The organism is Paenibacillus pinistramenti (assembly GCF_005869875.1).
Lineage (GTDB): Bacteria > Bacillota > Bacilli > Paenibacillales > Paenibacillaceae > Fontibacillus > Fontibacillus pinistramenti.
Map to the genome: position 1 here is coordinate 1 of NZ_VAWG01000019.1, position 57,410 is coordinate 57,410.

Genomic DNA, 57,410 nt, shown 5'->3' on the forward strand with positions numbered 1-57,410 from the left:
CCCCCTCAAGATGAGATTTCCCAATTAGTAAGACCCCTTGAAGACGACGAGGTAGATAGGCTGGAGGTGGAAGTGCAGCAATGCATGGAGCTGACCAGTACTAATCGGTCGAGGGCTTATCCAAAAATACCCCAAAAAGTGACGCGTGGCTTTGAAGGTAATTCCGATTACTTTTCGGGGGCCCCGGGAAACCAATTAGGGGGCTAATTCGAAAATATTGTTTCGTATCCAGTTTTCAGGTGATCAAACATCTGAATCTGTTTTGGAAGGTTGGTTATTTTCCTGAAGGTTTTCAGGGAGTAATACGACCGGAAAAAACCTGTTTGGTGGCGATGGCGGAGGGGTTCCACACGTACCCATCCCGAACACGACCGTTAAGCCCTCCAGCGCCGATGGTACTTGGACCGCAGGGTCCTGGGAGAGTAGGAAGCCGCCAAGCGAAGAACCACTGCCGATTAACGGCGGTGGTTTTTATTTTTTTATCATAAGTGGACTCAATAGTAGTAATTATTAAAAAAAGCCCATTCTATGGAATGTAACCGTTTTGTTACTCCTGTTATTGCTTCAAAATATATAATTAAATAGGAACTTTGACGGGGTTGACTGGCGCGAAATAGAGCGTTGTACCTCTTTTTTTGTTAGGGAGGGCATAGATTCAATTCGGTGAGGAGGAGAAATATCATGAATAAGAAAATAAAATGGTATTTGTTCTGCTTGCTGTGTATATTGCTCTTCACTTTGTCAGCGGGCTGCAATACGGCAGATAACTCTTGGAAGGTATATGAAGGCTCGGCGGTCGATAAGACTTTTCCGGTACCTAAGGCGGCGAGTAAAGCTGAATCAGCTTTAAAAAGCTCCAAAATGGAGTATGTCCGCTATTCTGTACCCGGATTGAAAGAGGACAGCAAGCTTCCAACCGCATATGAGGAAGAAATTGAGGCTTGGGGCTGGACGGAAAATAAAGAGGAACAGGCTGGTTCCACCCGGGTTTTTACCAGAAATCATCAGACGATTCAGTTATCCTTGCAGAAAAATGCATTCATCCTATACATCCCTAAAACGAATGATACGTTGGCAAGTGAATTAAACAAGACGATTATTGATCCTTGAGGAGAAAATCGTAAAAATAAACCTGCTCGCTGCAGAAGCGAAAGCAGGTTTATTTTTTTGGCGTGCTGTGATTAGGGGTTAAGCATGGCCCAGACATCTCTATTTTATTGAATATAGTAGGAGAGCTCCTGGTCAGTAAACTTGAGCATTCCATCCTTACGCTGTCTAAGGAGGACGGCGAAGGAATAGACTCTGGGCAGCAGGAGCCAGAAATGCCAGAAGAACAAGGCAAAGATTAAACTGGGCGGAGACCAGGGGATTAATATGGCGATGACGGCAAAGCCGATCCAGGCATAGTGCAGATGGGCTTTTTTAAAGGTAAGATATCCTATGTATTGATCGGGTATATAGCCGAACCAGGGGAGACGCCAGGAAAAGTGCCAGCGAGGCCGTGAAGAACGGCTGACGATCATGATGACGGAACGGCAGATCACAAACTGTACCCATAAAGCTATAGGTGCTGCCGCAATAAAGGCAAAGAGGCTCAGCGGACCCCAGAATATTATTTCGGCAACCAGGCAGATTACCGGGATAACCATCAGACTTAGCTTGAAGGCTTTTGGAAATATGGACCGCTTCAGCAGGCGGTATTGGTAAAAGGTCGCTTTAGCATTTTGGTCAAGACTCATACTGGGCAACATTCCTCCTTAAATGACAAGTGAAGCATACCTGCTTAATATATCGGTCTAAATCCGGCGTTTGTTAAGCGCTTAAAGGCAAGACACCATGGCCGGGCATTTGGCATAGAATAAAGAGTCAAAAGGCTAGCAGACTTGTATAAATAGATAGATTCTGTGGCATACTGATAGTAAAAGCGATAAGGTGGGATCGCAGATGTCCGATTTTTCCGAATATAAAGAACCGTTTGAAATGGGCATGAACGAGACTGCAGGTGAAGCTCCGGCTGGAGCAGAGGCGGATACGTGCATCATTTGCGGGGAGATAAAAAATCAGGGAATCAAAATTGTCTCAGAATTCATTTGCGAGGATTGTGAGGCTGAAATGGTGCATACGGATGTGAAAGAGGATAAGTATGACTTCTTTGTTCATCAAATGAAGCAGATCTGGGTGCAGTTAAATGCGTAAGGAAAGGTAATGGGGGCCGGCAGAAGCTGCGGGCTCTTTTGTATTTTGGCGTATACTTCGGCTTTTTAATCTTTTAAAATGGAAGAATAATAACCGGGTAGAGGTTTGATTGGAAGTGATTGCGGTGAGGAATCAAGAGCGTGAAAGAGGTAAAGCACCGCTGTGGGAAGCGCTGCTGCGCTATGAAAGAGAAGCGGATGTTTCTTTTCATGTTCCGGGGCACAAGAACGGTGCGATGTACAAGCATTCAAGCAGCGGCCTGCTGCGGAATGTGCTGAAAATAGATGCGACGGAAATTACCGGCCTGGATGATCTTCATCATCCGGAGGGAGTTATCGAAGAGGCGCAGAGACAGGCGGCCTCTTTCTTTGGTGCGGAGGAGACGTTCTTCCTGGTTGGAGGAAGTACGTCGGGCAATCTGGGCCTGATCCTGACGGCATGCTGCCAGCCAGGGGATATTCTGCTTGTGCAGCGCAACGTGCACAAGTCGGTGCTGCACGGCTTGATGCTGGCCCATGCACAAGCCGTTTTTCTGGCGCCGGAGGTGGACGGCGCCAGCGGTCTTGCAGTCATGCCGTCGGCTGAGACGGTGGGTGAAGCCCTGCGCCGGTATCCCGGCGCGAAGGGCGTGCTGGTCACCCACCCGAACTACTACGGCATGGGGGCTCCGCTGGCGCAGCTGGCGGAGCTGTGTCATGCGGCCGGAGTGCCGCTGCTCGTGGACGAAGCCCACGGAGCGCATTACGGCCTGGCCGCAGAGCTGCCGCAGAGCGCGCTGGCTCAGGGCGCGGACGGAGTCGTGCAGTCCACGCACAAGATGCTGGGCGCCATGACGATGGGCGCCATGCTGCATGTGCAGGGACCGCTGCTGGACCGTCCGCTGCTTCGCCAGCGGCTCGCCATGGTGCAGAGCTCCAGCCCGTCTTATCCGATCATGGCTTCGCTTGATCTATGCAGGAGCTGGCTGGAGCAGGAGGGCCCGGCTGCCTTGGCAGAGAGCCTGGCAGCCGCCCAGCAGCTGCGCAGAGGGATACAGCAGCTGCGCAGATTTAAGATTGTGCAGCCGGAGGTTCACTTCTTGCAGGATGGTGGTAATAGTAAGAGAGGAAGCAATTCATATCCTGCCTATACAGCTCAGGATCCGTTCAAGGTGGTTTTGTATGATGCCTGCCAGGAATGGAGCGGATACGAGCTGCAGGAGCGGCTGGAACGCCGTAAATGTGTTCCGGAAATGAGCGATGAGCGGTACACCGTTCTGGCGCTTGGGCCAGGCACAACACTGGACGATGTTAACCATTTGCTGGGTGTTCTGCATACACTGGAAGCAGAGCTGGGTAACAGCCCTGATCAGCCTCCTGAAGCCACTCATCCATTACTTTCCACGTGGAACAATAGGATAGGAGAGGCGGTTTCAGAGCCGGTTGCTTTCCATTTGACTCCTCCGGCTGAGAAGACAACCGAGCCTATAGCCTTGGAGCAGAGCGCGGGGAGAATGGCCGCCGAGATGGTAATCCCTTATCCGCCGGGAATCCCGCTCTTATATCCGGGGGAAACGGTCTCGCCTGAGACGGCCGCCCGGCTTATTGCATTAAGAGAGGGCGGATCCCGCTTCCAAGGCGCGAAGGATCCAAGCTTGCAGCAGATTCAGGTATATAGCAGCGGAAATAGCAGAAACGAAGACAGCAAACCGGAGGAGAAGCAATGAGCAATTCGAAGCGAAAAGGGCTATTTATTACACTGGAGGGGGGAGAGGGCTCAGGCAAAACAACGATGCTGCAGCACCTGGCTGGTCTGCTGGAGCAGGAAGGATTGCCTTATCTGGTGACCCGTGAACCCGGGGGAATTAGGATCGCGGAGGGAATCCGGGAACTCCTGCTGCACCCGGATCATACGGAAATGGACATCCGGACAGAGGCCCTGCTGTATGCGGCGGCGCGCCGTCAGCATCTGGTTGAGAAGGTAGAACCGGCGCTTGAGCAGGGAATGGTCGTTTTGTGTGACCGCTTTATTGACAGCAGCCTTGCCTACCAGGGATATGCCAGAGGGATCGGCATTGCCGAGGTGCTGTCTATAAATTCTTTTGCTACAGAGGGCAGATTCCCAGATCATACTTACTATCTGGACGTTAAACCGGAGGTGGGGCTGGCCCGCATTTCAGCTGGAAAAGGGCGCGAGGTCAACCGTCTTGACCTGGAAGAGCTCCATTTTCACCAGCGGGTCAGAGAAGGGTATCAGAAGGTAGCAGCTATGTATGCTGAGAGAATTACCGTAGTGGATGCCTCAGCCTCCCCCGAGCAGGTAGCAGAAGGCTTGAAAAAGCATTTAAGGGCCATTTTGTAGGATTTTCGCTTAAATTTATCAAATAAATAAAGAAATATGCGTTATAATAGATGAAAGAATTTATTCGAATAAGGAGGGAATGCAATATGAAGCTGATTGTTGCGATTATTCAGGACAAAGACAGCAACCGTTTATCCGGAGCTTTGGTGAAAGCTAACTTCCGGGCGACCAAACTTGCAAGTACCGGCGGATTCTTACGTGCAGGCAACACAACGTTTATGATCGGGGTGGACGACAGTCAGGTTGAGACGGTGCTGGGCGTCATTCGAAACAGCTGTAAGGTCAGAGAGCAGCTGGTTACGCCAGTAACGCCTATGAGCGGAACAACGGATTCGTATTTGCCGCTTCCAGTTGAAGTACAAGTCGGGGGAGCTACCGTATTTGTGCTTCCGGTTGACCGGTTCGAGCATTTCTGATCAGAATAGATTTCAAATCTTTAAGTTTCAAGTAATAGAGTTTGACGGCAGGCGGCGGTTACGGTGATTCGGATGAGTCATGTAGCCGTTTCTGCATGTAAAAAAATATACAGTGAGAGATAGGCGGTAGGTCAGGTGAAAATCGAGCCAGGGTATAGACCGTTGACAAGCAGCAGAGGTTCGTCTGAAGGAGCAGCCAAGCAAATTGCATCCAAGAGCTTCTCGGATGTTATGCAGCAGCAAGGCGAGCAGAAGTCCCAGGAGGAATTGAACAGAAGGCTCCAGGAGATTCAGCTTCAAGGGGACCGGCTTGCCCGTTCTATGACGGTACGTGAGCTGAAGGCCTACCGGATGATGGTCAAACGTTTCCTGGAGGATACGGTCCGGCGCGGTGTAGGCATGAAGGAGACAAAGGGCTGGGACCGCCGGGGACGCGGCAAGCGGTACAAGCTGCTTGATGAGATCGACGCAAGTTTGCTGGGCATGGGCGAGGAGCTCCTTGACAGTGAGCAGGGGCGTTTGGAGCTTCTGCAGAAGATTGGGGAAATCCGGGGTCTGCTTATCAATTTATCCTTCTAAATAAAAGCTTTGATATAAGTTTCTATAAAAGTTTCTTTAAAAATAAGTTTCTAAAAAAGTTTCTACAGTAGAAAGTGTGATTCCAATGCTATTTAAAGACATTGCGGGCCAGGACGGCGCGAAGAAGCTGCTGCAAAACGGCTTGCGGCACAACCGGATATCGCACGCATATCTCTTTAATGGGCCTCCGGGAAGCGGCCAGATGGAAATGGCACTTGCTTTCGTACAGGCCTTGTTTTGCACAAATGGAACAGAGGAGGCCTGCGGAGTCTGTCTGGAATGCCGCAAGCTGATGCATGGCAATCATCCTGATCTGCAGATTGTAAGTCCTGATGGCGCGAATATCAAAATCGACCAAATCCGCGATTTGCAGCGAATCTTCTCTTACCGCTCCGAGAGCGGAAATCCGAAGGCTTATATCATTGACCAGGCGGAGAAAATGAACACGCAGGCCGCGAACAGCCTGCTCAAATTTCTGGAGGAGCCGCCGGTGCCTGCTGTCGCCATCTTGCTGTCCAGCAACGGCAGAGCCCTGCTGCCGACCATTCAGTCCAGAGCCCAGTGGGTCCCTTTTACGGCGCTTGACCCGATGCTGATGCTGCAGAAATTAAGCGATGAAGGGGTCCCGGAGGCCATTGCCCGCACGGCGGTGCATTTGGCAGCGGGATTGGCTGCATGCCGTGAATTGGCAGGTCAGAATTGGTTTGCAGAAATTAGAAACGTAATGTTACAATTAGGGAAGGAATCCGCAGGCAGAGGCGGATCTCCTTTGATTACCGCTCAGCAGAGCGTGTTTAAAGCCGGTTTGGGTGACCACCTGGACATGATCTTTGATCTGTTCCATCTCTGGTTCAAGGATATGATTCAGGCACAGGCGAACAGACACGATCGTATCGTTTTTATAGATGAATGGGAGTTTATCTCCAAGACAGCCGGAACCCGCAGCGCCGGAGCCTGGGTTTCCTGTATGGCTTATGCGGCGGAATCCAAGAAGAAGCTCCGGTACAATATGAATGGCCAGCTTTGCTTAGAGCAATTTTTATTGAATATAGGACAAGCCGTTCCGGCCTGGAATTGAAGAGACAAGCTATCTCCCAGTAGTTGAAGGTTTAGGGAAGCGGGTGCTTTCCGTTAGTCTTACAGGAGCCATGTGCTGTTTGTTATAAGGGGGTTAGTTTTTGTACACGGTAATAGGTGTCCGTTTTAAGAAAGCGGGCAAAATTTATTATTTCGATCCGCTCGATTTTCCTGTAGAGAAAGACCATAGCGTTATTGTTGAAACGGCTCGCGGAGTCGAATACGGGAAAGTGGTGATCGGCAAGAAGGTTGTGGCCGAATCCGACGTCGTGCTGCCGCTGAAGAAGGTCATCCGGATCGCTGATGAGACGGACAGTAATGTTGTGGAGGAGAACCGGCTTGCCGCCAAGAATGCCTTCACGACTTGTTTAAATAAAATTAAAGACCATGATTTGAAAATGAAGCTGGTGGACGTGGAATACACGTTTGACCGCAACAAGGTTATTTTCTATTTCACGGCTGAGGGACGGGTTGATTTCCGGGAGCTGGTGAAAGATCTGGCAAGCATTTTCCGGACCCGGATCGAGCTTAGGCAAATCGGCGTCAGGGACGAAGCGAAAATGCTGGGAGGAATTGGTCCTTGCGGACGCATTCTCTGCTGCTCCTCCTGGCTCGGGGACTTTGAACCGGTGTCGATCAAGATGGCGAAGGATCAAAGCTTGTCTCTGAACCCGACCAAAATTTCAGGTTTGTGCGGAAGACTGATGTGCTGCTTGAAGTTTGAGCATGATAATTATGAGAGCGTGAAGGAAGAACTGCCAAGCGTAGGCAAACTCGTGGTCACTTCAATGGGAGACGGCAAGGTGGTCGGACTCAATACCGGTTCCCGCACGGTTCATGTTCAGCTTTTTGAAATCGGCAAAGTCAAGGAACTTTCGCTCGATGACGTCGTCATCAAGTAAATACCATAGAGACTGACTCTGGGGTGGGGACTTGGAGAAAATAGATATTTTTGCACATTTACAGCAGATGGAATCGCAGATGGGTGAGGCTCAAACCGAGCTGGGCGCTCTCAAGCTTGAGGTCAAGAAGCTGCTGGAAGAGAATCAGCGGCTGACAACGGAGAACGAGCAGCTGCGCAAGGTGCTGAAGCGTGAAGCTGGAGAACCGGGCGAAGCTCCCGCAGCAGGCAAAAGGGCAAAATCCGCTGCAAGCGAAGAAGAGCCAAAGGCCGATGTTATCGGAGAAGGCCATGATAATTTGGCCCGTCTTTATCATGAAGGTTTTCATATATGCAATGTGTATTACGGGCATTTAAGAACGGAAGGCGACTGCCTGTTCTGCTTGTCTTTTCTGAATAAATAAAGGGCCGTAGGTGAGAACCTACGGTTTTTTTTAACATTTTAGAGGTGTAAGGGGAATGAGTTCGTGGTAAGGCTTAATGATAATGAGCGCATGGATGATCTGATGAACGCCGGCCTCAGGCTGATTCAAAGCGATGAAGTGTTCAGCTTCTCGATGGATGCGGTGCTGTTATCGAGGTTTGCCTCGCTGCCTCGGAAGGGCAGAATACTGGACATGTGCACCGGAAATGGCGTCATCCCTATTCTGCTGTCCCAGCGGACTGAGGGCCGGATAGAGGGGATTGAGATTCAGGAGCGTCTAGCTGATATGGCCCGGCGCAGCGTCCAGTTGAACGGGCTGGAGGATCGAGTCCTTATACGGACCGGGGATTTGAGGGAGCTGGTGCAGGAGGTCGGCGCCAATGTTTATGATGCGATTACGGTTAATCCGCCTTACATGCCGCTGCAGTCCGGTGACCAGAAGCTGAATCAGCACCAGGCGATGGCGAGACATGAAATTCACGGCAGCCTGGAGGAAATTATCGCATCGGCCATGAGGCTGCTTCGCCCGGGCGGAAAATGTTTTATGGTACATAAACCCCAGCGTTTAGGAGAAATTCTGTCTCTGCTCAGACAATATAAGCTGGAGCCCAAGGTGCTCCGGTTTGTCCATCCCAAGCTGACGCAGGAGGCGAATATGGTTCTGATTGAAGCGCTGCGCGGAGGCAAACCGGATATCCGCCTGAAGCCGCCTTTAATTGTCTATGAACCGGATGGGCGTTATACGGACGAGCTTATGGAGATTTATTATGGAAACAGTGGAGGAGAAGCATGAAGGACGGTTTAGACGTTAGGGTGCAGAAAAGTTATGTCGAGGAAGGCAAAAGCCATGCCGGTAAGCTTTATCTGGTGGCTACGCCGATCGGCAATCTGGAGGATATGACCTTCCGGGCGGTTCGGATTCTGCAGGAAGCGGATCTGATTGCTGCAGAAGATACAAGAAATACGCGAAAGCTGCTGACGCATTTTGAAATTACACCGAAGAAACTGTACAGCTACCATGAGCACAACAAGGCGGCGAGCGGTCCGGAGCTGATACGCTTTATAATAGAAGGAAAAAATCTGGCTCTGGTCAGCGACGCCGGCCTGCCGGCCATTTCGGACCCTGGCAGCGACCTCGTTCGCCTTGCTATTGAAGAGGGAATTGACGTCGTTCCTATACCTGGCGCTAACGCCGCCTTGTCAGCCCTCATCGTGTCCGGCCTGCCGACCGAACGGTTTCAATTTATTGGCTTTCTTCCTCGGGATAAGAAGGGGCGGGAGCGCTCCATTAATCAGTTCAAGCATTACGAGGGTACGGTTCTGATGTACGAGTCGCCTCACCGGGTTATAAAGACGCTGCAGGATTTACAGCATGAGCTCGGCAATCGGCGTATTGTGCTGGCACGGGAATTGACGAAGCGGTATGAGGAGCTGGCGAGAGGAACGGTTGAAGCTTGCTTGAATTGGCTGGAGGAACATCCTCCGCTGGGCGAATATTGTCTGGTGCTTGAGGGCATTCAGGCAGAGGAACTGCAGGAGAGTCAAGGGCTGTGGTGGCAGGAGCTCTCGATTGAGGAGCATGTGGCTCACTATGAGCAGGAAGGGCTGCAGCGCAAGGACGCCATGAAGAAAGCGGCGGCTGACCGCGGCGTATCCAAGAGAGACATTTACAACGCCCTGCTGTAACGGTTTATAATGAAGACGGTGAACAATTTGTGGACAAAAAAAAGACCTTCACATGGCCGGGTTCAAGCCAGGGAAGGTACAAGGAGATATGAAAAGGTTAGAATTAACAGTTTCAGTAAATCTATTATAACCTATAAATCTTAATTTGTCACAGGTATAGGCATTTCACTGAGACATTCGTGGCAAACAATTTTTCCTTTGAAATAAGTAACGTTCTCTGCATTGCCACAGAAGATGCAAGCCGGCTCGTATTTCTTGAGCATGATGCGTTCACCGTCGACATAGATCTCGAGGGCGTCTTTCTCACCAATGCCGAGTGTGCGGCGAAGCTCAATTGGAATAACCACACGTCCTAGCTCGTCTACTTTTCTTACAATACCTGTTGATTTCATCATAACCTATGATTGCCCCTCTCGCTATCAATTTAAAATGTCATTATTCGACAAGATTCTATGTTTTATGATAATTATGATACCAACCGTTGCCATAATAGTCAACCTATTAATGGTAAATATGCGCCGCTCTCCCTTGAAAAATAATGGAAATTAATTGAGATAGGCGATATATCAAGGTTTTTGAGGCTCGGAGGGGGCTCATAACAGGGCAAGACAGCAGTTTCACGTTTCTACATAATTCGACAAATTATGTCGACACCTTATTTTCTTTCGACAAAAAAGGAGGTTTTCTTTATGCATCAGCCGCTGGGCGAAGAAAAAGTATTTAAAGACCCCGTTCACAATTACATTCATGTGCAGGATGAACTGATTTGGGCGCTGATCAATACGCCGGAATTTCAGCGTCTGCGCCGGATCCGGCAGCTTGGCACCACCTTCTTGACCTTTCACGGGGCCGAGCACAGCCGCTTCTCCCATTCGCTTGGCGTGTATGAAATTACACGGCGTATTATTTCCCAGTTTGAGCGGAGCGGTTACAGCGACTGGCCGAAAGAAGAGCGTATGGTGGCTTTGTGCGCCGCCCTTCTGCACGACCTGGGCCACGGGCCATTTTCCCATTCTATAGAAGAAGCCTTTGAAATGCACCACGAGGACTGGACCTGTAAAATCCTGCTCGGCAATACCGAGGTCAACCGGCTGCTGAAACAAATATCGGAGCAGTTCCCCGAGAAGGTCGCTGCCGTTATCCGCAAGGATTACGACAAGCCGATTGTCGTGAACCTGGTTTCGAGCCCGCTCGACGCGGACCGGATGGATTATCTGCTGCGCGATGCTTATTTTACCGGCGTAAACTACGGAACCATTGATATTGACCGGATTCTGCGGATGCTCCGTCCTTTCCACGGCCGGGTTGTCGTCAAGGAATCAGGCATGCACGCGGTGGAAGACTATCTGATGTCCCGTTATCAAATGTACTGGCAGGTGTATTTCCATCCTGTGACAAGAAGCTCGGAAATTCTGCTGCGGCACATTTTCCGGAGAGCGAAAGAGCTGTGGTCCGCCGGATATTCATTCAAAATCATGCTGGATCCTCTCCCTGGGCTGTTTACCCGCGAACTGACGGTAGAGGAATATCTGCAGCTGGATGAAGCCTTGATTCAGACGGTTTTCATGAAATGGCAGCACGAAGAGGACGAAATCCTCAGAAGTTTATGTGAACGATTTATGAACCGTAATCTGTATAAATATGTAGAGATCGAAGAAACGGACAATGAGTCGATTGATGCAATGAGACAAGCCTTTGAAGCGGCAGGGCTCGATCCCATCTATGATCTTGAAATTGATTCTCCGGCTGACCTGCCTTATGATGTATTCCGCCCGGAGGACGGACTGACTACGCACCAGATTCTGCTGCTGGACCGGCAGGAGCGGCTGAAGGAAATTTCCGAGGTATCCGATATTGTCCGCTCCATCAGCGGGATTCACCGGGGGCGGTACCAGCTATATTTTCCTCAGGACAAGCTGCGTTCAGTCAAAGACAAGCTGCCTGCAGAGCTCCAGACTTTCTTTAACCTATAGAGGAGGATTTAGAATCATGTTATTTGACACCCATACCCACCTGGATGCGGAACAATTTGACGGGGACCGCGAAGAAACGATAGCGAGAGCTGTAGAACAGGGCGTTACGCGGATGGTAAATGTCGGCTTTAACCGGGAGACTATTCCGACAACGATGAAGCTTGCCGAAACGTATGATTTTATCTACGCGGCTGTCGGCTGGCATCCCGTGGACGCCATTACAATGCGGGACGGAGACCTGGAGTGGATTGCTGAGCTCTGCCAGCATGAAAAGGTCGTTGCCATCGGCGAAATCGGCCTCGATTACCACTGGGATACGTCGCCTAAAGACGTGCAGCAGCAGGTTTTCCGCCGCCAAATCGGCTTGGCCAGAGAGCTGAAGATGCCGATTGTTATTCACAATCGTGATGCTCATGAGGATGTGGTGAAAATTTTGCGCGAGGAAAAAGCAAGCGAGGTCGGCGGGATTATGCACTCCTTCTCGGGCAGCTGGGAAACGGCAAAAATTTGTCTGAATATGGGGCTCCATCTTTCGTTTGGCGGACCCATTACGTTCAAGAATGCAAGACAGCCGAAAGAGGTGCTGGTTCAGGTTCCGGATGACCGTTTACTGATCGAAACGGATGCCCCATATTTGACACCCCATCCTTTTCGTGGAAAGAGAAATGAGACCGGCTACGTCAAATTGGTGGCTGAAGCGGCTGCTGAACTAAAAGGTGTAACTCTGGAAGAAATTGCGAGAATAACGACCCGAAATGCACTGGAACGATTTGGTATTAGCTGAAATAAGGAGTAAAACAGCTGAAAAAAAGAGGATACGGGACATATTAAAGAAATTTAATCATTAAATTGCTGATTATTACAGATTTTTAACCATTTATTTCGAAATACATGGTTGATTACTCCTTTACAACCGGTATCCAAAAAGGATAGAATCTTTTCAGTAATCGATTTGCGTAATGGACTTACGCCGTTACGTCACTTTGATTCTTTTGGTTCCATGAACCAGTCTCGCTGAATCTCCTTTACGGAGAACGGGGGAACCGATGCAGCAGTTTGCAGAGCATGCTTGATAAATAAGCCGCGGCTGATGCATTTGATTTCTTTACGTGAGTCTTTGGGGTGAATTTGCGATCATCCGCCATGAGCGGGTGAATCAAGATAGGACGTCTCTCATCCGTCCGAACCCGACAGCTAACCCCGTAAGCGTCATGAGAGAGGCAACCTCGTGCATCCTATCGACACCAAGACCTAACGGAAGCCACGAAAGAGTTCCTCTAACTCTTTTATGGCTTCTTTTTTGTTGAATAAAATGCGATAGGACCATCATATTGTGAGAATGGCGGCAATGGGTGGAGCCGGGGCAGGCTGGGGAAGGATGCGGAGTACGCGGGCTTTAGGGCGTGTTCCGTACAAAAATCGGTAAATAGTCGCGTCATATGTATCATATCGACCTAGGACGGCGGGGCTATGGAGGAGGCTGAAGAAATGGGCTTTTTCAGCAAGGACGAAACCCATGAATCACGATCATCCAGTATGTCTTACGTTTTGCGGTGGAGTTACAAGAATGCTCGTCAGATTGCAATCTATGCCTTACTTGCTGTTGCGGTTATATCGATTTTTCTCGCCTACATACTCTACCAAGGCAAGAAAAGTGTGCAGCTGATGATTGACGGCAAGCCGGTGGCAGTGGAGACCCGTCAGCAGGATGTTGAAGGGCTGCTAAGCGAGCAGAATATTGAATTAAGTTCACAGGATCAGATTACCCCGGCCTTGAGTACGGAGCTTAAGGATGGCGATCAGATTGTCATCAACCGCGCCGAACCGGTGGTGGTCATTGCAGACGGTACAGCCGCCCAGAAATACACAACGGCAGATACGGTTGAAACGGCACTGCAGGAATCCGGAATTACCGTTTCAGAGAATGATAAGGTTTACCCCGCATTAGATACCGCAGTTACCGCGCATATGAAGATTCATGTGGTCCGCGTTAACAAAGTGATGGTGAAGATGACGCAGGCTGTTCCCTATACGGTCGTGAAGACATCCGATCCAAACCTGCTGAAGGGCAAGACCAAGACGCTTCAATCCGGCAGCAATGGCCAGGTCGTCCATACGATCGAGAAGGTCTTTCAGGATGGGCAGCTAATCTCCAAACGCTGGGTCAGCAAGACGGTAGCCAAGACGGCAACGTCTGAGGTTATTGCGGTAGGAACCAAAGTAGAAGAGCCTAAGACAGAGGTATTGGCTGCGAGCATCACGCGCAAGGCAAACACCGTTTCAGTCAGCGGCACCAATTCAGTTACCAAGAACGGCGTAAGCTTTAAATACAAGAAGGTACTTAAAAATGTTTCCCTGACTGCTTATTCCTCTGAAGAATCCGGGATCGGAACGAAGACGGCTTCCGGTACACGCGTTACAGAGGGCAGAACCATTGCGGTGGATTCTGACGTCATTCCGCTTGGATGGTGGGTTTATATTGAAGGCGTAGGCTTCCGCCGTGCGGAAGATACAGGCGGAGCGATTAAAGGCAACAAAATCGATGTTTTTTATGATACGCTGAAAGAAGCCAATAATTTTGGCCGCAAGAAGGGGCGCACGGTTTACGTGATTGGTCCTGTCAAACCGGAATTGAACTGATGATCTGAACGAGCTGGCTCGTTTACTTTAGCCTGGAAATTCGCTATTATTATGTTGATCATATAGATAAGCTCAGAAGAGGAGAACATCCTCTTCTTTTTGTTTGGATTTAAACAGGCGGGCTGTTTACGGATTGACCAGAATTGGTAATATGACCCCGAAGGCGGGGCTTTCTCTATGGTATGGAAGGAAGGACGACGGGAATGATTAAAGAGGTCATAGTCGTAGAGGGCAAGGACGATACGGTGGCTATTAAACGGGCTGTCGATGCGGATACGATTGAAACAGGAGGCTCGGCCATCGGACCGGCTGTCTTGCGGAAAATAGCGCTGGCGCAGGAGCGGCGCGGCGTGATTATTTTTACGGACCCGGATCATGCTGGAGAACGCATCCGCAAGATTGTAGCGGCCAAGGTCCCGGGCTGCAAGCATGCGTTCCTGACGGAGTCGGCAGCTACCAAGAAAGGCGATATCGGCGTCGAGAACGCCTCTCCGGAAGCGATCCGTGAGGCGCTTGCCCGGGTACGCAGCGAAGTACCGTCGCAGGAAGCGCAGATTGACTGGGAAGACCTGCTTACAGCGGGGCTGATCGTTCACCCCAGAGCGTCTGAACGTCGCAGATTCATGGGCGAGGTACTGGGGATCGGCTACTGCAACGGCAAGCAGTTCTACAAACGTCTGTCAGTCTTCAGAATCAGCCGCGAAGAATTTGCGGATGCCTTGCGTCAATTGGAAGACAAAGGAGTCTAAGAACATGAACAGGAAAGAAGAAGTCTCAACGCCCAAGCGGACAAAGGAGATTATTCAAAGATACGGCTTCTCGTTCAAGAAAAGCCTCGGCCAGAACTTTCTGATCGATCAAAATATTTTAAGCAAAATTGTCGGTGCTGCGGATCTCGATTCGTCCAAGGGCGCGCTTGAGATCGGTCCCGGAATCGGAGCACTGACCGAGAAGCTTGCCGATGCTGCAGGCAGAGTTGTGGCCGTGGAGATTGACCAGCGCCTGCTGCCGATCCTCGGCGATGTGCTGGAGCCCTATCCGCATGTGAAGGTTGTTCACGGCGATGTGCTCAAGATCGACCTGAAGGCGCTGTTCCAAGAAGAGTTCAAGGATGTATCCAGGGTGAGTGTGGTTGCCAACCTCCCTTACTATGTAACTACACCGATTCTGATGAAGCTGCTGGAGGAACGCCTCCCGCTGGAGAACATCGTGGTCATGATCCAGAAGGAAGTTGCCGAGCGGATGGCGGCTTCTCCTGGAGGTAAGGAATACGGCAGTCTCAGCATCGCTGTCCAGTATTTCAGCGAACCTGAGCTGGTCTGCACCGTGCCTCATACCGTCTTCATCCCGCAGCCTAACGTCGATTCAGCCGTGATCCGCCTTAAGGTAAGACAGGAGCGGCCGGTTGAGGTGGCGGATGAAGCCTTTTTCTTCGAGGTGGTCCAGGCCTCCTTCTCCCAGCGCCGCAAGACGATATCGAATAACTTGAAGAGCCGTTTCTTTGCCAAGGATGACCGCACAGAGCTGGAACGGCTGCTTGGACTGGCGGGAATTGAGCCTGTACGGCGCGCAGAGACGCTCAGCATAGAAGAATTCGCAAGACTGTCCAATGTTCTCTTTGAGGCGGGACTGCGTTCTTAAATCGTCTGGAGAAGGAACCATTATCCTCAAACGCCCATAGGATGGAGTAGAGGTGATGGACTTGACGAAAATAGGAGACCTGGTTGCCCGCCAATCCTACAATCAGGATTTAACCTTCCGTGTGGAGGCTTTGGACCGGAACCGGGCAATCATTAAAGGCACGGAATTTCGTTTGCTGGCGGATGCGCCTGTATATGATCTGATTCCCGTGACTAGCGACATCGCGACAGGCAAAGCCAAGGAAGCGAGAATCAAGGCTGAAGAAAGCCTGCAGCGGCTGAACAAGGACCGTCAATCCCTTGAAGAGCAAAATCGCGCCATTCTGGGGGCCGGCCGGTCTGTAATAACGAATGACCCTTCTGCTCAGTCCTATTTTGAAGTGCCGGGGAAGGTGCTTCATTTGGACGGTGATCCGCTTTATCTAAAGAAAAGCATGGATTTATACGAGAAGCTCCGGATTCCAGCCCAGGGCCACTATATCAATGAAAAAGCGATGCCCGACGCCCTGTACCGGCTGCTGCCGAATGTGCGCCCGGACATTGTAGTGATTACAGGCCACGACGGGGTGCTCAAGAACAGGCTTCGCAGCGACTTGTACAGCTTGTCCAGCTATAAGAATTCGCGCAGCTTTGTCGAAGCTGTACAGGTTGCGCGGCAGTACGAGCGTAATTTTGACTCGCTCACTATTGTGGCTGGGGCCTGCCAATCCCATTTTGAAGCGCTGCTTCAGGCAGGGGCTAATTTTGCCAGCTCTCCGGGCCGAATTCTGATCCACGCGCTTGACCCCGTGTATATCGCCTGCAAAGCAGCATTTACGTCTGTCAGGGGGACGATTAACATTACGGATGTACTGAAGCATACGATCAGCGGGATCCAGGGTGTGGGCGGTATTGAGACCCGCGGAAGCTACCGCATCGGCCTGCCCAAATTTCAGGATTTAAACAAGCTTAACGTGGTGCCATCCGTAATGTAATGAACACAGAAGAGAGAAGAACCGGCTGATGGGCGGGTTCTTTTTTTTGTTTTCTTGTCATTACTTTCAGGTTCCAAAAATAATCGTTGACAGGGCGGAATTGATGCTGATATAATAATTTATTTTTTGACATTTAGGTATTGAGGTGTTATAATAATTGGGAAAAGAGGTGGTCACAGGTATGGCTAAGAATGCCTTGTCTGATATCAAACACAGTCTTGATGCTTATGTAGGCCAGAGGATTACGCTTCGTGCGAACGGTGGCCGTCGCAAGATGGTGGAACGCACGGGAGTGTTGGAAGAGACCTATCCCTCTGTTTTTATTGTTAAGCTGGACGAAGAGCAAGAGACTTCGAAACGAGTGTCTTACAGCTATGCAGATATCCTGACTGAGACGGTGGAAATTTCGCTGTTTCATGAGGGCAATGAACCACAGCTATTTACCTGAAGACAGCATGAGATGACTGTAGCGGCCTTGATGGCCGCTTTTTTCATGTCTCCGGTGGATGCCGGCAGCTGCCCGTATAAAATGGCCGTCCTTAAGCGAATACTTGAAAGGTCCCCATATTCCATCTTTGTCAGGAGGAGAATCGTTCATGTCACGAAGAAGACGCAGCGTCATGTCCGAGAATCTGAAGGTCGAGCTTGCGAAGGAACTGGGCTTCTATAACACAGTCCAAGAAGAGGGCTGGGGCGGAATCAAAGCCAAGGATGCCGGCAACATGGTGAAGCGGGCGATTGAACTGGCTGAGAAAGCGGCGGCAGAGCAGAAATAGCGGGATTGGCTGCAGAGGTCTCCGGGTGCGCCCGGAGGCCTTGTTCCTTTAGGAGGGAGAAAGAATGGACTTTCCAAGCCGGTTTCCCCTATAATATGTTAAGTTGTTTAGCTTGGAAAGACTGAGGGTGGGTGAACGCCTTGAAAATATACGAGAAAGCACCGGCTAAAATCAATCTGATGCTGGATGTGTTACATAAACGGCCCGACGGCTACCATGAGGTAGAGATGGTCATGACGATGGTGGATCTGGCGGATCGGCTGGAACTGAGCGAGCTGCCGCGGGACACCATTATTATTTCAAGCCAGGCCGGATATATTCCGCTTGATGAGAAAAATTTGGCTTTTCAGGCGGCGCGCCTGATCAAGGAGCGCTATAACGTCCGCCGGGGCGTCTATATCCACCTGGACAAGCATATTCCTGTGGCAGCCGGCCTGGCCGGGGGCAGCAGTGATGCTGCTGCTGCGCTGCGGGGATTAAACCGCCTGTGGAATCTGGGCATTGACGACGAGGAGCTGAGGGAGCTCGGCGCAGAGCTGGGCTCGGATGTACCGTTCTGCGTCACAGGCGGGACAGCGCTTGCGACTGGACGCGGTGAGGTGCTGACACAGCTGGAGAACCCGCCGCAATGCTGGGTGATTCTGGCCAAGCTGCCCATCAATGTCTCAACGGCCGAAGTATACGGCAAATTCCGCGCAGAACGGGTGCAGAAGCATCCTTCCTCCAAAGAGATGATTGCAGCGATCCAGCGAGGTTCCTTCGCCCAGGTCTGCAGGCAGCTCGGCAATGTGCTTGAGGACGTGACCTTCCAGCTTCACCCGGAGGTGAAGCAGCTGAAGGAAACCATGAAGCGCCTTGGTGCGGACGGCGTATTAATGTCGGGGAGCGGACCTACCGTATTTGGCCTTGTATCCAAAGAGGCTAAGGTGGCCCGCATCTACAACGGACTCCGCGGCTTCTGCAAAGAGGTTTATGCGGTACGGCTTCTGACGTAGCTCTTTCCGTCAAGATCCGGAATATCATTTGATAAACCCGTACAAAAATGATATTCTTTCTATAAAATATTCGGATTTTAGCGAGGGGTCTTTCGTGAGAAAGTTAAAAAGAAGCGCACGTCTGGTAGAGATGACGGAATATTTATTAGTTCGGCCGCATCAGCTGATTCCGCTCACAACTTTTGCCGACCGGTACGGAGCAGCCAAATCGTCGATCAGCGAAGACTTGGCGATCATTAAGGAAGTCTTTGAGGAAGACGGCATGGGGGAGCTGCAAACTCTGGCCGGAGCAGCCGGAGGGGTCAAATTTATCCCTAAGGTCGGCGCGGCGCAGGCGCAGGCGTTTATTGACCAGCTCTGCAGAATGTTATCCGAACCGGACCGCATTCTGCCGGGCGAATATTTATATATGTCTGATCTTCTGGGCCTGCCGGGGCTGATGAACGAAGCGGGCAAGCTGTTTGCTACCGTATTTGGCGGCCGGGAGATCGACGTTGTCATGACGGTGGAGACGAAAGGGATTCCGCTCGCTTACGCAACCGGGGCTCAGCTGAATCTGCCGGTTGTGCTGGTCAGAAGGGACCATCAGGTTACGGAAGGCTCCGCAGTAAGCATTAACTACGTGTCAGGCTCCCACAAGAGCCTGCATACGATGACTTTGTCCCGCCGGGCGCTCAAAGAGAACTCGCGCGTGCTGATCGTGGACGATTTCATGAAGGCAGGCGGAACGGTGCAGGGCATGGTTGACCTGCTTGCTGAATTTAATGCCACAGTCGCCGGCGTTGGCGTGCTGGTGGAATCAGGAGCCGTAGATACTGAACAGCGGCTGCTGCAGGATTATGTATCTTTAGCTTCCCTTGGCGCGGTCGATGCGAAGAGCAAAAGTGTTACCGTCCATCCGGGCAATTATTTCGATCGGGTGCAGCGAAGCTGAACGGCTGAATACATTCGAATTTAAGCGAAATTAAGCGAAAACTGTCGAAATCGTCGTCTTACGAAAAAAATTCCTGAATTTAGGTTAATTTGTTCGTTTTTAAAAGAGGAATTCGGATTTCTGTGTGGAATAATACACCAAGTCTCATTTGGAAAAAGGTGGTGAACACACATGCAAATTACGGACGTAAGACTCCGCCGAGTGAGCTCGGAGGGAAGAATGAAAGCCATTGCTTCCATTACTATTGACAATGAATTCGTCGTTCATGACATTCGCGTCATTGATGGAAATAATGGGATGTTTGTTGCAATGCCTAGCAAACGTACTCCTGACGGCGAGTTCCGTGACATCGCTCATCCGATCTCTTCCGGGACGCGTGAGAAGATCCAGGCTGCAGTGCTTGCCGAATACGAGCGGGCCGCACTGGAAGAAGAAGTAATTGAAGAAGGAGCTTAATTCTTCGGTAATTATTTTTTTAACTTAATTGGGGTTCAAGAAAAGAGTGCCATGAATCATGGTTCTCTTTTCTTTTTGTTCAGAATGAGATATATTCAGTAATGAGTTTAAGAGAAGGAGGACGGGGACTTGAAGAGATTAGCCATTGTTCTTGCCGCAGGGCAGGGCAAGCGCATGAAATCGAAACTATATAAGGTGCTCCATCCTGTTTGTGGTAAACCAATGGTTGGGCATGTGCTGGATGCCGTGGAGACAGTCAATTGCGAGCGGAAAGTCGTTATTGTCGGTCACGGCGCGGAAGCCGTTAAAGCCTATCTGGGAACAAAAGCAGAGTATGTCTTACAAGAGCAGCAGCTGGGAACGGGTCACGCCGTGAAGCAGGCGAAACAACTCTTAGGAAGCGAGAACGGGACAACCGTAATCGTCTGCGGAGATACGCCTCTCGTGACGCCGGAAACGCTGGAGGCTCTTTTTGTGCATCATGAACAAACTGGCGCGGCAGCTACCGTGCTTACAGCTTCTATAGATGAACCTCATGGCTACGGCCGTGTCATTCGGGATGAAGCGGGCCATGTGAACCGGATTGTTGAGCAGAAGGATTGCTCCGAGGAGGAGAACCTTGTTAAGGAAATCAATACAGGCACTTATTGCTTTGATAACGCCAAGCTGTTTGATGCTCTTGACAAGGTTACCAACCAAAATGCTCAGCAGGAGTATTATTTGACGGACGTAATCGGAATTATGGTCTCCCAAGGCGAGAAAGCTGCTGCTTACATGACGGCAGATGTTGCCGAATCCATCGGGGTTAATGACCGTGTGGCGCTGTCGGAAGCGGAAGCTTATATGCGTGCACGCATCAACAAACGCCATATGATCGGCGGAGTGACCCTGATTGACCCAAGCTCTACCTACATTGGCGCGGATGTGGAGATCGGTGCGGACACCGTTATCTATCCGGGCACCGTTCTGAACGGCAGTACAAAGATTGGCGCAGACTGTGTCATCGGGCCTCAAACCGAGATTAACGACAGTATCATTCACAGCGGAGCTGTAGTGAAGCAATCCGTCCTCTCCAATGCAGAGGTGGGGGAACTGACTTCCGTAGGTCCGTTTGCTTATTTGCGCCCTGGAGCTGTTTTGGGTAATGAAGTTAAGGTCGGCGATTTCGTTGAAATCAAGAATGCAAAGCTGGGGAACGGGACTAAGGTTTCTCATCTGAGCTATGTAGGGGACGCTATTGTCGGCGAAAATGTAAATATCGGCTGCGGTGCGATAACTGTAAACTACGATGGGTATAATAAATCTATTACCGAGATCGGTGATGATGCCTTTGTAGGCAGCAACGTCAATTTAATTGCACCGGTCAAGATCGGCAAAGGGGCCTATGTTGTGGCTGGATCTACCATTACCCATTCTGTGGCCGATAATGATCTGGCCATTGCCCGCCAGCGTCAGGAGAACAAACCGGGGTATGCGGACAAGATCCGTGCCCGGGCGAAAGCGAAGAAAGAGCGGGAGAGCAAGAAGCAATAAGCAGCCTGCAGCAGGATCAGCGCTGATGAACGTGTCTTACTATTAACGACCTTACGGATTGCGAACGCAATCTAAACAGCACGGAGGGTTTTTATTCTATGACTTATTTTGATTCCAAGTTAAAAATATTCACCTGCAACTCCAATCCGAAGCTTGCCCAGCAAATCGCCGACTACATTGGAATTCCAATGGGGGATTCCAACATTACCAGCTTTAGTGACGGTGAAATTCAGGTTAAGCTCAACGAAAGTGTCCGCGGCTCACACGTTTATGTTGTCCAATCCACTTGCGCTCCGGTTAACGATAATTTGATGGAGCTGCTGGTCATGGTTGATGCCCTGAAACGTGCTTCAGCCAAGAGCATTAACGTCGTTATTCCTTATTACGGCTATGCGCGCCAAGACCGTAAAGCGCGTTCCCGTGACCCGATTACGGCAAAACTGGTAGCCAATTTGATTGAAAAAGCCGGGGCACACCGGGTCATTACGATGGACCTCCATGCCATGCAGATCCAGGGCTTCTTTGATATTCCGGTGGATCATATGCTCGGAGTGCCGATCCTTGCGCAGTATTTCCGTTCCAAGCATATTGAGAACCCGGTTGTTGTTTCTCCGGACCACGGCGGCGTAGTGAGAGCGCGCAAGCTGGCCGATTTCCTGAATGCGCCTCTTGCGATTATTGATAAACGCCGGCCGGAGCCGAACGTCAGTGAGGTCATGAACATTATCGGCCATATCGAAGGCAAGACGGCCATTCTGGTCGATGACATCATCGACACCGCAGGTACGATTGTGCTCGGCGCCAATGCGCTTAAAGAAGGCGGCGTTAAGGAAGTCTATGCCTGCTGTACGCACCCGGTATTGTCAGGTCCCGCTATGGAGCGTCTTGAGAACTCTCCGCTGAAGGAAGTAGTGGTTACCGATACGATTCCAATTACGCATCCGAACCCTACCGGCAAGCTGAAGGTACTGTCTGTGGCGCCGCTGATGGGCGAAGCCATCATTCGTGTTCACGAGGAGCTGTCCATCAGCAAGCTGTTTGAAATCGAGTAAACCGGATAACGGCATTAAACAGGGGCTAATCTTCCCTAACGGGAGGATTAGCCCCTAACTTAGCATCAAGAATAAGGTTATGTGCTGCTTAATTGTCTGCAAGCCGGGCCGGGCGCTTAATACCCCGGACGTGAAATAAAGGTGAACAGCTTGCGGTTGAACAAGGTGCCCTCAACTTCGACAAAATAGCTGTCATAAGCGGTAATCAGACCGATCTGCTCGTGGATGCCTTCAAAATACACCTGAACAGGAACCGACTGTTTGAGATGTTTTTCAAAATGGAAATCATGAATAAGTTCTGAACCAAATGTTGACAGGATACGTCTTCACCTTCTTCTACAACTTTGTTCAGCCAGGGCCTGTTTACTTATTGTACCAAATAATAAACCTATATAAAATGAACGCCTAAGAAGGGATTAGATATCAATGAAATGGATCGTCGGGCTCGGCAATCCGGGCCCTAAATATGAGAAGACACGCCATAATATCGGCTGGATGGCTTTGGATGCGCTGGCCGCCCGCCATCATATCGACATCAAGCAGAGTAAATGCAAGGCACTGATTGGCGAAGGGAACATTGGGGGAACGAAGGTTTACCTGATCAAGCCGATGACTTATATGAATTTATCGGGGGAGGCGGTCCGCGCCTTCATGGACTACTATAAAGCTCCGCTTGAAGATCTTATCGTTGTCTACGACGATCTGGATACAGAGGTAGGCAAGATCAGACTGCGTTATCAGGGCAGCTCAGGCGGCCATAACGGCATCAAATCTATTATCCAGCATACGGGCACACAGACCTTCAACCGGATTCGGATGGGCATTTCCAGGCCTGAACCCGGTTATGCGATTATTGACTATGTGCTGGGTACTTTTCCAAAGAAGGAAGCGGAAGCTTTGCAATCATCCATTGAACAGACCTGCGATGCTTTGGAATACGGTCTATCGTCTACCTTTGAGCAGACTATGGCCAAATTTAACCGTTAATACCAGGCATACGGCTAGCATGGAGCCTTACCGGGCATAATGAAGGTATAAATGAACCTTCAGGAGGCATATACATGGCAGTACAGTATGTTTGCAGACACTGCAAAACCTTGGTGGGGCGGATCGATTCGCCTTTTGTGTCAGAGGGCCAGCTCGGCTTTACCGCCTTGACCCCCGAAGAGCGTAGAGATATAATAGCCTATGATTCTAATGGGGACGTTACCGTACGTGTGACGTGCGAATACTGTGCGGAAGCGATGGAGATGAATCCTGAACTGAGGCTGGTTGGAAGTCCGCTGCAGTAGTCTTTCTTCTGCGCCGGTAAGGCGCGGGTACTGGATGCAGGTTGGCCGCTGGATGCGGGTTGCAAGTTGATAGAAATGAGTATGAGATATGGAGCCTTGGCCTTTTTGCTGAGGCTTATTTTGTATTAGTTATCAAAAGATGATGAACGCAGTTGGGATGAGGAGTATGCCTATCATGGCGAATAAGAGAGGTGCCGCTTTTGTTACAAGCACTTATACAAGCTTTTTCTAAAGATTCCGACTTTAACTCGCTTACAGCCGGTATTGCATCAGGAATGAAGGAGCAGCTCGTTTCGGGGCTGTCCGGTTCATCCAGGCACGTTATGCTGGCTGCACTGCATGAACAGACGCAGCGTCCGCTGCTCGTTGTCACGCACAACATGTTCTCCGCGCAGAAAATCGCAGATGACCTTCAGGAAGCGCTTTCAATAGATAAAGTTCTTCTGTATCCCGCTAATGAGCTTGTGGCGGCTGAATCAGCGATCTCCAGCCCGGAGACGCTTTCCCAGCGGATCGATGTGCTGCTGAAATCCTCCCAGGGTTTCCGCGGCATTATTGTTGTGCCTTATTCCGGTGTCCGCAAGCTGCTCCCTTCTCCAAAGGTGATGGCCGGTGCCGGGATTGACGTTCAATACGGGGGGACGCTGAAGATTGACCGCTTCCTGGCCCAAATGGTGGAGCTTGGCTACGAACGGGTTGAGCGGGTTGAATCACGGGGAGAAATGAGCGTGCGGGGAGGCATAATCGACTTCTATCCGCTCATGTCCCCGTCCGGCCTGGCTTACCGGATTGAGCTGTTTGATGAGGAGATTGACTCCATCCGCGTATTTGATCCGGCCGATCAGCGGTCGGTGGAGCAGGTCAAGGAAATCAGGATCACTCCATGCAAAGAGCTCATTGCGGATAAGGAGCGCCTCAGCACGGCGGCGGAGAAGGCTTCGCAAAGGCTGTCGGCGCAGCTGGAGAAAATGACCGACCGGCAGGCGAAGAACCTCCTGCAGGGGGAAATCTCCCGGGAGCTGGAGATGCTGCGGGAGCAGGTTTATTTTGCAGATATGTATAAATACATCTCCTTAATCTATCCGGAGCAGCAGACTTTGTACGACTACATGCCGGAGGATACGCTGCTGATTCTGGATGAGCCGGCCCGGCTTCTGGAAACGGCCAAGCAGCTTGAACGCGACGAAGCGGAGTGGAATCTGCATTTGTTCCAGAACGGCAAGAGCCTGCCTGAGCTTCCGCTGTCCGTAAGCAGCGATAAGGTGCTGTACCAGCGCCCGTTCCAGACCCTGTTCCTGTCCATCTTCCTGCGCCAGGTTCCGCATACACAGCCGCAGAATATTCTGAACTTTGTGACGCGCGGCATGCAGGATTTCCACGGGCAGATGAATGTGTTGAAATCGGAGACAGAGCGCTGGAAGAAGAGCGGCGCGGAGATTATTATGCTCGCCAGCAGCTCGGAGCGGAAAGACCGGATGATCCGGGTCCTTGAGGATTACGGGATCGAAGAGCCGGCGATTCTGCAGGGCAATCTGCAGACCGGCTTTGAGCTGCCTGCCGCCCATCTGGTCGTCATTACCGAAGGCGAGATGTTTTCCCAGAAGCAGCGCAAGGTCCGCAAGGGCGGCCGCAGCATGGATAATGCGGAACGGATCAAGAGCTACACAGAGCTCAAGGTCGGCGATTACGTGGTCCACCAGAATCACGGGATCGGCAAATACATGGGCATCGGCACGCTTGAAGTAGGCGGCATTCATAAAGATTACATGCACATTCTCTATGCGGGCGGCGACAAGCTGTCCGTGCCGATCGACCAGATTGATCTCATTCAGAAATATGTAGGGTCCGAAGATAAGGAGCCCAAAGTTTACAAGCTGGGCGGCAACGAATGGACGAGAGTCAAGAATAAAGTCCGCTCCTCCGTGGAGGACATTGCCGATGATCTGATCAAACTGTATGCAGATAGACAGGCTACGGAAGGGTATGCTTTTGAACAAGATACATCCGAGCAGCGCGAGTTTGAAAACATGTTCCCATACGATGAGACACGGGATCAGCTGCGGGCGATTGAAGAAATCAAGAAGGACATGGAGAAGAAGCGGCCGATGGACCGCCTGCTGTGCGGCGACGTGGGCTATGGCAAGACGGAGGTGGCGATCCGCGCCGCCTTTAAGGCTGCTATCGAAGGCAAGCAGGTTGCCGTACTGGTTCCGACTACCATTTTGGCGCAGCAGCATTATGAGACGTTCCGGGAGCGTTTTGCCGATTATCCGTTTAACATTCAAGTACTCAGCCGTTTCCGCAGCCGTAAAGAGCAGAACGAAACGATTAAGGGGGTCCGCGCAGGCACGGTTGACGTCGTCATCGGCACCCATCGTCTGCTGTCCCAGGATCTCGTCTTCAAGGACCTTGGCCTGCTGATCGTGGACGAAGAGCAGCGCTTCGGCGTAACACATAAGGAGAAGCTGAAGAAGCTGAAGGTGAATGTGGACGTGCTTACACTGACAGCGACGCCAATCCCGCGCACGCTGCATATGTCCATGCTTGGCGTACGCGATTTGTCGGTAATTGAGACGCCGCCGGAGAACCGGTTCCCGGTGCAGACCTATGTAGTGGAGCACAGTCAGGCTCTGGTGCGCGAAGCCATCGAACGCGAACTGGCGCGGGGCGGCCAGGTCTATTATCTGTATAACCGCGTGCAGGGCATTCAGGAAATGGCGGCGCAGATTTCGGCGCTCGTTCCCGAGGCGAAGGTCGGCATCGGCCATGGCCAAATGTCCGAGCAGGAGCTGGAGAAGACGATCCTCGACTTCCTTGATGGAGAATATGATGTCCTGGTCAGCACAAGCATTATCGAGACAGGCGTGGACATTCCGAATGTCAACACGCTGATCGTACATGATGCGGATAAAATGGGTCTGTCCCAGCTGTACCAGCTGAGAGGCCGGGTTGGACGTTCAAACCGGATTGCTTATGCTTATTTTACTTATCAGCGTGATAAATCCTTGACCGAGGTTGCCGAGAAGCGCCTTCAGTCGATTAAAGAATTTACGGAGCTGGGTTCAGGCTTCAAGATCGCCATGCGCGATCTGGCAATCCGCGGGGCCGGCAATCTGCTTGGAGCGGAGCAGCATGGTTTTATCGCTTCTGTCGGATTTGATTTGTATTCGCAGATGCTGGCCGAGGAGATTCAGAAGCGTAAGGTGACCCTGCTTGGCGAGAAAGAACCGGAAGACAAGAAATGGAATACAACGCTCGATTTGGCCATTGATGCTTATCTGCCGCCTGAATATATCTACGACAGTGTGCAGAAGATTGAAATTTACAAGAAAACAGCCGCTGCATCCACCTTTGATGAAGTATCGGAGCTTGCAGATGAGCTGGTTGACCGGTTTGGGGAACCTCCTGCTGCCGTGAGCAACCTGCTGACAGTGGCGCGGCTCAAGATTTACGGCCGGAAGTACGGCATTGAGTCCATGAACCGCCGCGGAGATGACGTTATTGTGAAATTTTACCCGCAGAAGGTCAAAGAGATGAACATGTCCAAACTAGCTGAGGCTGGCAATCAGTACGGAAGGCGTGTACAATTTACTCAAGGGCCTGATTTGGAAATTCATATCAAAGCCAAGGGAATGGAAGATGAGAAGATGCTTGAGCTGCTTGAAGCCTTCCTGGGCTCTTTACAACCGGCATTCAAATCGAAAGGGGAACTACAAGATGTTGCAAAATAAAAGGCGTTCCTGGAAAATCACGTTTATGGCTCTGGCAGCTGTGCTGAGCTTCTCCGTGGTATTGGCAGGATGCAGCAAGAAAGATGAAGCGAATAATACTCAGGCAAGCTCGAGCAGCTCTGCCAACGGTTCCAACTCCGGAAATTCCTCGGACAGCTCGAAAGTGATCGCTACCTATGACGGAGGAACGATTACCGAGAACGAATTTGACCTGGAACAGCGCATTATGCTCATTCTTTCCCCTGAAATGGAACAGTACATGAGCACGGATGATTTCCGTGAGTACTTGCTGAAACAGGAAATTGCATATGAGTATTTAGCTGCTAAAGCTACAGATACAGAGAAGCAGGAGGGTGAGAAGCAAGCCGAAACCCAACTGTCCCAAATTAAGACCCAGCTTGGCGATGAGGGCTTTGTCAGCATGCTGGATGCCCAGAAAGTAACCGAGCAGGAATTTAAAGATTACATGAACCGCATCTTCACTGTCGTACAAACCGAAACAGCCCAAGTAACCGACGATGAGGTCAAGAAAGAGTTCGAAGCGAACAAGGATGACTATACCGTCGCTTCGGTCCGCCATATTCTGATTACGTTCACGGATTCTGAAGGTCAGGAACGGACGGAAGACGAAGCTCTTAAGCTGGCAAAAGAGATCAAAGCCAAGCTGGATGCGGACGGCGGCAAAAATTTTGCCGAGCTGGCCAAGCAGTACTCCGAAGACCCTGGCTCCAAGGATAACGGCGGTTTATATGCCGATACGGAAGTGGGCACCTGGGTGGACGAGTTCAAACAGGCTGCATTGACTCTGCCGCTGAACACCATCAGCGATCCGGTTGAGACAAGCTATGGCTATCACATCATGCGGGTGGAATCACGCAAAGCCAAGACGTATGATGAATTAAGTGCGGATGAGAAGGAAACGATCAAGAATTCGCTCGGTTCATCCAAGCTGGACGAGTTCATGCAGGGTGACCTGGAGTCCAAGATCATCAAGTCGATTAATCTCCCTGCGGCAGCGACTCCGTCTGCAAGCGCAGACGCTTCCACTTCCGGAACGGAATCTTCCGCGGCTCCGGCTGCAAGCAGTGAGCCTGAGGCTTCCTCTTCACCAGCTCCATCCAAATAACAACAAAGCTGGGACGATGCTCTGCGATTGAGCATCGTCCCTTTTTGCGGCTATTTTAGGGACATCCTCAATTTGGTGTCTGTGTGCATAAGGAATTGGGAACAGATGAATACTATGGTCAAGAATTTAACCAAACTTGGAATTTCAAAAACATTTTACTCAGTAGTCCAATACTTCTTAAGAAAGCGAGGCAACATGTTATGAAAGCTACTGGTATAGTCCGCCGCATCGATGATCTCGGTCGGGTGGTAATTCCCAAGGAGATTCGCCGCACACTTCGGATCCGTGAAGGAGATCCGCTTGAAATTTTTGTAGACCGGGACGGGGAAGTCATCTTGAAGAAATACTCACCGATCGGTGAGCTTGGCGATTTTGCCAAAGAATATGCAGAATCCCTTTATGAAAGTACAGGCCATATTACCCTTATTTCAGACCGTGATACCGTGATTGCCGTTGCAGGCGCTTCCAAGAAGGAATATTTGGAGAAGCAGATCGGTCCTCTGCTTGAAAATTGCATGGATGGCCGCAAATCTGTGCTTGAGGTCAATTCCGGTACTTATGAGATCAGCAAAGATCATGCGGAGAACCTCTCCACTTTCGTTGTCGCACCTATTATCGCAGGCGGTGATCCGATCGGGACCGTCGTGATGCTGAACAAGGACGATTCGGTTAAAATGTCACAGCTCGAGACCAAAATGGCGGAAACGGCTGCCGGCTTCCTTGCGAAGCAGATGGAGCAGTAGAGAACGCTTCGAACAAAGGCTCCTGCCCGCTTTTCCCCTTGACGGAGAGAAGAACCGGCTGCGGGAGCTTTTGCATGTGCGGGAAACCTTTTATAATGGACAAAGTGAGATTTAGACTCAGCACAACCATTATAGAGAGGACGGCGGCAAACAGGCCGCAGGGATGAGGCACATGAAGCAGTCGAAGCAATCCTCAGGGGGATCCAAGCTGTTAAAGGGAGCGGCGCTGCTCGGCATGGCGGCGATTGCCTCCAAGCTGCTGGGAACCTTGCAGAAAATTCCGCTCCAGAACCTGGGCGGTGACGGTGTTTTTGGTATTTATAATACGGTGTATCCTTTCTATACGCTGCTGGTTACCCTTGCTACGGCCGGTTTCCCGGCTGCGGTGTCCAAATTTGTGGCTGAACGCGAAGCGGACCGGGACGAGCGGGGCGCGCATGAAATTTTAAGGGTTTCAGCGGTGATAATGATGGCTCTGGGGATATTTGGCAGCGCCGTTCTGTTCTTTGGAGCTTCTTGGCTCGGAGACTGGATCGGCAGTCCCCACATTATTCCGGCTCTGCGGGCCGCTGCGCCGGCGCTGCTGTTTGTTCCGGCTTCCGCAGCTCTGCGGGGGTTCTTTCAGGGCCAGCAAAATATGCTGCCTACCGCCGTGTCCCAGGTAGTGGAACAGGCGGTCCGGGTGGCTGTCATGATTATTCTGCTGCTGTATTTAACCTCAGCCGGATCAGGGGAGGGAACGATCGCAGGAGGCGCGATGTTCGGCTCCGCTGCCGGCGGGGCTGCCGGCCTGGCAGTCATGCTGCTGTTCTGGCAGAGCTCTAAGGAGAAAGGGAGCGTCAGCTCCGTGCAGGGAACGGCAAGTGCAGGCACAGCAGGCAATACGGACCGCATAGGGATGAGGCAGCTGCTGGCTTATGCGGTGCCGATCTGTTTAGCGGCGCTAGCTTCTCCCCTGCTGACCCTGATGGATACCTTCACCCTGCCGCGGCTGTTATCGGAGGGGGAGATCTCCGTGATGGAGCAGATCGGGATTTATAACCGCGGTATCCCTTTGGTGCAGCTCATCAATATGATGGCGACCTCGCTTTCTGTCCTGTTTATTCCGGCCATGGCCGAGCTGAAGTTCAAAGGTGATTTAAAGTCCGCTGCAGGCCAGGCGGGAACGGCGCTGCGCTGGTTCTGGATGATAGGCTGCGCCGCCTCGGTCGGACTTGGCGTCCTGGCTGAACCGATAAACATCATGCTGTACAAAAACAGCGCAGGCAGCGACACGCTGCTGCTGCTTGCCTTCACAGCTGCTCCAGCGGCCATGGCTACGGTCTCGGCCGCGCTGCTTCAGGGAATCGGCATCGTGCGGGCGCCTGCCCTCGCGATGGTGCTGGCCGCCGCTCTGAAGGCGGCGCTGAATGTGCTGCTCGTGCCCGGGCTGGGCATTAGCGGCGCTGCAATCGCCGGCATTGCCGCCTACGGGCTCGCGGCAGGCCTGAACATGGCGCTGCTGGTGCGGCGCATGGGCCTCGCGCCGTCCCTGCGGACGGCGCTGTGGCAGCCGCTGCTCGGCCTGCTGGCCATGGCAGCGGCGGTGCTCCTGCTGCGGCTTGGCTTCGCCGCCGCAGGGCTCACCGGCCGGCGGCTCGATGCCGCCGCCGAAAGCGTGCTCGGCGTCGTGCTCGGCGCCGCCGTGTTCCTGGCCGCAGCGCTGCGCCTGCGGCTGATCACCGGGGCAGAGCTTGAAGCGCTGCCCCGCATTGGCCCCAAGCTTGCCGCTGCGCTCGGCAAGCTGCGCCTGCTCCCCCGGCCATAACACATGGCCGGGCCCGCCCTTCACCCTGCTGCTGACCCCGGCATTCGCCCGCGCCGCCCTACCCCGGCTGCCTGCGTGCCTCGGCCTGCACTTCGCCTGGTTGCTCAGCGCGCCGTCTTCGGCTCAGCCCGTCCGGTCCTGCCCCAGCGCGCCTGCATTCAGCTTCGCCGGGAAAATGCCCGCAGGGTTAGTCTGCTGCTGACCCCGGCATTCGCCCGCGCCGCCCTACCCCGGCTGCCTGCGTGCCTCGGCCCTTTGCCTTCCCGTGCGTGCGCCGAGAGCCCCGAGCATTCGCCCTGCGCCAGCCGCCTGGGTGCGAGCCCATCCTCGGCCTTGCCGCTGCGGCATTCGCCCAACATCCGCCCTCAGCCCGCCCCACCCCCACCCGCCGAAATTTGGTGCTGCCCTGGCGCAGATGATATAGTAATCATATTGACTATGAGTTCTTCAAAATGTGGAGAAGCCGGGAGTGAGTGAGAGTGAAGGGAACTATAACGGTCGTCGGGCTTGGATCAGGGGATCCGGACCGGCTGACTTTAGGCAATTTGAAGCTGCTGCAGGGGGCGGAGAAGCTGTACGTCCGCACGAAGGATCATCCCGTATTGGACTGGCTGGCAGAGTCCGGCGTAGCTTTTGAATCATTCGACAGCGTCTATGAGGCGAATGATGATTTTCCGTCCGTCTACAAGGAAATCGCTGAACGGCTGATTGCTGAGGCATCAAGCGGCGAAGGGCAGCGCGCGGTCACCTATGCCGTGCCCGGCCATCCGATGGTTGCGGAAGCAACGGTGAAGCTGCTTAAGGAGCGGTGTCCGGAAGAGGGCATCACCCTCAACATTGTGGGCGGGGAGAGCTTTCTGGACGAGGCCTTTGCCCGTCTTGGCTTTGATCCGATTGAAGGCTTCCAGCTGCTGGATGCGGCCGGGCTTGCGAGAGAGGATCTGCAGCCCCGCCTCCATACCCTGATCGGACAGGTCTACGATGACTTTACCGCTTCGGATGTCAAGCTGAGCCTGATGGAGCTTTATCCGGAGGATTACGAAGTGACTGTGGCTCATGCGCTTGGCGTTGAAGGGCAGGAGCAGATTCTGAAGGTGCCGCTTTATGAGCTGGACCGGATTCAGGATTACGGCAATCTGTCGCTCATTTATATCCCGCGCAGCGAGGACGAATCCTTACGGATGAAGAGCTTCTCGCGCCTGCACGAAATTGTCGGGATCCTGCGCAGCCCGGGCGGCTGTCCATGGGACCGGGAACAGACGCATGCCTCTCTTCGGAAAAATCTGATTGAAGAAGCCTACGAGGTGCTTGAGACAATCGATGAGGACGATCCGGAGCATATGCAGGAGGAGCTTGGCGATCTGCTGCTGCAGGTCATGCTGCATGCCCAGATTGAAGAGGAAGAAGGCACATTTAACGTCTTTGACGTCATTAACGGACTAAATGAAAAGCTGATCTTCCGCCACCCTCATGTGTTCGGCGACCGTTCTGCCGGAGATGCTGAAGAAGCGCTGGTGAACTGGGAGGCGATGAAGGCGGAGGAGAAGCGCCGCAAGGGGCAGAAGCCGGAAGACGCTTCAGCTCTGGACGGGGTTCCGCGCGAGCTCCCTGCGCTGATGAAGGCGTACAAGCTCCAGAAGAAAGCTGCGAAGGTAGGCTTTGACTGGCCGGATGCCGGCGGGGCTTTAGCCAAGCTGGAGGAAGAGCTGGCTGAGCTGAAGAAGGCGGTTGAGGAGAGCCTGCCGGCTTCAGAGATTGAGCTGGAGCTTGGCGACGTGCTGTTCTCTGTCGTTAACGCCGCCCGGTTTGTCGGGGCAGATCCGGAGGAGGCTTTATCCCGGACAAGCCGGAAGTTTGTGAGCCGGTTCCGCTATGTGGAACAAAGGCTTAAGGAACGCGGGAAGACGCCGGAGCAAAGTACGCTGGCAGAGATGGATGAGATCTGGGATGAGGCCAAACGGCAGGAGTATGCCGGGGAGTAAGGGCCGGAAACGACCGTTTTTCTTTGATTTATCGACAATTTTTTTTGAGAATCCGGAAGGATTTTGGCGAGGAAACAAGAATTAGTTACTAATAAGTTACTAAGTCAGGCCCGTATGAATGATTCTGGGAATTATTCATCCGCGGTTCTGGCGGTGTCCTGGATGCCGGTAGGGCATCCTAGAGGGCAGAATAGAAGAAGGACATTTTCGTAATTTGGGAGGCTTTTAATGATGAACAAACAAGATCTGATCAACAATATTGCAGGCAAAAGCGGATTGACCAAGCGTGACGTAGAGGTTGTCTTGAACGGTCTGCTGGGTGAAATTACGGACGCCCTGTCCAGCGGAGATAAAGTTCAGCTGATCGGCTTCGGCACTTTTGAAACCCGCAAGCGTTCCGGCCGTACCGGCCGCAACCCGCAGACTGGCGGAACGATTGAAATTCCGGAAGCGAATGTTCCTGCATTTAAAGCAGGCAACAAACTTAAAGAAGCGGTTAAGTAATGCGTTTAGATAAATTTCTGAAGGTTTCGCGCCTCATTAAGCGGCGTACGGTGGCCAAGGACGTTTCGGAACAGGGACGTGTGCTGATTAATGGACGTGAAGCGAAGCCGAGCAGTACGGTTAAGGTCGGAGACGAGATAACCGTTCAATTCGGACAGAAGCTGGTTACGGTCCGCGTTGAGCGTTTAGCTGAAACTACCCGCAAGGACGAAGCAGCGACCATGTATACCGTGGTGAAGGAAGAGCCGATTGCGAAGAGCACCGGGCTGGACTGGTAACCATATAAACGGTAACCATATAAACGATAACCTTACAAACAGCAAGCAGCTGAGAGAGAAGCTTGTCCCTAGCGGGATGAGCTTCTCTTATTTCTTTTTCAGGCCTAACAAATTGTTCTAAAGCCATAACCCGCTCCATAAGCTTATCAGTAGAAGGAGGGGTACAGGCCATGATTGAGACGGGCAAAACCAATAACAAGGTGCAGGATATCCGGCTGCACAGCCGCAAGCTGCTGGAAATTTCGGGGGTTAACAATGTTGAGAGCTTTGATAATGAGGAATTTCTGCTCCAGACCGAGCTGGGGCATTTAACGATCAAGGGCACCAATCTCCATATCAAAAATCTGAATCTGGAACAAGGATTTGTCTCTATTGAAGGAACCGTCAACTCCTTGTCTTATTTGAATCCGGGCTCCCAACCCAAAAATAAAGGACTGCTGGGCAAACTGCTGCGATGAATCTGGAAATGCAGTGGATGACGCTGCTGTGGATGCTCATTTCGGGCAGTGTGCTGGGGGCTGTATTTGACGGCATACGGATTGTCGAAGGAAGGTACCGGTTCCCGAAATGGAGTATCCACGTCTTAGATCTGCTCTACTGGATCTGGGCAGCGCTGTACGTATTCCGTACGTTGTATCACAGCAATCACGGGGAGCTCAGGTTTTATGTATTTTTGGGATTGTTTGCGGGAGTTTTGATTTATTTTTGGCTGCTAAGTGTTCCTGCCGGACGTTTTGTGGTAATGTTATTGAAGATAGTGGACAAGGTTTATTTAACCATTGTGCGTCTGGTGAAGATTCTGGTCATCGGGCCGCTCAAGTTTGTCTTCAAGGCTGCCAGGCTTCTGCTGGGATTCCTGTGGGTTATGCTGCTCTTTATCTTGAGAATGCTGCACCCGCTGTGGAAGCTCCTGAGGTTTTTCCTTGTTCCGCTCGCTCGAAGGCTCAAGCTGCCTGCCGCATGGCAATGGACAGCCCGTAAGGTAAGCGCCATTCGAAACCGGTGGTTCAGGAAGCAATAACAACGGACAAGTCAGGGGGAGTATTATGCGTCATGCATCAGCTGCGAATCAGAAGGACAGTAAGGCAAACAGCAGTGCCGGAGCCAGGAAAAGGCTTAGGCTGTGGCTTGTTTGTATCCTTGTTTTTGCAGGGTGGGCAGGTTATGTATTCTATTCCCAGGCTTCAGAGATGAATGACAAATCGAAGCAGCTTACCGTGGTCCGTTCCCAGGAGAAGGCTAAACAGGATAGTCTGAATGATGTGAAATATGAAATTAACCGCCTGAATGACCCGGAGTATATCGGACAGCTTGCCCGTAAAAAATATGGCTTGTACAAGCCGGGAGAAACGCCGATTCGGAAGTCAAACAGCGGGGATTGAACATAATATGAAGCAGGGAGCCAAACAGGGACTTTCCTTGCTGTAACAGGCTTCCGACTGGTTGACCTGTTATGTGTCATTCGGTATAATCAAATCACCGCAGCAGAGCATTTATAGTCTTGCTGTATATTTTTAAGGGAGGATCATTTTATTTTATGGCAATTGAAGTGGGCACCAAGTTAGAGGGTAAAGTGACAGGCATCACGCATTTTGGAGCATTTGTGGATCTGTCAGGAGGTGTCACAGGTCTCGTTCACATCTCGGAAATCGCCGATAATTACGTTAAGGATGTCAACGACCACCTGAAGCTTAACGACGTTGTGACCGTCAAAGTAATCAATGTTGATAAGGACGGCAAGATCGGATTGTCGATTAAGCAGGCTGTTGATAAGCCGGTAGAATCTACGCCAAGACCTCCTCGTGCGCCAAGACCTGATCGTCAAGGCCGTGATGGTGATTTCGGCGGAAGCGGCGGCGGCTATAACCGTGATCGTGGCGGACGTTCTTTCAAGCCTCCAGCCAGCAAGACTTCATTTGAAGATAAGGTGTCACGCTTCCTGAAGGATAGTGAAGAACGCATTTCGTCGCTGAAGAAGAACACCGAAGGCAAACGCGGTGGACGCGGCGCGAAACGCATGTAGTGGTCAGCTGATATAAATACATTCAAAACCGTAGGTGCACATCAGCACGCTGCGGTTTTTTTGTGTTTGTCTGCCGTAAGTTTCGGGGAAAAGCCCGCTTCGCGCGGTGTTTTTGTCGGGAGAACCTAAACTGACGACAGGTTACTACCCTTTTCCTTCAATCTCAGGGGCAATCGCTATCCTAAAGAGAGCCGCAGCGCACTTTGAAGAGCGGGAAAAAGGCGAACATAACAACGCCGTTCCCTCCATTTTTCCAGCAGGGGCAAGGGGTTGCAAAATTACGCAGCGTCCTCTCAATTTGTCGTAAATTTCTTTGGACACGCCTACCTTGTTTGACAAACTTTCCGGGGAGCCCCCCCTATAATGGGACATACCCAAACTTGAGAACAGGTGGTGCGGTTGATGGAGAAACGAAATGTGATTGCGTTTCCGGGAACGAAGAGAGGCAAGGAGCAGGAAGAGAAGCAGGGTTTCGCGGACAAGTGGAACAAGCGGCCTGCTGCGGTCCGGTTCATCCGATTTGTTACAGCCAATAAGTGGGGTATGGTATTGACCCTGGTTGGATTCCTTCTCGGCAAGGCAACCATATTGAATGAGCTAAGTCCGTTTGCTGCCGCGTTCTTTGCGGTGATCGCTTTCATGCGGAGGGATTTGATCGTTCCGGTATTTATCGCCGTACTGCTGGGCTCCTGGTTTGCGGTTCAGCCCCATGTTCCGACGGTTTTATGTGAGATGGTCATGATTCTGCTGATGAAAAAAGGGATGGAGTCGTTCGATCGCTCCGAACTGTCCTATGCACCGATTATGGTGTTTACCGCAGCCTTCTTTGTGAATCTGTTTGAGGCCGTCATCGGTCCGTCGCTTACCTGGTACGCCTTGACAATGGCGGTGATGGATGCGGTCCTCAGCTTTGTGCTGACGCTGGTCTTTATCCAGGCCCTCCCGGTGTTTGCATTCCGCAAGAAAACGGTCCAGCTCCGGAATGAAGAAATTCTGTGCCTGATCATCCTGCTTGCTTCGGTCATGACCGGCGCTGTGGGCTGGAAGGTTTACGGATTGTCGATTGAGCATATTTTATCACGATATTTAATTCTGCTGTTTGCTCTGGTGGGCGGTGCTCCGCTTGGCGCCTCCGTAGGCGTCGTTACAGGGCTGATTCTGAGTCTGGCTGATATGTCTGCGATCTACCAGATGAGCCTGCTCGCTTTTTCCGGGATGCTGGCAGGTATGCTGAGGGAAGGGAGGAAGTGGGCAGTCGGCTTCGGCATGCTGCTCGGCTCCTCCATTCTGTCGATTTATTCCTCAGGACCGGGTGATCTGATGACATCAACGTGGGAGACGTGCGCAGCAGTAGCCTTGTTCCTTTTGACGCCAAAGACCGTGACTTCCCTGATTGCCAAATATATTCCCGGAACCCAGGATCACAGCCAGTCACAACATGAATATGCAAAAAGAATCCGGGATATTACTGCCGAACGGGTCACGCAGTTCTCCCAGGTGTTCAAGCAGCTGTCCCGCAGCTTCGGCCAGGTAGCCGGCTCTGCCGAAATCAGCAGACGGGGCCAGGAGCTGGACCATTTTATGAATGCTGCAACCGAAGGGGCCTGTGCAGCCTGCTTCCGCAAGAATCAGTGCTGGGACGCCAAATTCTATCAGACTTATAAGTACATGACTGAAATGATGACTGCCATTGAGGAGAATCCGGAGCTTGGCAAGGAAGATATGCCGCCGGGCTGGAACAAAATCTGCTGCAAGACCGACCAGGTGCTGGCGGTGATGAAGCATGAATATGACCTTTACCAGCACGATATGCACTGGAAGCGGCAGATTCAGGACAGCCGTCTGCTGGTGGCGGAGCAGCTGTCAGGCGTTTCGCAGGTGATGGAGGATCTGGCGCGGGAGATCAAGCGGGAGAGTCAGGAAATGTCCCGGCAGGAGGAGCAGATTCGGGCCGCCCTTGAGCAGATGGGCTTATCCATTCATGGCGTGGACATCCTCTCTTTAGATCACGGGCATGTCGAAATCGAAATGGTGCATAATTTCACCAAAGGCTATGATGAGTGCCGGAAGCTGATTGCGCCGCTGCTGTCCGATATTTTAGGCGAGCAGATTACAGTGGTGAGCGAAACCCCGGGCCTCAAAGAAGGCATGCGCTTGGTGACGTTCGGCTCGGCCAAGACCTTTGAGGTCACAACGGGAGTGGCCGGCACGGCAAAAGGCGGAGATTTGCTGTCGGGAGACAGCTTCAGCGCGGTTGAGCTGGGGAACGGCAGATTTGCCGTTGCGCTGAGCGACGGAATGGGGAACGGCGAACGGGCGAAGCTTGAGAGCAGTACGGCGCTCGGCATACTGGAGCAGCTGCTGCAGTCCGGCATGGATGAGACGCTGGCGATCAAATCTGTAAACTCCGTACTCATGCTGCGTTCTCCGGATGAAGTTTATGCCACTGTAGATATGGCGCTCATTGATGAGTATTCGGCCAGGACAACCTTTCTGAAGATCGGCTCTTCGCCAAGCTTCATTAAGCGGGGCACTGAAGTCATTCCGATCAGCGCCAGCAACCTGCCCATCGGTATTATTCAGGACATCGAAATTGATCTGGTAACGCTCCAGCTCCATCCCGGGGACACCCTGATTATGATGACGGACGGCATCTATGATGCGCCGGGCCATGCGGTCAACAAGGAGCTGTGGATCAAGCGGCTCATCACGGAGATTGAAAGCGAGGATCCGCAGGAAATGGCAGACTGCCTGCTGGAATCTGTCATCCGGTACCAGAAGAATCAAATTCATGATGATATGACGGTCGTCGTGGCCAAAGTGAATCATCATATGCCAAAATGGTCCACCCTGCAGATTCCGGGCATGCAGCGGATGGATCGCCCCCGGACGGTGAGTTAGCCGAGTAAAGGAGGGTTAGCGGGTTTGAAGGTTATCTGATTTAGCGTGAGCGGAAGAAAGCCGCAGGGTGAGCTGCGGTTATTCTTCTGCTTTCTTTTTTTAAGAGGCAGAACGTCCGGGCCCCAGGTTTCCTGCATGATTCTCCTATTAAAAATCCTCCTCTCACGTTTAAATGCTAGTTTCGATGGCCATGCTAGAGATAGAAGAAATGGCGGGTTAAGTTACTCCGGCATGGAGCGGAATCATTGAAACGGGGGGAAGAATCATGAAACAGATTCTCTTAATTACGGACGGCTGCTCCAATGTGGGTCAAAGTCCGGTTATGGCGGCTTCTTTTGCCCGGCAGGAGGGTATTACCGTGAATGTCGTCGGGATTATTGACTATGGAACGATAGGTGAAATGGGAGCTCAGGAGATACAGGAAATTGCCAGAGCCGGGGGCGGAATGAGCAGACTGGCGGACACGCGGCAGCTGTCCAGAACGATGCAGATGATGACAAGGAAGACCGTGGTTCAGACCATTCAGCAGGCGGTTAATAAGGAGTTAAAGCAAATCCTTGGAAATCATCAGTCCCTTGAATCGCTGTCTCCAGCCAAACGGAGCGAGGTAGTTGAAGTCATGGACGAGCTTACGGAGACCTCTCCTTTGGATGTGGCACTGCTGATTGATGTCAGTGCAAGCATGAAGCCTAAACTTGCGGCAGTTGAAGAGGCAATCAGAGATCTGATGCTTAGTTTGGGCGCAAGGGAAGGCAGCAGCCGGATCGCTGTTTTTCATTTTCCGGGGAGTCATGGGGATGAAGCGTGTGTGCAGGATCTTGGCTGGACCTCCGATCTGGAGAGCACGCGTTCCCTGTTTCAGCGGCTGGTGATGAAGGGGGCAACGCCTACCGGACCTGCGCTCCTCAAGGTGATTGATTTCTTCCGTTATGGTACACTTAATGGACATCAAACAGATCTGGGTGAAAAAGGTGCAGGAGAAGGAATTCTCAGTGACTACGTCCACTGATCTTGACTTAGTACCGGGAACGGTTATCCGCGGCCGCTGGCTCGGAGGCAGCTACCGGATTCACAAGCTGCTGGGCCAAGGCTCCAATGGTGTCGTTTATCTGGTTCAGCAGGAGAACAGCGGGCGTCAGTACGCGCTTAAGCTTGGCTTTGATACGGTTGATCTGCAGTCCGAAATCAATGTGCTGAAGACGCTCCACGAGAGAGGTATCCGCAGAAGCGCAAGGGACTCCGCTTCCTTTCTAATCGAAGTGGACGATGCCGAGCTGGCCGGGAGACAAGTTCCTTTTTATATAATGCGTTATGTAAAAGGGGAGCCGCTGAGCCTGTTCATCTTCCGCCGGGGCGCGGATTGGCTGGATCTTACCGGACTGAATGTCCTCAAGCAGCTGGCCAGGCTTCACGCTGCCGGATTTGTCTTTGGCGATTTGAAGCCTGATAATATTATGGCCGGCGGTTACGGCGATGTCGAGCTGATTGATTACGGCGGCGTAAGCCAGATGGGCCGGAGCGTCAAGCAGTTTACCGAATGGTATGACCGCGGCTTCTGGAATGCAGGGAGCCGGACTGCCGATGCGGCGTATGACTGGTTTTCTTTCTCTGTTGTATGCATTCACCTTCTCTGCGGAGACGAATTGAAGAGAGCCGCGCGGAGCCTGCCGCAAATGCGGACCAACCAGGATCTTTTGAAGATCGTTGACAATCAGCCGAGGCTAAAGCCTTATGCCGGCTGGCTGAAGCGGGGCCTGACGGGTCATTTCGAGGACAGCCGGGAGGCCTGCCAATACTGGGAACGGACGGTGTGCAGAAGACCTGCCGCAAGAAGATCACGCAAGCCAACACCCGGCTGGCTGACAGGGGCTTTTGTCGTATCCGTAGGCCTGCTGGGCTCTGCTCTTTATTTATTTTTCCGCTAGAGGCAAACGATTGAGCCCGGGGCATGCTGGCTGCGGAAGTGAAAGGTAGAAGGAAGGGATTTCGGATGGAGCCGCTAATGTTAGGCCGGGCAGTGGTGCAGGTTATGGAGCTTGCGCGGGAGAACGGCTTGTGGTCGCCGGAGGATATTATTGTGGTCGCAGTTTCGGGTGGACCGGACTCTGTGGCCCTTTTGCATATATTAAGCCATATCTCCAGAGAGAAGGGACTCGGGCTGAGGCTTGTGGTTGCCCATGTGAATCATGGCTTCCGTCCGGTTGAATCAGCCGGGGAGGCCGGGTTTGTCCGCGCTTTGGCTGCGGGGTACGGCTGGCCCTTCGAGCTCGCTGAATTTGATGCCCCCCTTTATATGAAGGAACAGAAGATGGGCGGGCAGGAGGCTGCGCGAAAGTTAAGGTACGAGTTTCTGCATCAGACTGCAGAGCGGTACGGGGCCGCCTCTATTGCGCTGGCGCATCACGGGGACGATCAGGCGGAGACGGTACTGCTAAAGCTGCTGAGAGGCAGCGGGTTAAGCGGCCTGGGCGGCATGCGCATGAAGCGTAAGGAAAAAAATGTGGAACTCATCCGCCCGCTGCTGCGTATGTACAAGACAGACCTGATTCGTCTTTGCGAGGAGAATGGGCTGGACTATGTGACAGACAGCAGCAACTCATCGACCAAGTATGCAAGAAATGCGGTGAGGCTGGATGTGCTTCCTTTTTTGGGGCAATATAATGGTCAGTTCATCCCTTCATTAAATCGTCTGGCGGAGATTGCCGGCAGCGAAGACGACTTTATGGCCAAGGCTGCTGAAGAAGAAATGAAGCGCCTGGTTAAGCGCGGATCAGACGGTTTAATGCGCTTAAGCTGCGGTTCTTTGGCGGGGCTACATGTCGCTTTACAACGGAGGTTGATTAAACTAATATTAACTTATCTGCCTTTAAATACGGAAGAATCGGATTTTGCCAAGATTGAAGCGGTTCGTCTCGGAGCGCTGCAGGCGCAGCCAACCACATGGCGGATCGACCTTGGCGGGGGAGCTATCTGCCGCCGGGAGTATGACGCCCTTTGTTTCCTTGTACAGAACGATAAAGGATTAGAAGCTGGTTACCAGTGTGTTGTGGATACATTGCCGGCCGCTGTCCCGGTTCCCGGAACAGGCCGGATTTTGTATATCTGCCGGCTGCCGGGCAGCAAAGTGCCAGAAGAGTTGAAACCGCTTAGCCATGATGAAGCCCTGTTTGATGCGGACGAGCTTGATATTCCGCTCACGGTCCGCTTCCGGCTGCCGGGTGACGCCATGAGGGTGCTTGGACTTTCCGGAAGCAAAAAGGTGAAAGATATCTTTATTGATGACAAGGTTCCACCATCCTCTCGGAATACGATCCCCTTGATCGCGGACGCAGCGGGCCGGATTCTCTGGATTCCAGGCATTCGGCGTTCGGATGCCGCTTTGGTGCGGCAAGGAACAAAGTCTGTAATTGCGATGAAATGGGAGGCCGAAAGCGCAGATGTCCTGTCGGTCATGGGTGGAGACAGATATTCATAGTATAACTTTAGGAGGTTCGCGTTAAGTTGCAGAACGACATTCAAGAAGTACTCATTACCCGGAAACAAATTGAAGACAAAGTAGCGGAATTGGGGGCCATCCTCAGCAAGGAATATGAAGGCCGCAACCCGCTTGTGATCTGCGTGCTCAAAGGCGCTTTTATTTTTATGGCGGATTTGATAAAGGAGATCACGGTGCCGATTGAGCTTGATTTTATGGCGGTTTCCAGCTACGGAGCTTCAACAAAGTCTTCCGGAGTGGTTAAAATTATTAAAGACCTGGATGCATCCGTTGAAGGACGCGATGTCCTCATTGTTGAAGACATTATTGACAGCGGATTGACCCTGACTTATCTGATCGATGTGCTGCGCCGCCGCGGTGCCAAATCGACGGTAGTAGTTACCCTGTTCGATAAGCCGGCCCGCCGGACTGTCGACATGCAGGCTGACTATACGGGCTTCGTATTGCCAGACGAATTTGTTGTAGGTTATGGTTTGGATTACGCCGAGAAGTACCGCAACCTCCCCTTCATCGGAGTACTTAAGCCAGAGATTTATACAACCTAGGGACAAAGGCGCGAGCCTTGCCCGGAAGCGCCGGTTCGTCCGGTTGAGAACGCCGCAACGGCTATGGTAAAATAACTAATGTGTCTTGAGAGGAGGTAGGGGATGAATCGGTTCATCCGGAATTCTGGTTTTTATTTGATACTTTTCTTAGTTGTGGTGGGCATTGTCCAATTCCTCAGCGGCGGTAATGAATCGGCAAACACCCCTAGATATGATGAACTGCGCCAGCAGCTTGCAGCGAATCAGGTAGAGGAAATGACCGCGCAGTTTGACGGCTATACCTATCGGGTAACCGGCAAATACAAAGAGCAAATTGGGGATAATAAATCCAAGAACTTTACCACCTACGTTCCTTATGATACTGCTGTCATAAGCGAATTAACGAATAAGGCAGAGCAGAATAATATTAAATTTAGTGTAAAGCCAATGGAAGGGGAAAGCATCTGGCTTACTTTCCTGACCTCCATTATTCCTTTGGCGATTATGTTTATTTTGTTCTTCTTCCTGTTTAACCAAGCCCAGGGCGGCGGCGGTAAAGTCATGAACTTCGGCAAGAGCCGGGCCCGCTTATATAACGAAGAGAAGAAGAAAGTAACGTTCGAAGATGTAGCGGGGGCAGACGAAGAGAAACAGGAGCTTGTTGAAGTTGTAGAATTCCTGAAGGATCCCCGGAAGTTCTCCGCAGTCGGAGCCCGTATTCCTAAAGGGGTTCTGCTTGTAGGTCCTCCGGGAACCGGTAAAACCCTCCTCGCCAGAGCCGTAGCCGGCGAAGCTGGCGTACCGTTCTTCAGCATTTCAGGTTCGGACTTTGTGGAAATGTTCGTCGGTGTCGGCGCATCCCGTGTCCGCGACTTGTTCGAGAATGCCAAGAAGAATGCCCCATGTATCATTTTTATCGATGAAATTGACGCCGTTGGCCGTCAGCGCGGCGCCGGACTCGGCGGCGGGCACGACGAACGCGAGCAGACGCTGAACCAGCTGCTCGTTGAGATGGACGGCTTCGGTGCGAATGAAGGTATTATTATCGTAGCGGCAACCAACCGTCCGGATATTCTGGATCCGGCGCTGCTTCGTCCGGGTCGTTTTGACCGTCAGATTACGGTCGACCGTCCTGACGTTAAAGGCCGTGAGGCGGTACTGAAAGTGCATGCCCGCAACAAGCCGCTTACGAAGAATGTGAATCTTAACACCATCGCGAAGCGTACTACCGGCTTTACCGGTGCTGACCTTGAGAACCTGCTGAATGAAGCAGCCCTCCTGGCAGCAAGACGCAACCGCAGAGATATCTCCATGACGGAAGTGGATGAAGCGATCGACCGCGTCATCGTAGGTACGGAGAAACGCAGCCGCGTTATCAGTGACCGTGAGAAGCGGATCGTGGCCTTCCACGAAGCAGGCCATACGATCGTGGGTTACTTCCTGGAGCATGCAGACATGGTCCACAAGGTTACGATTATTCCTCGCGGACGTGCTGGCGGATATGTAATCATGATGCCGAAAGAAGACCGCATGCTCGTAACCAAGCAGGAGCTGCTTGACCGCGTTACCGGTTTGCTTGGCGGCCGTGTAGCGGAGGAGCTGTTTATCGGTGAAATCGGAACCGGTGCGCACAGCGACTTCCAGCAGGCAACTAGCATTGTCCGCAGCATGATCGTCGAATACGGCATGAGCGAGAAGCTCGGACCGATGCAGTTCGGCACTTCCCAGGGACAGGTATTCCTGGGCCGGGACATCGGACACGAACAGAATTACAGCGATCAGATCGCTTACGAAATCGATCAGGAGATGCAGCGCTTCATCAACGACTGTTACGAACGCTGCCGCGAATTGCTGACAAAGCATACGAAGGAAGTCCACCTGATTGCAGAAACGCTGCTTGAGCGTGAAACGCTGGAGCTCGAAGACATTAAGCAGCTGATCGAGAACGGCCGCATCGAAGAAGATAACGATGATAACGGCAGCAGCGACAGCGGCAGCAATGAATCCGGCGCTCCAATCATCGATAATGTAGGTGATGTGCGCGTCCGCATTCAAGGCAAAGATGAAACGGAGCCGGTTATCCCGCAGGGCGATATTCCGAACAACATTCCGGGTGAAGGCGAGCCTTCCCGAGATGTTCCAGTGGATACGCCTGATGGAACGGTGAGCGACCTGCCGACAGATCGTCCCGAGACTGGCGGAAGTAACGGCAATGATGATCCAAACAACGGCGGCAACCGGGTTTAATAAACCGCTGCTGATGGGAAGGATCACGGAATGGTCCTGAATAAGCTGTCTTTAGAGGGATTTCCCTTTAAAGACAGCTTTTCTTTTTGCCTGCTGTCTGCACTTATTTCAAGCCGCTGCAGCCGCTGAGTCAATTGACAGAGGCACTAACGTTGTGTAAATTAGTTGTTATCAATGCTGGCATTTCTATGAATTTATATTCACGAACAATTATAAACGCCGCGGCGGCTTATGCTGCGAGAGTTTTTGGGGGGGACCAAGGTGGAAGCATTGGCTTTGGAGCGGAAAGCGGAGCAGAACCGCGAGCTGCGAGAGAAGCTTCTTCGTCTTAAGAAAGAACGCAATGCCATTATACTTGCTCATTATTATCAGCGCGATGAAATTCAAGAGGTCGCCGATTTTAGAGGCGACTCTTTTCTGCTTGCTCAGAAAGCGGCGGCTACGGACGCTGACGTGATTGTTTTTTGCGGAGTACACTTTATGGGAGAAAGCGCAAAAATTTTGGCGCCCAACAAGACTGTGCTCATTCCGGATGAACGCGCCGGCTGTCCGATGGCAGATATGGTTAATGTAGACGGACTCCGCAAGCTGAAAGCCCAGCATCCAAACGCTAAGGTCGTGACCTACATCAACTCTTCGGCTGAGATCAAAGCGGAGACCGATATTTGCTGTACGTCATCCAATGCCGTTAAGGTCATTCAATCGCTTGATGCAGAAGAAATCATTTGGGTTCCCGACAAGAACTTGGGCCATTACGTCCAGCAGCATACAGACAAGAAAATGATTATTTGGGAAGGCTACTGCAACACCCATGACATGCTGACGGTCAAACATGTGATGGAGATGAAAGCCAAGTATCCGGATGCTGAATTTGTTGTTCATCCCGAATGCCGGCCTGAAGTGGTAGCCATGGGCGATTTTGTCGGCAGCACGACGGCGATTCTGGAATACTGCAAGAATTCCAGCGCCAAACAGTTTATTGTAGGTACAGAAGATGGAACCGGATATCAGCTCCGTCTGGACAGCCCGGATAAGGAGTTCCATTTTGCGACGAAGTTCCTTGTTTGCCCGAACATGAAAGTGAACAATTTAAAGAAGCTGGTCAAATGTCTTGAAACGATGCAGCCCCAAATTTATGTACCGCCTGCGGTTGCCGACAAGGCTAGAACTTCCTTAGAGCGCATGTTACAAGTTCAGTAGCATGCGCTACTCTCTTGTTTAGATAGGTGAAGACGATGATCCCGCAATATTTGGTCGATTTTGATTTGAACAAGATGCCGTCGGCTTATACGGAAGTGATCATTATCGGTTCTGGAATTGCCGGCCTGTTCACCGCTTTGAAGGCAGCCGAGACCCATAAAGTGACTCTTATCACAAAGAAAGAGCTGATGGAGAGCAACACCCGCTATGCCCAGGGGGGCATTGCTGCTGTTATGTCAGAGGAGGATTCCACAGACGAGCATATTCAGGATACGCTCATCGCCGGGGCCGGATTATGCCGGTTAGACGCGGTTCAAGTGCTCGCAGAGGAAGGGCCTGCAGCTGTTCGTGAGCTGATTGCCATGGGAGCGGAGTTTGACCTGGAGGACGGAAAGCTGGCATTAACGCAGGAGGGCGCGCACAGCCATCGCCGGATTCTGCATGCGCACGGGGATGCTACGGGTTACGAGATTGCCCGCGCTCTTGCGGCCAAAGCCAGAGCTCATTCCAATATTAAACTGCTCGAGCATCATTTTGTGATTGATCTGGTGCAGGACGAGCTGGGCTGCCGCGGTGTGCTGGTTCAGCGCCCGGACGGCGACCGGCTTTATTTGCAGAGCACGGCGATTATTTTGTGCTCAGGCGGGGCCGGGCAGCTGTTCCGCTATACGACCAACCCGGATGTAGCTACGGCAGATGGACTGGCCATGGCTTACCGCGCAGGTGCGGTGATCCGGGATGCTGAATTCATCCAGTTTCACCCGACAGCCCTGTGCTATGCGGGGGCTCCGCGCTTCTTGATCTCTGAGGCGGTCCGCGGTGAAGGCGCGGTGCTCCGCAACAGCCGGGGCGAGCGTTTTATGGACAAGTATCATCATCAGCTGGAGCTTGCCCCGCGTGACATTGTGGCCCGGGCCATCGTTAGTGAAATGGAGCAGACTCACGCCAATATGGTGTATTTGGATATCACGCATGAGAAGCCGGAGGTGATCCGGCACCGTTTTCCTACGATCTACCAAACCTGCTTGAGTTATGGCCTGGATATGACAACAGACTGGATTCCTGTGGCGCCTGCTGCGCATTATATGATGGGAGGCGTACGGACCAATCTGCATGGAGAGACTAACATTCCTAGACTGTTTGCCTGCGGCGAGGTTTCTTCCACCGGGGTGCATGGGGCGAACCGGCTGGCCAGCAACTCCTTGTCGGAAGCGATTGTGTTCGGATCGCGGATCGTGGAACGGATGAAAGAGCTGGAGCCTCTGCCGGAGCAGCGCTGTGCAGGCTATAATACGGGAGGCCGAATGGCTGAACCGGGTCGTGATCTCGCGGAGAGAAGGCTTAAGCTGCAGAAGACGATGGTCCGGAAGGTCGGCCTGCGGCGCAGCGGCCTGCTGCTGCGGGAAGGGCTGGAGGTGCTGAAGCGGGAGCAGATGATTTTTCAATCCAAATTAATAACGGCTGAGCAGCTGGAATTTGCCAATATGGTAACTTCTGCGCTGCTGATCGCTCAAATGGCGCTTCAGCGGGAAGAGAGCCGGGGCGGGCATTACCGGGAGGATTTTCCCGACCGGAACGATGAACAGTGGCGCAAGCATCAGCTGTGCAGCCGCAATCAAGAAATGGCGGAGGAACAAAGCGTATGATCCTAAACGGTTATAATGAGGCTTTGGTGGAATCCATCAAGGGCTGGCTTAGAGAGGATGTAGGCTCAGGAGACATCAGCACGCAGGCAACCATTGCTCCGGGAGAGCAGTCGATGGGGATTATCCATGCCAAAGATGAAGGTGTTATCGCGGGCATGCCGGTCGCGGGCCTCGTGTTTGAAATTGTCGACCCAAGCCTGGTATTCACTCCGAAAGTGCAGGACGGGCAGAAGGTCAGCAAAGGGACTGTTCTGGCTACGGTTGAGGGCAGCACACACAGCGTTTTGACGGGTGAACGTCTGGCATTGAATCTCATGCAGCGGTTATCCGGCATCGCGACGCGTACCCGGAGCTACGTCGATGCTCTTGAGGGGCTTCAAACCCGGCTGGTCGATACGCGCAAGACAACCCCGGGACACCGGATGCTCGAAAAATACGCCGTACGCACGGGAGGCGGACATAACCACCGGTTTGGTTTATATGATGCCGTTATGATCAAAGATAATCATATTAAGGGAGCTGGCGGCATTGCTCAGGCGGTCAGCCGGGCGCGGGTACAGATTCCGCATACCATGACCATTGAGGTGGAGACCGAGAACCTGCAGCAGGTTGAAGAGGCTTTGACTGCAGGTGCTGATATCATTATGCTGGACAACATGCCTGCCGATCTGATGCGGGAAGCGGTCAGAAGAATTAAAGCGGCTGCTCCGCATGTAAAAGTTGAGGCTTCAGGCAATGTCAATTTGCAGACCATCCGTTCCATTGCAGAGACCGGAGTAGATATTATTTCTGTGGGCCGGTTGACTTACTCTTTTGAGAATCTGGATATCAGCCTCGACTTGAACGCCAAGAAAGAGAGGTAAACCATGATTGTTGTGGTCGATGTAGGCAATACCAATATTGTATGGGGCATTTATGAGCATAATGAGCTCCTGCATCATTTCAGAGTCAGCACCAACCGTCAGGCAACGACTGATGAGTACGGAGTGCTGATTTATAACTTGTTTCAAATGTCTAAAATTGATGTAGGGAATATAGAAGGAGTTATCATCTCTTCCGTAGTTCCTCCGCTGATGCATGTGCTGGAGCGGATGTGCGAAATTTATTTGAAGAAAAAGCCGCTTGTTGTCGGGCCCGGCATCAAGACAGGGCTTAACCTCCGGTACGAGAACCCGCGCGAAGTCGGTGCCGACCGGATCGTGAATGCCGTGGCCGCAGTGGAGCATTACGGCGGGGGGCCTTTGATTGTGGTCGATTTCGGAACGGCAACGACGTTTGATTGTATTGATGCTGGCAATAATTATCTGGGCGGCGCCATTGTGCCGGGAATCGGCATTTCTACAGAAGCGCTGTATCAGCGTGCTTCTAAGCTGCCGCGCATCGAGCTGGAGAAGCCCAAGAAGGTCATCGGCCGCAACACCGTTCACGCGATGCAGGCCGGGATTATTTTTGGATATGCCGGGCAGGTTGACGGGATCGTGAAGCGGATCGCCAAAGAGATGGGCACCGCTCCAAAAGTAGTGGCAACCGGCGGGCTGGCCGAGCTCATTGCAAGTGAGACGGAGACGATTCAGGAAGTGAATCCCATGCTTACTTTGGAGGGGCTTCGCCTGATTTATGAGCGGAACGCCTGACCAGATCGGGATTTGAAATAGATGAACAGGTGAGACGGGTTAAACGGTTTGAAGAGTTAAACAGATTCCCAAACATAAGGAGGCATGTACGAAATGGAACAGGAAAAAGACCGGTTAATCCGGGGGATGGCAATGGGCGGCAAAGTACGTGCCTTCGCGGTGCGGACGACGGCTCTTGTTGAAGAGCTGCGCTCCCGGCATGATACTTACCCTACGGCTACAGCTGCACTGGGACGCACCTTAACGGCAGGGGCCATGATGGGTGCCATGCTGAAGGGCGAGGAAAGATTGACCATTCAGGTAAAAGGGGACGGCCCTCTCGGGCAGATCGTTGTCGATGCCAACGCCAAAGGCGAGGTGCGCGGATATGTCCACGAACCGCATGTGCATCTGCCGAGCAACAGCATGGGCAAGCTGGATGTGGCCGGTGCAGTCGGCACCACAGGCTTTATCCATGTCACCAAGGATCTGGGCTTGAAAGAGCCTTACCGCGGCAGTGTGCCGATTATATCCGGCGAGCTTGGCGAGGATTTTACTTATTATTTTGCACTCTCTGAGCAGACGCCTTCAGCTGTTGGGCTGGGCGTGCTTGTCGACATCGACAACTCGGTTATCGTAGCGGGAGGCTTCATTATCCAGTTGCTGCCGGGTCTTGAGGACAGTGAAATCTCCGCCATTGAACAGTCGGTGGCTCAAATGCCGCCGGTTACCTCTCTGCTGGAGCAGGGCATGAGCGTAGAAGAAATGCTGCGCTGGCTGCTGCCTGACGTGCAGATTATGAGCGAAATGGATATCACCTTTAAATGCAGCTGTTCACGCGAGCGGGTAGAGCGTACGCTGATCAGCCTGGGTGAAGAAGAATTGAACCGTTTGATTGAGGAAGACGAAGTCACCGAAGTGGTCTGCGACTTCTGCCGGGAGGCCTATCAATTTAACGGGAACGAAATGAGAGAGCTGCTGAATCAGGCCAAGAACTAATAAGGCTGATGATTTGAAGCTGCTTAAATAAATTAAGGATGGGAAAGTAACCCCATCTTTCAGAGGTCCCTCCGAGCGTTGTTGAAGCGCGAAGGGGGATTTTTTTACATGGGGACAGTAAGTCAGGCGGGCTGCGGCAGTTCATATTGACAAGAAGTAACGAAGATTGTTAAGATAATAGTAATAAATACCTACTTAATAACTCGGAAATAAATCATCAGGTACATCACGCACTACGCACCATGGACCAAGGAATTTCCGGGCTGGCATAACTATAATAATTATACTTACACCGTCCCACTGTTCACCGCACCACCGAATTATATCTTTAAGGACTAATTTGAGGAGGTAAACATTATGGCTAGAATCGTTAACAATGTAATCGAATTGATCGGGGATACTCCGCTTGTCCGCCTGAACCGTGTTGTACCTGAGGACAGCGCTGAAATTTATGTGAAGCTGGAGTACCAAAATCCGGGTTCAAGCGTTAAAGACCGTATTGCTTACAGCATTGTAGAAGAAGCTGAGAAATCCGGACATTTGAAGCCGGGCGGCACGATCGTTGAAGCAACGAGCGGCAATACCGGTATCGGACTTGCGCTTGTCGCAGCTGCTAAAGGCTACAAGGCAATCATCGTTATGCCTGAAACCATGAGTATTGAACGCCGCAACCTGCTTCGCGCTTATGGTGCTGAGCTGGTTCTGACTCCAGGATCCGAAGGTATGAACGGTGCGGTTAAGAAAGCGGAAGAAATTCTGGCTGCCAATCCGGATTACTTTCTGGCCGATCAATTCCGCAACCAGGCTAACGTGAAGATCCACCGTGAAACTACCGGTCCGGAAATCGTGGAAGCGATCAACTCCCTGGACGGCAAGCTGGATGCGTTTGTAGCCGGTATCGGTACAGGCGGTACGATCTCCGGTGCAGGCCAAGTGCTGAAGGAGAACTTCCCTGGCATCAAGATTTATGCGGTCGAGCCTGCGGCTTCCCCAATCTTGTCGGGCGGCAAACCAGGTCCTCACAAAATTCAGGGTCTTGGCGCAAACTTTATCCCTGAGATTCTGAACCGTGAAATTTATGACGAAATCATTCATGTTGAGAATGAAGAAGCGTTTGAACAAGCCCGCATCGTAGCTAAAGAAGAAGGCATTTTGTCCGGTATTTCTTCCGGTGCAGCTGTATTCGCAGCTTTGAAGGTAGCGAAAGAGCTGGGCAAAGGCAAGCGCGTAGTAGCTGTTATCCCAAGTAACGGCGAACGTTACCTGAGCACTCCGCTTTACAACTTCGAAGGCTAATTCCGGAGATCAAGGCTAATTCCGAGAAGTTTCGAGGTTCCAACGTTCTAGCTTACGTTTAGCGTTAATATGAGCCCCGCTGATCCTGATTCAGGAGAGGCGGGGCTTTATTTTTCAGGCTGCCCGCTTTATGCCGCTTCCCGGCGTTTGGCTATTGCCCATCGCTCATGGCCCACTCCCCATGGAGAATGTGAATTCTCTTATGTCTGTTTTTATTGGCTGGTCAAAAGCATAGCGGGTCTAGTATACTAGCAGACAATAAGAAGCGACGCCTATAGAACGAGGGATGACATGGACAGGATTTTGACGGCACTGGACCAGTGGGAGTCCTGGTGCAAGGACGGCTGGAGCATGCTCCCGTATGCGGTCAAACGGACAGGACAGCAGCTTCCGCAAAGCTGGGAGGAACTGTGGAGACAGGCCTCGCCGTATTCGTTTGTGCTGGAGAGCGGGAAGGACGGCCGGTATACAATAGCAGGAACACACCCGGTTCAGGTCTTCCGCGGCAAGGGCCATACAGCCAAATTGTTTCACGTGGAAAAAAACGAACAGGAGCATTTTTACGGCGAGCCGCTCCAATTGCTCCAAAGCTGGATGCAGCGCTATCGTGCCCCTTCTTTTAGCGGGATGGGGGAAATGTCCAAATTCGGCGGCGGGTTTGTGGGCTATCTGAGCTATGACGTGGCCCGTTCCCTGGAGAAGCTGCCTCGTCTGGCCAAAGACGACCTTCAGCTTGATGATTATATCTGGATGAGGATGGAGGAGGTATGGGTTTACGACCATGAAGCCGGCGAGGTTTATGCCATCGTGCATGTTCCTCTAACTGAGCAAGCCGCGCAGGAGAATGGCCGGAAGCTCCTTCATGAGCAGTATGAGCAGGCTGCCCGCCAGGCAGAAGCTATGCTCGACTATTGGAGCGGGCTTGTCCTTCAAGCCGAGTTCTCATCGGAAAATAAGCTGCGCCGCCAGCTCGCTTCCGCTCCGCCGCAGTGGGACTTGGCTGCGCCGATGGCCGAGGAAGGCTGGAGCTCTGCGTTCAGCCAAGCTGGATTTGAGGCGGCCGTCAGGCGGATCAAGGAATACATCGCTGCAGGCGATGTTTTTCAGGTGAACCTGTCGATGCGCCGACAGCGCCGCTTGGAAGCGACCGCTGAAGAGCTGTATGAATGGTTCAGGCTGACCAACCCTTCCCCTTATATGGGACTGCTGCGGTTTCCGGAATTCCAGCTTGTTTCGGGCTCGCCGGAGCTGCTGGTCAGCCTGCACGAAGGAAGGATGAGCGCCCGCCCGATCGCCGGAACCCGCCGCCGGGGCAAAGATGTGGCGGAAGATGCCGCCATGGCCGCCGAGCTGCTGGCCAGCGAGAAGGAACGGGCCGAGCATATTATGCTCGTCGACCTGGAGCGCAATGATCTGGGCCGTGTGGCCGCTTACGGCTCGGTCCGGGTCAGCGAGCTGCTTAAAGTGGAGCATTACTCCCATGTGATGCACCTTGTTTCGCAGGTGGAAGGGGAGCTGGCGGAAGGGCGGAGCCTGTTTGACCTGATCGCTGCTGCTTTTCCGGGCGGAACTATTACCGGTGCTCCCAAGGTGCGGACCATGGAGATCATTGAGGAGCTGGAGCCGGTAACCCGCGGCCCGTACACCGGATCTATCGGATGGATTGACTATCGGGGAAATATGGAATTAAATATTGTCATCAGGACTATGATTGTACAAGATGGTTACGGTCATATCCAAACCGGAGCCGGAGTCGTTATCGACTCTGATCCGTACAGGGAGTACAGAGAGTGTGAGAATAAGGCAAGAGCTGCCCGCGCGGCGGTCCGCTTCAGCGAACTGATCCGGGAGCAGGCGGCTTTGGCCGGAGACTAGAGGAGCTGAGTTTAGATGATTTTGGTGATTGATAACTATGATTCGTTTACGTATAACCTGGTACAGTATTTGGGTGAGCTTGGAGAAGAGGTTGTCGTGAAGCGGAACGACGAGATTGACCTGGATGGCATCCGCCGGCTTAACCCGGACCATATCCTGATCTCTCCGGGTCCTTGTACGCCTAATGAAGCCGGGATCAGCCTGGCGCTGATCGAGTCGTTTAAGGGTGAAATTCCGATCTTCGGCGTTTGTCTGGGACACCAGGCTATCGGCCAGGCCTTTGGCGGGAATGTGATCCGGGCGGAGCGCCTGATGCATGGCAAAACATCGCCGATTCTCCATAACGGACAATCGGTGTTTGAAGGACTTCCTTCCCCTTTTACAGCAACACGCTATCATTCCCTGCTGGTAGAGCGCAGCTCGCTTCCGGATTGCCTGGAGATCACGGCTGAAACTGAAGCGGGAGAGATTATGGGACTGCGTCATAAAGAGTACGACGTTGAAGGTGTACAGTTCCATCCGGAGTCCATCGTAACCGATCATGGCCGTGCGATTCTGAAGAATTTTCTGAAGCGCACAAAGCGTACCAAGAAAGAAGCGAGCGTATGAATTATATCGGCATAAACGGCACCCTCGTGCCTGCCGCCCAAGCCATGGTATCCGTTATGGATCATGGCTTTTTGTACGGTATGGGCCTTTTTGAAACCTTCCGCACCTATAGCGGGGTTCCTTTTCTTTTCAAAGAACACCTGGACAGGCTGAGGGACGGCTGCCGGACCGTCGGTATACGCGCTGAACTTGATGAAGCCGGCATTATGGCGCTGATCCGGGAGCTGATGGCAGCTAACGGGCTGCAGGACGCCTATATCCGTTATACGCTTACGGCCGGTGAAGCTCCTTTTGGTCTGCCGAGCGAGCCCTATGGCCATCCCGCTGAGGTGGTCTACGTCAGGCCGCTGCCGCAGCCGGCAGCAGATCTGTACACGAGAGGCAAAGCGCTGTATGTGCTCAGCACGCCAAGGAATACGCCGGAGACGCCGGTCCGGCTTAAGTCGCTTCATTATATGAACAATATTATGGCGAAGCAGGAGCTGATGGAGCTGGAACGCCGGTTTGGCTCCCAGGCCAATCCGGAAGGGCTTGCTTCGGAGGGACTGCTGCTTACCCGTGACGGCGAGCTTGCCGAGGGCATTGTCAGCAATCTTTTTATCGTGTCGGAAGGACAGCTGCATACGCCCTCCATTGATCGGGGAATCCTCCCCGGCATTACCCGCAGCAAAGTAATCGAGCTGGCTAAAGCAGCGGGCGTGAAGGTGATTCAAGGCCGGTTTGGCCGCGAGCTGTTGACTTCGGCGGACGAGATTTTTCTGACCAGCTCGATTCAGGAGCTTACGCCGGTTACGAAAGTGATTAGGCCGAACGGGAGCTTTTTTGTTATCGGCAGCGGCACCGCAGGCCCCCTCACGCTCAAGCTGCTGCACAGCTATCGGAATCTGACAGGAGGTTATTCAAAATGAAACCGATCATCTATGAACGTAAATACAACTGCGGAACAGCCAGCTTTGAACTTGGGCCCCGCACCCTTATTATGGGGATTTTGAACGCCACGCCCGATTCTTTCTCTGACGGAGGACTCTATAACGATACGGAAAAGGCAGTCGCCCATGCGCTAAGCATGATTGAGGCAGGAGCAGAAATTATCGATGTAGGCGGTGAATCTACCCGGCCGGGTCATGACCCCGTCAGTCAGGAGGAAGAGCTGAACCGCGTGCTGCCCGTCATTCAAGCCGTTCATAAGGCCGCGCCGCACATCCCGATCTCCGTCGATACCTATAAGGCTGAGGTGGCAAGGCAGTCGCTGCTCGCCGGCGCCCACATTATCAATGATATCTGGGGCTTCAAAAAGGACCCCAAAATGGCTGCTGTCGCTGCAGAGTTCGGCTGTCCGGCCATCCTGATGCACAATCGGGACAACATGGATTACGGCGACTTGGCAGAAGATATGATTGCCGATCTTAAGGAAAGCATTGAAATTGCGCTTCGGGCCGGAGTGAAGCCGGAGCAGATCATCCTCGATCCTGGAATCGGTTTTGCCAAAACCTATCAGCATAACCTTGAGGCGATGCGCTCACTGCACAAGCTGGCTGAAATGGGTTATCCGCTGCTCCTGGCCACCTCACGAAAAAGATTCATCCGCACCGTCCTGGACGTACCGGTTGATGAGACCGTATTTGGCACAGCCGCAACTGTCGCGTTCGGGATAGCCCAGGGCTGTCAGATCGTCCGCGTCCATGACGTGAAGGAGATCAAACAGACCGCGCTGATGTGCGATGCTATGCTGTATGGTTGATCTGCTGCTATAGTTACCGGATAATCGGATAATAAATATACTCGTTACTCTCTTTATCACTAGATATGTACACGAACCAAGTTCAGCATAGGAGGAGCAGTTCATGGATAAGATGGTGCTTCGGCGCATGGAGTATTACGGATATCATGGAGTTTTTGAAGAGGAAAGGAAGCTGGGCCAGCGGTTCTACCTCGATCTTGAACTCCAGATGGATCTGCGGCAAGCAGGGGAAACGGACGACCTGAACAAAACGGTAAATTATGCCGAAGTCCACGAGCGGGTCAAAGCTATTGTTGAAAATAAGAGCTTCAAGCTCATCGAGGCGCTTGCCGAGCATATTGCATCCGATCTGCTTGACACTTATACTGTTATAAGTGCGCTGACGGTCAAGCTGACCAAACCGCATCCGCCGTTTGACATTCATTTTGAAGGGGTAACGGTTGAGCTGTTTAGAACGAGAAAGTGAGTATAAGCGATGAATGAGCACATGTCCTCTGAGCATTTGGAGGCTTATATAGCGTTGGGGGCTAATCTGGGCGACCGCGAAGCAACCTTGATGGAAGCAATCCGGACACTGGACGGTCACCCCCGCATTGCGGTAACGCGTTGTTCAAATATGTACGAAACCGAGCCTGTCGGCTATGTAGAACAGCCCAATTTTGTAAACATGGCTGTATCGGTTACAACCAGCCTGTCACCGGAGGAACTGCTGGACTTTATGCTGCAAACGGAACAGCTTCTGGGACGGGAGCGCAGCATCCGCTGGGGTCCTCGTACCGTTGACCTTGATTTGCTGTGGATGGGCGGCCTGAGCCTGGACACACCCAAGCTGACCCTGCCGCATCCCAGAATGATGGAACGGGCCTTCGTGCTTGTTCCCCTTGCAGACATTGTCCCGTTTGCAGATTCGGCTGCCACGGCAGTCCTTCGCGGAAGAATTGATCAGGCTTTAGGTCAGCTCCCGGAGAAGAAAGGAATTTGGCTTTGGAAAATATGCAGCTGGCGCAGCGAATCCGCGCCTTCAGAAAACTAAAAGGCTACACCCAGGCAAAGCTTGCCGCCGAGAGCGGCGTATCACTGGCCATCCTTGGCGCAATCGAGCGCGGCAACCGCCGTGTAGATGAACAAATTTTAACTAAAATTGCAGACAGCCTGGGCATAACGGTATCGGAACTTACAGATCTG

At 52.2% G+C, this 57,410-nt stretch carries 59 protein-coding genes, 2 rRNA genes and 1 riboswitch (1 of these 62 running past the window's edge); of the genes, 58 read left to right on the forward strand and 3 right to left on the reverse strand.

All coding sequences use genetic code 11. The annotated features are described in order from the left end of the window. The 3 genes from FCN15_RS16490 to FCN15_RS16500 all read left to right on the forward strand — a co-directional run. A 23S ribosomal RNA gene (locus FCN15_RS16490) occupies positions 1-124 on the forward strand; the annotation flags it as partial. A gap of 198 nt (positions 125-322) precedes the next feature. After that, a 5S ribosomal RNA gene (gene rrf, locus FCN15_RS16495) occupies positions 323-439 on the forward strand. Positions 440-681: 242 nt separating this feature from the next. Then, positions 682-1,110, forward strand: coding sequence for a hypothetical protein (locus FCN15_RS16500; protein WP_138496077.1), 429 nt, complete (start codon positions 682-684; stop codon positions 1,108-1,110). Positions 1,111-1,214: 104 nt separating this feature from the next. Here FCN15_RS16500 and FCN15_RS16505 read toward each other — a convergent pair whose 3' ends face one another. Continuing rightward, positions 1,215-1,739: a hypothetical protein gene (locus FCN15_RS16505; protein ID WP_238996721.1), complete on the reverse strand. Its 525-nt coding sequence runs from the start codon at positions 1,737-1,739 to the stop codon at positions 1,215-1,217. A gap of 247 nt (positions 1,740-1,986) precedes the next feature. On the opposite strand from FCN15_RS16505, the gene FCN15_RS16510 reads away from it, so the two are divergent. From FCN15_RS16510 to rsmI, 10 genes are all read left to right on the forward strand, one after another. Then, positions 1,987-2,196 (forward strand): sigma factor G inhibitor Gin, encoded by a 210-nt coding sequence (locus tag FCN15_RS16510; RefSeq protein WP_138496133.1) that lies wholly within the window; start codon positions 1,987-1,989, stop codon positions 2,194-2,196. 124 nt (positions 2,197-2,320) lie between these two features. Next, positions 2,321-3,901 carry an aminotransferase class I/II-fold pyridoxal phosphate-dependent enzyme gene (locus FCN15_RS16515; RefSeq protein ID WP_138496079.1) on the forward strand — a complete coding sequence of 527 codons (1,581 nt, stop codon included), beginning with the start codon at positions 2,321-2,323 and terminating at the stop codon, positions 3,899-3,901. After that, entirely contained in the window at positions 3,898-4,536 is a 639-nt protein-coding gene (gene tmk, locus FCN15_RS16520) for a dTMP kinase (RefSeq protein WP_138496080.1), read from the forward strand. Before FCN15_RS16515 ends, tmk begins: the two co-directional genes overlap by 4 nt. An 86-nt stretch (positions 4,537-4,622) precedes the next feature. Then, positions 4,623-4,952, forward strand: coding sequence for a cyclic-di-AMP receptor (locus FCN15_RS16525; protein ID WP_138496081.1), 330 nt, complete (start codon positions 4,623-4,625; stop codon positions 4,950-4,952). A 135-nt stretch (positions 4,953-5,087) separates the two neighbouring features. Continuing rightward, on the forward strand, positions 5,088-5,531 hold the full coding sequence (locus FCN15_RS16530) for a YaaR family protein (protein ID WP_138496082.1): 444 nt from the start codon (positions 5,088-5,090) through the stop codon (positions 5,529-5,531). A gap of 85 nt (positions 5,532-5,616) precedes the next feature. Beyond that, complete coding sequence (gene holB, locus FCN15_RS16535; protein WP_138496083.1) at positions 5,617-6,609, forward strand: DNA polymerase III subunit delta'; 993 nt, start codon at positions 5,617-5,619, stop codon at positions 6,607-6,609. A gap of 100 nt (positions 6,610-6,709) precedes the next feature. Further along, positions 6,710-7,510 (forward strand): PSP1 domain-containing protein, encoded by an 801-nt coding sequence (locus FCN15_RS16540; protein WP_138496084.1) that lies wholly within the window; start codon positions 6,710-6,712, stop codon positions 7,508-7,510. Between the two features lie 67 nt (positions 7,511-7,577). Beyond that, positions 7,578-7,913 (forward strand): initiation-control protein YabA, encoded by a 336-nt coding sequence (locus FCN15_RS16545; protein WP_420819589.1) that lies wholly within the window; start codon positions 7,578-7,580, stop codon positions 7,911-7,913. Between the two features lie 90 nt (positions 7,914-8,003). Further along, positions 8,004-8,726 carry a tRNA1(Val) (adenine(37)-N6)-methyltransferase gene (locus FCN15_RS16550; protein WP_138496134.1) on the forward strand — a complete coding sequence of 241 codons (723 nt, stop codon included), beginning with the start codon at positions 8,004-8,006 and terminating at the stop codon, positions 8,724-8,726. Further along, the gene (rsmI, locus tag FCN15_RS16555; protein ID WP_138496086.1) at positions 8,723-9,619 is read left to right on the forward strand and encodes a 16S rRNA (cytidine(1402)-2'-O)-methyltransferase; all 897 of its coding nucleotides are present in this window, start codon (positions 8,723-8,725) and stop codon (positions 9,617-9,619) included. The genes FCN15_RS16550 and rsmI overlap by 4 nt, the downstream gene beginning before the upstream one ends. A gap of 140 nt (positions 9,620-9,759) precedes the next feature. Here rsmI and FCN15_RS16560 read toward each other — a convergent pair whose 3' ends face one another. After that, entirely contained in the window at positions 9,760-10,014 is a 255-nt protein-coding gene (locus FCN15_RS16560) for an AbrB/MazE/SpoVT family DNA-binding domain-containing protein (RefSeq protein ID WP_068699009.1), read from the reverse strand. A 294-nt stretch (positions 10,015-10,308) separates the two neighbouring features. On the opposite strand from FCN15_RS16560, the gene FCN15_RS16565 reads away from it, so the two are divergent. From FCN15_RS16565 to FCN15_RS16625, 13 genes are all read left to right on the forward strand, one after another. Next, positions 10,309-11,592 (forward strand): HD domain-containing protein, encoded by a 1,284-nt coding sequence (locus FCN15_RS16565; RefSeq protein ID WP_138496087.1) that lies wholly within the window; start codon positions 10,309-10,311, stop codon positions 11,590-11,592. Positions 11,593-11,605: 13 nt separating this feature from the next. Then, positions 11,606-12,376, forward strand: a complete 771-nt coding sequence (locus FCN15_RS16570) for a TatD family hydrolase (RefSeq protein ID WP_203232172.1) — start codon at positions 11,606-11,608, stop codon at positions 12,374-12,376. A 218-nt stretch (positions 12,377-12,594) separates the two neighbouring features. Continuing rightward, positions 12,595-12,817: riboswitch (cyclic di-AMP (ydaO/yuaA leader) on the forward strand. A 263-nt stretch (positions 12,818-13,080) separates the two neighbouring features. Then, positions 13,081-14,232 carry a 3D domain-containing protein gene (locus FCN15_RS16575; RefSeq protein WP_138496089.1) on the forward strand — a complete coding sequence of 384 codons (1,152 nt, stop codon included), beginning with the start codon at positions 13,081-13,083 and terminating at the stop codon, positions 14,230-14,232. 203 nt (positions 14,233-14,435) lie between these two features. Next, a complete protein-coding gene (gene rnmV / locus FCN15_RS16580) occupies positions 14,436-14,981 on the forward strand; it encodes a ribonuclease M5 (RefSeq protein WP_138496090.1) in 546 nt (181 codons plus the stop codon). Positions 14,982-14,985: 4 nt separating this feature from the next. After that, on the forward strand, positions 14,986-15,873 hold the full coding sequence (gene rsmA / locus FCN15_RS16585; protein ID WP_138496091.1) for a 16S rRNA (adenine(1518)-N(6)/adenine(1519)-N(6))-dimethyltransferase RsmA: 888 nt from the start codon (positions 14,986-14,988) through the stop codon (positions 15,871-15,873). Between the two features lie 55 nt (positions 15,874-15,928). Beyond that, a complete protein-coding gene (yabG, locus tag FCN15_RS16590; protein ID WP_138496092.1) occupies positions 15,929-16,846 on the forward strand; it encodes a sporulation peptidase YabG in 918 nt (305 codons plus the stop codon). Between the two features lie 181 nt (positions 16,847-17,027). Next, complete coding sequence (gene veg, locus FCN15_RS16595) at positions 17,028-17,294, forward strand: biofilm formation stimulator Veg (protein ID WP_138496093.1); 267 nt, start codon at positions 17,028-17,030, stop codon at positions 17,292-17,294. A gap of 148 nt (positions 17,295-17,442) precedes the next feature. Beyond that, on the forward strand, positions 17,443-17,622 hold the full coding sequence (locus FCN15_RS16600) for a small, acid-soluble spore protein, alpha/beta type (protein ID WP_138496094.1): 180 nt from the start codon (positions 17,443-17,445) through the stop codon (positions 17,620-17,622). A 140-nt stretch (positions 17,623-17,762) separates the two neighbouring features. Continuing rightward, complete coding sequence (gene ispE, locus FCN15_RS16605) at positions 17,763-18,617, forward strand: 4-(cytidine 5'-diphospho)-2-C-methyl-D-erythritol kinase (protein WP_138496095.1); 855 nt, start codon at positions 17,763-17,765, stop codon at positions 18,615-18,617. A gap of 94 nt (positions 18,618-18,711) precedes the next feature. After that, positions 18,712-19,551, forward strand: a complete 840-nt coding sequence (purR, locus tag FCN15_RS16610; RefSeq protein WP_138496096.1) for a pur operon repressor — start codon at positions 18,712-18,714, stop codon at positions 19,549-19,551. A 171-nt stretch (positions 19,552-19,722) separates the two neighbouring features. After that, positions 19,723-20,007 carry a septation regulator SpoVG gene (spoVG, locus tag FCN15_RS16615; RefSeq protein WP_094094706.1) on the forward strand — a complete coding sequence of 95 codons (285 nt, stop codon included), beginning with the start codon at positions 19,723-19,725 and terminating at the stop codon, positions 20,005-20,007. A 129-nt stretch (positions 20,008-20,136) separates the two neighbouring features. Further along, complete coding sequence (gene glmU, locus FCN15_RS16620; protein ID WP_138496097.1) at positions 20,137-21,540, forward strand: bifunctional UDP-N-acetylglucosamine diphosphorylase/glucosamine-1-phosphate N-acetyltransferase GlmU; 1,404 nt, start codon at positions 20,137-20,139, stop codon at positions 21,538-21,540. Positions 21,541-21,638: 98 nt separating this feature from the next. Continuing rightward, positions 21,639-22,592, forward strand: a complete 954-nt coding sequence (locus FCN15_RS16625; RefSeq protein WP_138496098.1) for a ribose-phosphate diphosphokinase — start codon at positions 21,639-21,641, stop codon at positions 22,590-22,592. Positions 22,593-22,708: 116 nt separating this feature from the next. Here FCN15_RS16625 and FCN15_RS19670 read toward each other — a convergent pair whose 3' ends face one another. Continuing rightward, a complete protein-coding gene (locus FCN15_RS19670) occupies positions 22,709-22,834 on the reverse strand; it encodes a hypothetical protein (protein WP_338044382.1) in 126 nt (41 codons plus the stop codon). A gap of 184 nt (positions 22,835-23,018) precedes the next feature. Between FCN15_RS19670 and pth the strand changes: the two genes are divergently transcribed. The 32 genes from pth to FCN15_RS16790 all read left to right on the forward strand — a co-directional run. Continuing rightward, the gene (gene pth / locus FCN15_RS16635) at positions 23,019-23,579 is read left to right on the forward strand and encodes an aminoacyl-tRNA hydrolase (protein ID WP_138496100.1); all 561 of its coding nucleotides are present in this window, start codon (positions 23,019-23,021) and stop codon (positions 23,577-23,579) included. Between the two features lie 74 nt (positions 23,580-23,653). Further along, the gene (locus FCN15_RS16640; protein ID WP_138496101.1) at positions 23,654-23,884 is read left to right on the forward strand and encodes an anti-sigma-F factor Fin; all 231 of its coding nucleotides are present in this window, start codon (positions 23,654-23,656) and stop codon (positions 23,882-23,884) included. A 200-nt stretch (positions 23,885-24,084) separates the two neighbouring features. Then, positions 24,085-27,615, forward strand: a complete 3,531-nt coding sequence (mfd, locus tag FCN15_RS16645) for a transcription-repair coupling factor (RefSeq protein ID WP_138496102.1) — start codon at positions 24,085-24,087, stop codon at positions 27,613-27,615. Continuing rightward, the gene (locus FCN15_RS16650; RefSeq protein WP_138496103.1) at positions 27,602-28,741 is read left to right on the forward strand and encodes a peptidylprolyl isomerase; all 1,140 of its coding nucleotides are present in this window, start codon (positions 27,602-27,604) and stop codon (positions 28,739-28,741) included. The genes mfd and FCN15_RS16650 overlap by 14 nt, the downstream gene beginning before the upstream one ends. A 200-nt stretch (positions 28,742-28,941) precedes the next feature. Next, positions 28,942-29,484, forward strand: coding sequence for a stage V sporulation protein T (gene spoVT / locus FCN15_RS16655; RefSeq protein ID WP_138496104.1), 543 nt, complete (start codon positions 28,942-28,944; stop codon positions 29,482-29,484). Positions 29,485-29,656: 172 nt separating this feature from the next. Then, complete coding sequence (locus FCN15_RS16660; protein WP_138496105.1) at positions 29,657-31,291, forward strand: putative polysaccharide biosynthesis protein; 1,635 nt, start codon at positions 29,657-29,659, stop codon at positions 31,289-31,291. Positions 31,292-31,770: 479 nt separating this feature from the next. Continuing rightward, positions 31,771-33,273 (forward strand): bifunctional methyltransferase/pyrophosphohydrolase YabN, encoded by a 1,503-nt coding sequence (yabN, locus tag FCN15_RS16665; protein WP_138496106.1) that lies wholly within the window; start codon positions 31,771-31,773, stop codon positions 33,271-33,273. 231 nt (positions 33,274-33,504) lie between these two features. Beyond that, positions 33,505-33,777: an HU family DNA-binding protein gene (locus FCN15_RS16670; RefSeq protein ID WP_138496135.1), complete on the forward strand. Its 273-nt coding sequence runs from the start codon at positions 33,505-33,507 to the stop codon at positions 33,775-33,777. After that, positions 33,777-34,055: an RNA-binding S4 domain-containing protein gene (locus tag FCN15_RS16675; RefSeq protein ID WP_138496107.1), complete on the forward strand. Its 279-nt coding sequence runs from the start codon at positions 33,777-33,779 to the stop codon at positions 34,053-34,055. The genes FCN15_RS16670 and FCN15_RS16675 overlap by 1 nt, the downstream gene beginning before the upstream one ends. A 170-nt stretch (positions 34,056-34,225) precedes the next feature. After that, on the forward strand, positions 34,226-34,513 hold the full coding sequence (yabP, locus tag FCN15_RS16680; protein WP_138496108.1) for a sporulation protein YabP: 288 nt from the start codon (positions 34,226-34,228) through the stop codon (positions 34,511-34,513). Further along, a complete protein-coding gene (yabQ, locus tag FCN15_RS16685) occupies positions 34,510-35,076 on the forward strand; it encodes a spore cortex biosynthesis protein YabQ (RefSeq protein WP_138496109.1) in 567 nt (188 codons plus the stop codon). Before yabP ends, yabQ begins: the two co-directional genes overlap by 4 nt. Positions 35,077-35,101: 25 nt before the next feature. After that, complete coding sequence (locus FCN15_RS19625; protein WP_138496110.1) at positions 35,102-35,437, forward strand: FtsB family cell division protein; 336 nt, start codon at positions 35,102-35,104, stop codon at positions 35,435-35,437. A gap of 155 nt (positions 35,438-35,592) precedes the next feature. Next, a complete protein-coding gene (locus FCN15_RS16695) occupies positions 35,593-36,078 on the forward strand; it encodes a S1 domain-containing RNA-binding protein (protein WP_138496111.1) in 486 nt (161 codons plus the stop codon). Between the two features lie 402 nt (positions 36,079-36,480). Beyond that, positions 36,481-38,979, forward strand: a complete 2,499-nt coding sequence (spoIIE, locus tag FCN15_RS16700; protein ID WP_138496112.1) for a stage II sporulation protein E — start codon at positions 36,481-36,483, stop codon at positions 38,977-38,979. Positions 38,980-39,244: 265 nt separating this feature from the next. Then, positions 39,245-39,988 (forward strand): vWA domain-containing protein, encoded by a 744-nt coding sequence (locus tag FCN15_RS16705; RefSeq protein ID WP_138496113.1) that lies wholly within the window; start codon positions 39,245-39,247, stop codon positions 39,986-39,988. Continuing rightward, positions 39,972-40,904: a serine/threonine protein kinase gene (locus tag FCN15_RS16710; protein WP_138496114.1), complete on the forward strand. Its 933-nt coding sequence runs from the start codon at positions 39,972-39,974 to the stop codon at positions 40,902-40,904. The genes FCN15_RS16705 and FCN15_RS16710 overlap by 17 nt, the downstream gene beginning before the upstream one ends. A 65-nt stretch (positions 40,905-40,969) precedes the next feature. Next, positions 40,970-42,454, forward strand: coding sequence for a tRNA lysidine(34) synthetase TilS (gene tilS, locus FCN15_RS16715; protein ID WP_138496115.1), 1,485 nt, complete (start codon positions 40,970-40,972; stop codon positions 42,452-42,454). Between the two features lie 26 nt (positions 42,455-42,480). Then, on the forward strand, positions 42,481-43,020 hold the full coding sequence (gene hpt / locus FCN15_RS16720) for a hypoxanthine phosphoribosyltransferase (protein WP_138496116.1): 540 nt from the start codon (positions 42,481-42,483) through the stop codon (positions 43,018-43,020). Positions 43,021-43,122: 102 nt separating this feature from the next. After that, the gene (ftsH, locus tag FCN15_RS16725; RefSeq protein WP_138496117.1) at positions 43,123-45,246 is read left to right on the forward strand and encodes an ATP-dependent zinc metalloprotease FtsH; all 2,124 of its coding nucleotides are present in this window, start codon (positions 43,123-43,125) and stop codon (positions 45,244-45,246) included. Between the two features lie 261 nt (positions 45,247-45,507). Then, a complete protein-coding gene (gene nadA / locus FCN15_RS16730) occupies positions 45,508-46,446 on the forward strand; it encodes a quinolinate synthase NadA (protein WP_138496118.1) in 939 nt (312 codons plus the stop codon). Between the two features lie 35 nt (positions 46,447-46,481). Then, positions 46,482-48,092, forward strand: a complete 1,611-nt coding sequence (nadB, locus tag FCN15_RS16735) for an L-aspartate oxidase (RefSeq protein ID WP_138496119.1) — start codon at positions 46,482-46,484, stop codon at positions 48,090-48,092. Next, positions 48,089-48,955: a carboxylating nicotinate-nucleotide diphosphorylase gene (gene nadC / locus FCN15_RS16740; RefSeq protein ID WP_138496120.1), complete on the forward strand. Its 867-nt coding sequence runs from the start codon at positions 48,089-48,091 to the stop codon at positions 48,953-48,955. The genes nadB and nadC overlap by 4 nt, the downstream gene beginning before the upstream one ends. 3 nt (positions 48,956-48,958) lie before the next feature. Further along, positions 48,959-49,726: a type III pantothenate kinase gene (locus FCN15_RS16745; protein WP_138496121.1), complete on the forward strand. Its 768-nt coding sequence runs from the start codon at positions 48,959-48,961 to the stop codon at positions 49,724-49,726. Between the two features lie 93 nt (positions 49,727-49,819). Next, positions 49,820-50,704: an Hsp33 family molecular chaperone HslO gene (hslO, locus tag FCN15_RS16750; protein ID WP_138496122.1), complete on the forward strand. Its 885-nt coding sequence runs from the start codon at positions 49,820-49,822 to the stop codon at positions 50,702-50,704. 357 nt (positions 50,705-51,061) lie between these two features. Beyond that, positions 51,062-52,000: a cysteine synthase A gene (gene cysK, locus FCN15_RS16755; RefSeq protein WP_138496123.1), complete on the forward strand. Its 939-nt coding sequence runs from the start codon at positions 51,062-51,064 to the stop codon at positions 51,998-52,000. A 291-nt stretch (positions 52,001-52,291) separates the two neighbouring features. Next, a complete protein-coding gene (locus FCN15_RS16760; protein ID WP_138496124.1) occupies positions 52,292-53,875 on the forward strand; it encodes an anthranilate synthase component I family protein in 1,584 nt (527 codons plus the stop codon). A 15-nt stretch (positions 53,876-53,890) separates the two neighbouring features. After that, positions 53,891-54,484: an aminodeoxychorismate/anthranilate synthase component II gene (gene pabA / locus FCN15_RS16765; RefSeq protein ID WP_138496125.1), complete on the forward strand. Its 594-nt coding sequence runs from the start codon at positions 53,891-53,893 to the stop codon at positions 54,482-54,484. Further along, a complete protein-coding gene (locus FCN15_RS16770) occupies positions 54,481-55,392 on the forward strand; it encodes an aminotransferase class IV (RefSeq protein ID WP_138496126.1) in 912 nt (303 codons plus the stop codon). The genes pabA and FCN15_RS16770 overlap by 4 nt, the downstream gene beginning before the upstream one ends. Then, on the forward strand, positions 55,389-56,225 hold the full coding sequence (gene folP, locus FCN15_RS16775; RefSeq protein ID WP_138496127.1) for a dihydropteroate synthase: 837 nt from the start codon (positions 55,389-55,391) through the stop codon (positions 56,223-56,225). Before FCN15_RS16770 ends, folP begins: the two co-directional genes overlap by 4 nt. 103 nt (positions 56,226-56,328) lie before the next feature. Further along, positions 56,329-56,691: a dihydroneopterin aldolase gene (gene folB / locus FCN15_RS16780; protein ID WP_138496128.1), complete on the forward strand. Its 363-nt coding sequence runs from the start codon at positions 56,329-56,331 to the stop codon at positions 56,689-56,691. A gap of 9 nt (positions 56,692-56,700) precedes the next feature. Further along, entirely contained in the window at positions 56,701-57,258 is a 558-nt protein-coding gene (folK, locus tag FCN15_RS16785) for a 2-amino-4-hydroxy-6-hydroxymethyldihydropteridine diphosphokinase (protein ID WP_138496129.1), read from the forward strand. Beyond that, a protein-coding gene (locus FCN15_RS16790) for a helix-turn-helix domain-containing protein (RefSeq protein WP_138496136.1) crosses the window boundary here: on the forward strand, positions 57,210-57,410 show its 5' portion. The gene runs 9 nt beyond the window's last position; the window shows 201 of its 210 coding nt (coding positions 1-201); it begins with the start codon at positions 57,210-57,212; its stop codon lies beyond the right edge, outside the window. The genes folK and FCN15_RS16790 overlap by 49 nt, the downstream gene beginning before the upstream one ends.

Excerpts from the sequence above, each read along its gene's own strand:
- veg (WP_138496093.1), top strand. The coding sequence starts at position 17,028 with ATGGCTAAGAATGCCTTGTCTGATATCAAACACAGTCTTGATGCTTAT.
- FCN15_RS16505 (WP_238996721.1), bottom strand. The coding sequence starts at position 1,739 with ATGAGTCTTGACCAAAATGCTAAAGCGACCTTTTACCAATACCGCCTG.
- FCN15_RS16640 (WP_138496101.1), top strand. The coding sequence starts at position 23,654 with ATGGCAGTACAGTATGTTTGCAGACACTGCAAAACCTTGGTGGGGCGG.
- FCN15_RS16745 (WP_138496121.1), top strand. The coding sequence starts at position 48,959 with ATGATTGTTGTGGTCGATGTAGGCAATACCAATATTGTATGGGGCATT.
- yabQ (WP_138496109.1), top strand. The coding sequence starts at position 34,510 with ATGAATCTGGAAATGCAGTGGATGACGCTGCTGTGGATGCTCATTTCG.
- yabG (WP_138496092.1), top strand. The coding sequence starts at position 15,929 with ATGGACTTGACGAAAATAGGAGACCTGGTTGCCCGCCAATCCTACAAT.
- rnmV (WP_138496090.1), top strand. The coding sequence starts at position 14,436 with ATGATTAAAGAGGTCATAGTCGTAGAGGGCAAGGACGATACGGTGGCT.
- FCN15_RS16525 (WP_138496081.1), top strand. The coding sequence starts at position 4,623 with ATGAAGCTGATTGTTGCGATTATTCAGGACAAAGACAGCAACCGTTTA.
- yabP (WP_138496108.1), top strand. The coding sequence starts at position 34,226 with ATGATTGAGACGGGCAAAACCAATAACAAGGTGCAGGATATCCGGCTG.
- FCN15_RS16625 (WP_138496098.1), top strand. The coding sequence starts at position 21,639 with ATGACTTATTTTGATTCCAAGTTAAAAATATTCACCTGCAACTCCAAT.
- nadC (WP_138496120.1), top strand. The coding sequence starts at position 48,089 with ATGATCCTAAACGGTTATAATGAGGCTTTGGTGGAATCCATCAAGGGC.
- holB (WP_138496083.1), top strand. The coding sequence starts at position 5,617 with ATGCTATTTAAAGACATTGCGGGCCAGGACGGCGCGAAGAAGCTGCTG.
- FCN15_RS16695 (WP_138496111.1), top strand. The coding sequence starts at position 35,593 with ATGGCAATTGAAGTGGGCACCAAGTTAGAGGGTAAAGTGACAGGCATC.
- FCN15_RS16545 (WP_420819589.1), top strand. The coding sequence starts at position 7,578 with ATGGAATCGCAGATGGGTGAGGCTCAAACCGAGCTGGGCGCTCTCAAG.
- FCN15_RS16600 (WP_138496094.1), top strand. The coding sequence starts at position 17,443 with ATGTCACGAAGAAGACGCAGCGTCATGTCCGAGAATCTGAAGGTCGAG.
- spoVT (WP_138496104.1), top strand. The coding sequence starts at position 28,942 with ATGAAAGCTACTGGTATAGTCCGCCGCATCGATGATCTCGGTCGGGTG.
- FCN15_RS19625 (WP_138496110.1), top strand. The coding sequence starts at position 35,102 with ATGCGTCATGCATCAGCTGCGAATCAGAAGGACAGTAAGGCAAACAGC.
- hslO (WP_138496122.1), top strand. The coding sequence starts at position 49,820 with ATGGAACAGGAAAAAGACCGGTTAATCCGGGGGATGGCAATGGGCGGC.
- FCN15_RS16650 (WP_138496103.1), top strand. The coding sequence starts at position 27,602 with ATGTTGCAAAATAAAAGGCGTTCCTGGAAAATCACGTTTATGGCTCTG.
- folK (WP_138496129.1), top strand. The coding sequence starts at position 56,701 with ATGAATGAGCACATGTCCTCTGAGCATTTGGAGGCTTATATAGCGTTG.
- FCN15_RS16660 (WP_138496105.1), top strand. The coding sequence starts at position 29,657 with ATGAAGCAGTCGAAGCAATCCTCAGGGGGATCCAAGCTGTTAAAGGGA.
- cysK (WP_138496123.1), top strand. The coding sequence starts at position 51,062 with ATGGCTAGAATCGTTAACAATGTAATCGAATTGATCGGGGATACTCCG.
- FCN15_RS16500 (WP_138496077.1), top strand. The coding sequence starts at position 682 with ATGAATAAGAAAATAAAATGGTATTTGTTCTGCTTGCTGTGTATATTG.
- nadB (WP_138496119.1), top strand. The coding sequence starts at position 46,482 with ATGATCCCGCAATATTTGGTCGATTTTGATTTGAACAAGATGCCGTCG.
- pabA (WP_138496125.1), top strand. The coding sequence starts at position 53,891 with ATGATTTTGGTGATTGATAACTATGATTCGTTTACGTATAACCTGGTA.
- FCN15_RS16510 (WP_138496133.1), top strand. The coding sequence starts at position 1,987 with ATGAACGAGACTGCAGGTGAAGCTCCGGCTGGAGCAGAGGCGGATACG.
- tilS (WP_138496115.1), top strand. The coding sequence starts at position 40,970 with ATGGAGCCGCTAATGTTAGGCCGGGCAGTGGTGCAGGTTATGGAGCTT.
- rsmA (WP_138496091.1), top strand. The coding sequence starts at position 14,986 with ATGAACAGGAAAGAAGAAGTCTCAACGCCCAAGCGGACAAAGGAGATT.
- folB (WP_138496128.1), top strand. The coding sequence starts at position 56,329 with ATGGATAAGATGGTGCTTCGGCGCATGGAGTATTACGGATATCATGGA.
- FCN15_RS16675 (WP_138496107.1), top strand. The coding sequence starts at position 33,777 with ATGCGTTTAGATAAATTTCTGAAGGTTTCGCGCCTCATTAAGCGGCGT.
- tmk (WP_138496080.1), top strand. The coding sequence starts at position 3,898 with ATGAGCAATTCGAAGCGAAAAGGGCTATTTATTACACTGGAGGGGGGA.
- FCN15_RS16565 (WP_138496087.1), top strand. The coding sequence starts at position 10,309 with ATGCATCAGCCGCTGGGCGAAGAAAAAGTATTTAAAGACCCCGTTCAC.
- spoIIE (WP_138496112.1), top strand. The coding sequence starts at position 36,481 with ATGGAGAAACGAAATGTGATTGCGTTTCCGGGAACGAAGAGAGGCAAG.
- FCN15_RS16575 (WP_138496089.1), top strand. The coding sequence starts at position 13,081 with ATGGGCTTTTTCAGCAAGGACGAAACCCATGAATCACGATCATCCAGT.
- folP (WP_138496127.1), top strand. The coding sequence starts at position 55,389 with ATGAAACCGATCATCTATGAACGTAAATACAACTGCGGAACAGCCAGC.
- FCN15_RS16705 (WP_138496113.1), top strand. The coding sequence starts at position 39,245 with ATGAAACAGATTCTCTTAATTACGGACGGCTGCTCCAATGTGGGTCAA.
- rsmI (WP_138496086.1), top strand. The coding sequence starts at position 8,723 with ATGAAGGACGGTTTAGACGTTAGGGTGCAGAAAAGTTATGTCGAGGAA.
- ftsH (WP_138496117.1), top strand. The coding sequence starts at position 43,123 with ATGAATCGGTTCATCCGGAATTCTGGTTTTTATTTGATACTTTTCTTA.
- FCN15_RS16770 (WP_138496126.1), top strand. The coding sequence starts at position 54,481 with ATGAATTATATCGGCATAAACGGCACCCTCGTGCCTGCCGCCCAAGCC.
- FCN15_RS16550 (WP_138496134.1), top strand. The coding sequence starts at position 8,004 with ATGGATGATCTGATGAACGCCGGCCTCAGGCTGATTCAAAGCGATGAA.
- spoVG (WP_094094706.1), top strand. The coding sequence starts at position 19,723 with ATGCAAATTACGGACGTAAGACTCCGCCGAGTGAGCTCGGAGGGAAGA.
- FCN15_RS16760 (WP_138496124.1), top strand. The coding sequence starts at position 52,292 with ATGGACAGGATTTTGACGGCACTGGACCAGTGGGAGTCCTGGTGCAAG.
- FCN15_RS16560 (WP_068699009.1), bottom strand. The coding sequence starts at position 10,014 with ATGATGAAATCAACAGGTATTGTAAGAAAAGTAGACGAGCTAGGACGT.
- pth (WP_138496100.1), top strand. The coding sequence starts at position 23,019 with ATGAAATGGATCGTCGGGCTCGGCAATCCGGGCCCTAAATATGAGAAG.
- FCN15_RS16670 (WP_138496135.1), top strand. The coding sequence starts at position 33,505 with ATGAACAAACAAGATCTGATCAACAATATTGCAGGCAAAAGCGGATTG.